The sequence below is a fragment of the Faecalibacterium intestinale genome (assembly GCF_040096575.1).
Taxonomy (GTDB): domain Bacteria; phylum Bacillota; class Clostridia; order Oscillospirales; family Ruminococcaceae; genus Faecalibacterium; species Faecalibacterium intestinale.
The window spans coordinates 224147-279912 of record NZ_JBBMEN010000002.1 but is presented as its reverse complement, the minus strand read 5'-3'; the positions used below and the strand labels follow the sequence as shown (position 1 = coordinate 279912).

The 55766-nt window shown below is 54.0% G+C and carries 56 protein-coding genes, 1 tRNA gene and 2 pseudogenes (2 of these 59 running past the window's edge); 45 read left to right on the top strand and 14 right to left on the bottom strand.

What is annotated here, in order from left to right; all coding sequences use genetic code 11:
• Positions 1 to 337, top strand: a pseudogene (locus WMO20_RS03240) (ATP-binding cassette domain-containing protein) (its annotated part extends 51 nt beyond the left edge of the window); the annotation flags it as partial.
• Positions 338 to 581: 244 nt separating this feature from the next.
• Here WMO20_RS03240 and WMO20_RS03235 read toward each other — a convergent pair.
• Entirely contained in the window at positions 582 to 1805 is a 1224-nt protein-coding gene (locus WMO20_RS03235) for an argininosuccinate synthase (protein ID WP_118553934.1), read from the bottom strand.
• Positions 1806 to 2007: 202 nt separating this feature from the next.
• Here WMO20_RS03235 and WMO20_RS03230 point away from each other — a divergent pair, with 202 nt between their 5' ends.
• Entirely contained in the window at positions 2008 to 2760 is a 753-nt protein-coding gene (locus WMO20_RS03230; protein WP_118553935.1) for a DUF4866 domain-containing protein, read from the top strand.
• 119 nt (positions 2761 to 2879) lie between these two features.
• Here the strand turns inward: WMO20_RS03230 and WMO20_RS03225 are convergent, their stop codons facing one another.
• Positions 2880 to 4214 (bottom strand): threonine/serine exporter family protein, encoded by a 1335-nt coding sequence (locus WMO20_RS03225; RefSeq protein WP_349185822.1) that lies wholly within the window; start codon positions 4212 to 4214, stop codon positions 2880 to 2882.
• A gap of 203 nt (positions 4215 to 4417) precedes the next feature.
• On the opposite strand from WMO20_RS03225, the gene WMO20_RS03220 reads away from it, so the two are divergent.
• The 3 genes from WMO20_RS03220 (at position 4418) to WMO20_RS03210 (ending at position 6456) form a co-directional block, all read left to right on the top strand.
• The gene (locus WMO20_RS03220; protein ID WP_112091640.1) at positions 4418 to 4750 is read left to right on the top strand and encodes a type II toxin-antitoxin system PemK/MazF family toxin; all 333 of its coding nucleotides are present in this window, start codon (positions 4418 to 4420) and stop codon (positions 4748 to 4750) included.
• A gap of 60 nt (positions 4751 to 4810) precedes the next feature.
• Positions 4811 to 5047, top strand: a complete 237-nt coding sequence (locus tag WMO20_RS03215) for a hypothetical protein (RefSeq protein WP_005922522.1) — start codon at positions 4811 to 4813, stop codon at positions 5045 to 5047.
• A gap of 323 nt (positions 5048 to 5370) precedes the next feature.
• Positions 5371 to 6456, top strand: coding sequence for a hypothetical protein (locus WMO20_RS03210; RefSeq protein ID WP_349185821.1), 1086 nt, complete (start codon positions 5371 to 5373; stop codon positions 6454 to 6456).
• 192 nt (positions 6457 to 6648) lie between these two features.
• Here the strand turns inward: WMO20_RS03210 and WMO20_RS03205 are convergent, their stop codons facing one another.
• Complete coding sequence (locus tag WMO20_RS03205; RefSeq protein ID WP_349185820.1) at positions 6649 to 7044, bottom strand: sigma-70 family RNA polymerase sigma factor; 396 nt, start codon at positions 7042 to 7044, stop codon at positions 6649 to 6651.
• Between the two features lie 148 nt (positions 7045 to 7192).
• Between WMO20_RS03205 and WMO20_RS03200 the strand changes: the two genes are divergently transcribed.
• The gene (locus WMO20_RS03200) at positions 7193 to 7717 is read left to right on the top strand and encodes a flavodoxin family protein (RefSeq protein WP_117538434.1); all 525 of its coding nucleotides are present in this window, start codon (positions 7193 to 7195) and stop codon (positions 7715 to 7717) included.
• 151 nt (positions 7718 to 7868) lie between these two features.
• Here WMO20_RS03200 and WMO20_RS03195 read toward each other — a convergent pair whose 3' ends face one another.
• Entirely contained in the window at positions 7869 to 8534 is a 666-nt protein-coding gene (locus WMO20_RS03195; RefSeq protein WP_349185819.1) for a Crp/Fnr family transcriptional regulator, read from the bottom strand.
• 98 nt (positions 8535 to 8632) lie between these two features.
• Here WMO20_RS03195 and WMO20_RS03190 point away from each other — a divergent pair, with 98 nt between their 5' ends.
• The 6 genes and pseudogenes from WMO20_RS03190 (at position 8633) to WMO20_RS03165 (ending at position 15076) form a co-directional block, all read left to right on the top strand.
• Entirely contained in the window at positions 8633 to 9352 is a 720-nt protein-coding gene (locus WMO20_RS03190; protein WP_349185818.1) for an ATP-binding protein, read from the top strand.
• A gap of 21 nt (positions 9353 to 9373) precedes the next feature.
• A complete protein-coding gene (hcp, locus tag WMO20_RS03185; RefSeq protein WP_349185817.1) occupies positions 9374 to 10969 on the top strand; it encodes a hydroxylamine reductase in 1596 nt (531 codons plus the stop codon).
• Positions 10970 to 11108: 139 nt separating this feature from the next.
• Complete coding sequence (locus WMO20_RS03180; protein WP_412376664.1) at positions 11109 to 11375, top strand: hypothetical protein; 267 nt, start codon at positions 11109 to 11111, stop codon at positions 11373 to 11375.
• 101 nt (positions 11376 to 11476) lie between these two features.
• Positions 11477 to 11710: pseudogene (locus WMO20_RS03175) on the top strand (hypothetical protein); the annotation flags it as partial.
• 329 nt (positions 11711 to 12039) lie between these two features.
• Positions 12040 to 12888 carry a PRD domain-containing protein gene (locus tag WMO20_RS03170; protein WP_223383495.1) on the top strand — a complete coding sequence of 283 codons (849 nt, stop codon included), beginning with the start codon at positions 12040 to 12042 and terminating at the stop codon, positions 12886 to 12888.
• A gap of 88 nt (positions 12889 to 12976) precedes the next feature.
• Positions 12977 to 15076, top strand: a complete 2100-nt coding sequence (locus WMO20_RS03165; RefSeq protein WP_349185815.1) for a PTS sugar transporter subunit IIABC — start codon at positions 12977 to 12979, stop codon at positions 15074 to 15076.
• A gap of 171 nt (positions 15077 to 15247) precedes the next feature.
• Here the strand turns inward: WMO20_RS03165 and WMO20_RS03160 are convergent, their stop codons facing one another.
• Positions 15248 to 15442, bottom strand: a complete 195-nt coding sequence (locus WMO20_RS03160) for a DUF3873 family protein (protein ID WP_112091580.1) — start codon at positions 15440 to 15442, stop codon at positions 15248 to 15250.
• 276 nt (positions 15443 to 15718) lie between these two features.
• Between WMO20_RS03160 and WMO20_RS03155 the strand changes: the two genes are divergently transcribed.
• The 3 genes from WMO20_RS03155 (at position 15719) to WMO20_RS03145 (ending at position 18699) form a co-directional block, all read left to right on the top strand.
• Positions 15719 to 17773, top strand: coding sequence for a TIM-barrel domain-containing protein (locus tag WMO20_RS03155; RefSeq protein WP_349185814.1), 2055 nt, complete (start codon positions 15719 to 15721; stop codon positions 17771 to 17773).
• Positions 17774 to 17992: 219 nt separating this feature from the next.
• Complete coding sequence (locus WMO20_RS03150) at positions 17993 to 18205, top strand: HFLK protein (protein ID WP_349185813.1); 213 nt, start codon at positions 17993 to 17995, stop codon at positions 18203 to 18205.
• A gap of 116 nt (positions 18206 to 18321) precedes the next feature.
• The gene (locus WMO20_RS03145; protein WP_015536964.1) at positions 18322 to 18699 is read left to right on the top strand and encodes a desulfoferrodoxin family protein; all 378 of its coding nucleotides are present in this window, start codon (positions 18322 to 18324) and stop codon (positions 18697 to 18699) included.
• 151 nt (positions 18700 to 18850) lie between these two features.
• Here WMO20_RS03145 and WMO20_RS03140 read toward each other — a convergent pair whose 3' ends face one another.
• Positions 18851 to 19504: an NAD(P)H-hydrate epimerase gene (locus tag WMO20_RS03140; protein ID WP_349185812.1), complete on the bottom strand. Its 654-nt coding sequence runs from the start codon at positions 19502 to 19504 to the stop codon at positions 18851 to 18853.
• Positions 19505 to 19706: 202 nt separating this feature from the next.
• Here WMO20_RS03140 and WMO20_RS03135 point away from each other — a divergent pair, with 202 nt between their 5' ends.
• The 9 genes from WMO20_RS03135 to WMO20_RS03095 all read left to right on the top strand — a co-directional run bounded on the left by WMO20_RS03135 (position 19707) and on the right by WMO20_RS03095 (position 26718).
• A complete protein-coding gene (locus tag WMO20_RS03135) occupies positions 19707 to 20690 on the top strand; it encodes a Gfo/Idh/MocA family protein (RefSeq protein WP_349185811.1) in 984 nt (327 codons plus the stop codon).
• Positions 20691 to 20778: 88 nt separating this feature from the next.
• Positions 20779 to 21051, top strand: a complete 273-nt coding sequence (locus WMO20_RS03130) for a hypothetical protein (RefSeq protein ID WP_015536969.1) — start codon at positions 20779 to 20781, stop codon at positions 21049 to 21051.
• Between the two features lie 73 nt (positions 21052 to 21124).
• Positions 21125 to 21892: an EFR1 family ferrodoxin gene (locus tag WMO20_RS03125; protein WP_349185810.1), complete on the top strand. Its 768-nt coding sequence runs from the start codon at positions 21125 to 21127 to the stop codon at positions 21890 to 21892.
• 287 nt (positions 21893 to 22179) lie between these two features.
• Positions 22180 to 22938 (top strand): cyclase family protein, encoded by a 759-nt coding sequence (locus tag WMO20_RS03120; protein WP_349185809.1) that lies wholly within the window; start codon positions 22180 to 22182, stop codon positions 22936 to 22938.
• Between the two features lie 18 nt (positions 22939 to 22956).
• Positions 22957 to 23433, top strand: a complete 477-nt coding sequence (locus WMO20_RS03115; protein WP_349185808.1) for a YbaK/EbsC family protein — start codon at positions 22957 to 22959, stop codon at positions 23431 to 23433.
• A 624-nt stretch (positions 23434 to 24057) separates the two neighbouring features.
• Positions 24058 to 24666, top strand: coding sequence for a class I SAM-dependent methyltransferase (locus WMO20_RS03110; RefSeq protein ID WP_349185807.1), 609 nt, complete (start codon positions 24058 to 24060; stop codon positions 24664 to 24666).
• A 9-nt stretch (positions 24667 to 24675) separates the two neighbouring features.
• Positions 24676 to 25416 carry a DUF6796 family protein gene (locus WMO20_RS03105; RefSeq protein WP_349185806.1) on the top strand — a complete coding sequence of 247 codons (741 nt, stop codon included), beginning with the start codon at positions 24676 to 24678 and terminating at the stop codon, positions 25414 to 25416.
• Positions 25413 to 26009 carry an L-2-amino-thiazoline-4-carboxylic acid hydrolase gene (locus tag WMO20_RS03100; protein WP_349185805.1) on the top strand — a complete coding sequence of 199 codons (597 nt, stop codon included), beginning with the start codon at positions 25413 to 25415 and terminating at the stop codon, positions 26007 to 26009. The genes WMO20_RS03105 and WMO20_RS03100 overlap by 4 nt, the downstream gene beginning before the upstream one ends.
• 88 nt (positions 26010 to 26097) lie before the next feature.
• Positions 26098 to 26718 carry a GNAT family N-acetyltransferase gene (locus WMO20_RS03095; RefSeq protein ID WP_349185804.1) on the top strand — a complete coding sequence of 207 codons (621 nt, stop codon included), beginning with the start codon at positions 26098 to 26100 and terminating at the stop codon, positions 26716 to 26718.
• A 188-nt stretch (positions 26719 to 26906) separates the two neighbouring features.
• On the opposite strand, the gene WMO20_RS03090 is transcribed toward WMO20_RS03095, so the two are convergent.
• Both WMO20_RS03090 and WMO20_RS03085 read right to left on the bottom strand, forming a co-directional pair.
• Positions 26907 to 28037, bottom strand: coding sequence for an SLC13 family permease (locus WMO20_RS03090; RefSeq protein ID WP_349185803.1), 1131 nt, complete (start codon positions 28035 to 28037; stop codon positions 26907 to 26909).
• Positions 28038 to 28336: 299 nt separating this feature from the next.
• Complete coding sequence (locus tag WMO20_RS03085) at positions 28337 to 29728, bottom strand: sodium-dependent transporter (RefSeq protein WP_316539638.1); 1392 nt, start codon at positions 29726 to 29728, stop codon at positions 28337 to 28339.
• A 208-nt stretch (positions 29729 to 29936) separates the two neighbouring features.
• Here WMO20_RS03085 and WMO20_RS03080 point away from each other — a divergent pair, with 208 nt between their 5' ends.
• Positions 29937 to 30833, top strand: coding sequence for a LysR family transcriptional regulator (locus WMO20_RS03080; protein ID WP_349185802.1), 897 nt, complete (start codon positions 29937 to 29939; stop codon positions 30831 to 30833).
• Positions 30834 to 30891: 58 nt separating this feature from the next.
• Positions 30892 to 31356: a GNAT family N-acetyltransferase gene (locus WMO20_RS03075; protein WP_349185801.1), complete on the top strand. Its 465-nt coding sequence runs from the start codon at positions 30892 to 30894 to the stop codon at positions 31354 to 31356.
• A gap of 53 nt (positions 31357 to 31409) precedes the next feature.
• Here the strand turns inward: WMO20_RS03075 and WMO20_RS03070 are convergent, their stop codons facing one another.
• On the bottom strand, positions 31410 to 31817 hold the full coding sequence (locus tag WMO20_RS03070) for a YbaN family protein (RefSeq protein ID WP_347475229.1): 408 nt from the start codon (positions 31815 to 31817) through the stop codon (positions 31410 to 31412).
• A gap of 200 nt (positions 31818 to 32017) precedes the next feature.
• On the bottom strand, positions 32018 to 32440 hold the full coding sequence (locus WMO20_RS03065; protein ID WP_349185800.1) for a hypothetical protein: 423 nt from the start codon (positions 32438 to 32440) through the stop codon (positions 32018 to 32020).
• Between the two features lie 469 nt (positions 32441 to 32909).
• Here WMO20_RS03065 and WMO20_RS03060 point away from each other — a divergent pair, with 469 nt between their 5' ends.
• From WMO20_RS03060 to WMO20_RS03035, 5 genes are all read left to right on the top strand, one after another.
• Entirely contained in the window at positions 32910 to 35756 is a 2847-nt protein-coding gene (locus WMO20_RS03060) for a hybrid sensor histidine kinase/response regulator (protein ID WP_349185799.1), read from the top strand.
• 225 nt (positions 35757 to 35981) lie between these two features.
• Complete coding sequence (locus WMO20_RS03050; RefSeq protein WP_349185797.1) at positions 35982 to 36527, top strand: DUF5058 family protein; 546 nt, start codon at positions 35982 to 35984, stop codon at positions 36525 to 36527.
• Positions 36528 to 36541: 14 nt separating this feature from the next.
• Positions 36542 to 37300: a hypothetical protein gene (locus WMO20_RS03045; RefSeq protein WP_349185796.1), complete on the top strand. Its 759-nt coding sequence runs from the start codon at positions 36542 to 36544 to the stop codon at positions 37298 to 37300.
• A gap of 186 nt (positions 37301 to 37486) precedes the next feature.
• Complete coding sequence (locus WMO20_RS03040) at positions 37487 to 37876, top strand: C-GCAxxG-C-C family protein (protein WP_112091605.1); 390 nt, start codon at positions 37487 to 37489, stop codon at positions 37874 to 37876.
• A 1-nt stretch (position 37877) separates the two neighbouring features.
• Positions 37878 to 38327 carry a low molecular weight protein-tyrosine-phosphatase gene (locus WMO20_RS03035; RefSeq protein ID WP_349185795.1) on the top strand — a complete coding sequence of 150 codons (450 nt, stop codon included), beginning with the start codon at positions 37878 to 37880 and terminating at the stop codon, positions 38325 to 38327.
• 81 nt (positions 38328 to 38408) lie between these two features.
• Here WMO20_RS03035 and WMO20_RS03030 read toward each other — a convergent pair whose 3' ends face one another.
• The gene (locus WMO20_RS03030) at positions 38409 to 39530 is read right to left on the bottom strand and encodes an AI-2E family transporter (protein ID WP_112091607.1); all 1122 of its coding nucleotides are present in this window, start codon (positions 39528 to 39530) and stop codon (positions 38409 to 38411) included.
• A gap of 529 nt (positions 39531 to 40059) precedes the next feature.
• Here WMO20_RS03030 and WMO20_RS03025 point away from each other — a divergent pair.
• The 9 genes from WMO20_RS03025 (at position 40060) to WMO20_RS02985 (ending at position 45489) form a co-directional block, all read left to right on the top strand.
• Entirely contained in the window at positions 40060 to 40854 is a 795-nt protein-coding gene (locus tag WMO20_RS03025; protein WP_349185794.1) for a tripartite tricarboxylate transporter permease, read from the top strand.
• 270 nt (positions 40855 to 41124) lie between these two features.
• A complete protein-coding gene (locus tag WMO20_RS03020; RefSeq protein ID WP_349185793.1) occupies positions 41125 to 41754 on the top strand; it encodes a TetR/AcrR family transcriptional regulator in 630 nt (209 codons plus the stop codon).
• 180 nt (positions 41755 to 41934) lie between these two features.
• Positions 41935 to 42360 (top strand): RNHCP domain-containing protein, encoded by a 426-nt coding sequence (locus WMO20_RS03015; RefSeq protein WP_349185792.1) that lies wholly within the window; start codon positions 41935 to 41937, stop codon positions 42358 to 42360.
• 20 nt (positions 42361 to 42380) lie between these two features.
• Positions 42381 to 43127 (top strand): GNAT family N-acetyltransferase, encoded by a 747-nt coding sequence (locus WMO20_RS03010; RefSeq protein WP_349185791.1) that lies wholly within the window; start codon positions 42381 to 42383, stop codon positions 43125 to 43127.
• 18 nt (positions 43128 to 43145) lie between these two features.
• A complete protein-coding gene (locus WMO20_RS03005) occupies positions 43146 to 43691 on the top strand; it encodes a GNAT family N-acetyltransferase (protein ID WP_349185790.1) in 546 nt (181 codons plus the stop codon).
• Positions 43692 to 43788: 97 nt separating this feature from the next.
• Positions 43789 to 44052 carry a hypothetical protein gene (locus WMO20_RS03000; RefSeq protein WP_349185789.1) on the top strand — a complete coding sequence of 88 codons (264 nt, stop codon included), beginning with the start codon at positions 43789 to 43791 and terminating at the stop codon, positions 44050 to 44052.
• 1 nt (position 44053) lies between these two features.
• On the top strand, positions 44054 to 44227 hold the full coding sequence (locus tag WMO20_RS02995; protein ID WP_349185788.1) for a hypothetical protein: 174 nt from the start codon (positions 44054 to 44056) through the stop codon (positions 44225 to 44227).
• A 465-nt stretch (positions 44228 to 44692) separates the two neighbouring features.
• Positions 44693 to 44881: an antitoxin VbhA family protein gene (locus WMO20_RS02990; RefSeq protein WP_249238221.1), complete on the top strand. Its 189-nt coding sequence runs from the start codon at positions 44693 to 44695 to the stop codon at positions 44879 to 44881.
• A gap of 2 nt (positions 44882 to 44883) precedes the next feature.
• Positions 44884 to 45489: a Fic/DOC family protein gene (locus WMO20_RS02985; RefSeq protein WP_349185787.1), complete on the top strand. Its 606-nt coding sequence runs from the start codon at positions 44884 to 44886 to the stop codon at positions 45487 to 45489.
• A 43-nt stretch (positions 45490 to 45532) separates the two neighbouring features.
• Here WMO20_RS02985 and WMO20_RS02980 read toward each other — a convergent pair.
• From WMO20_RS02980 to WMO20_RS02970, 3 genes are all read right to left on the bottom strand, one after another.
• Positions 45533 to 45605: transfer RNA gene (locus WMO20_RS02980), tRNA-Ala, on the bottom strand.
• A gap of 73 nt (positions 45606 to 45678) precedes the next feature.
• A complete protein-coding gene (locus WMO20_RS02975; RefSeq protein WP_349185786.1) occupies positions 45679 to 46506 on the bottom strand; it encodes a TrmH family RNA methyltransferase in 828 nt (275 codons plus the stop codon).
• Between the two features lie 118 nt (positions 46507 to 46624).
• Positions 46625 to 49822, bottom strand: coding sequence for an ABC transporter ATP-binding protein/permease (locus WMO20_RS02970; protein WP_349185785.1), 3198 nt, complete (start codon positions 49820 to 49822; stop codon positions 46625 to 46627).
• Positions 49823 to 50261: 439 nt separating this feature from the next.
• On the opposite strand from WMO20_RS02970, the gene WMO20_RS02965 reads away from it, so the two are divergent.
• The 5 genes from WMO20_RS02965 to WMO20_RS02945 form a co-directional block, all read left to right on the top strand.
• Positions 50262 to 50567, top strand: a complete 306-nt coding sequence (locus WMO20_RS02965; protein ID WP_316539711.1) for a hypothetical protein — start codon at positions 50262 to 50264, stop codon at positions 50565 to 50567.
• On the top strand, positions 50557 to 51288 hold the full coding sequence (locus WMO20_RS02960; protein ID WP_112090200.1) for a response regulator: 732 nt from the start codon (positions 50557 to 50559) through the stop codon (positions 51286 to 51288). The genes WMO20_RS02965 and WMO20_RS02960 overlap by 11 nt, the downstream gene beginning before the upstream one ends.
• Positions 51289 to 51311: 23 nt before the next feature.
• A complete protein-coding gene (locus WMO20_RS02955; RefSeq protein WP_349185784.1) occupies positions 51312 to 52151 on the top strand; it encodes a sensor histidine kinase in 840 nt (279 codons plus the stop codon).
• 349 nt (positions 52152 to 52500) lie between these two features.
• The gene (locus tag WMO20_RS02950) at positions 52501 to 55440 is read left to right on the top strand and encodes an acyl-CoA dehydratase activase (RefSeq protein ID WP_112090202.1); all 2940 of its coding nucleotides are present in this window, start codon (positions 52501 to 52503) and stop codon (positions 55438 to 55440) included.
• 254 nt (positions 55441 to 55694) lie between these two features.
• Positions 55695 to 55766, top strand: partial view of a 2-hydroxyglutaryl-CoA dehydratase gene (locus WMO20_RS02945; protein ID WP_349185783.1) — the 5' portion only. Its footprint extends 1245 nt past the window's final position; the window shows 72 of its 1317 coding nt (coding positions 1-72); the start codon lies at positions 55695 to 55697; its stop codon lies beyond the right edge, outside the window.

The window sequence follows — 55766 nt, the reverse complement described above, 5'->3', positions numbered from 1 at the left end:
GACAAGTGGAACACCACCATTTGCGAGAACGGCTGTGCTCTTTCCGGCGGTGAGCGTCAGCGTATTTCCATCGCCCGCGCTTTCCTGAAGGATGCGCCCATCATCCTGCTGGATGAAGCCACCGCCAGCTTGGATGTGGAGAACGAAACTGCCATTCAGGAGGCTCTATCCCGGCTGATAAAAAAATAAAACCGTCCTCATCATCGCCCACCGGATGCGCACTGTTTCCAGTACAGATAAGATTGTGGTGCTCAAAGATGGAGGAGTAGCAGAACAGGGATCGCCTGCACAGTTGCTGCATACGATGAAACCACCATCATTGAAGATCTGTATTTGAAAAAAGTTGTCTAGGAATTGACATCGTGCAGAGTTCATGGTCACCATACAAGAAAGTGACCGCCCAGTGAAAGTGTGTTCACAGAAAGATAAGAGGCATCCGACTCAGAATCGGGTGCCTCATTTTGTCATGCAAAGTTTTCCTGAATGATCTTTCCCTAAGGCAGCATCTGGTCGAGACGCTCCGGGTGGGTCAGGATCTCCATGTCAGGCAGATTCTCAAAAAGGAACTGCTATAAACTACTTCATTTACCTTCTTTTTCGCTGTTTACAATGGCCTGCACCTTGGTGGGCAGACCGTAGATGCTGATGAAACCGGTGGCATCGCTCTGCTTGTAGTCACCGCCTGCGGCAAAGGTGGCGATGTCTTCCCGGTAGAGGGAGTAGGGCGACCAGACTCCTGCATTGATGAGGTTGCCCTTATACAGTTCCAGACGGACTTTGCCGGTGACGTACTCCTGCGTGGAGGTGACGAAAGCACTCAGAGCCTTGCGCAGAGGGCTGAACCACTGGCCGTCGTAAACCAGCTCGCCAAAGGTGATGGCCAGCTCGCGCTTCTTGTGGGCAGTCAGCTTGTCCAATGTCAGGGTCTCCAGCACTTCATGCGCCTTGTACAGAATGGTGCCGCCGGGGGTCTCGTAGACGCCGCGGCTCTTCATGCCCACCAGACGGTTCTCCACCACGTCGTACAGGCCGATGCCGTTGCGTCCGCCAATCTCGTTGAGCTTTGCAATGATGGCGGCGGGCTTCAGCTTCTCGCCGTTCAGAGCCACCGGCACGCCCTGTTCAAATTCCAGCTCCACAAACTCGGACTTGTCCGGGGCAGTCTTGGGGCTGACGCCCAGCTCAAGGAAGCCGGGTTTGTCGTACTGCGGCTCGTTGCCCGGATCTTCGAGGTCAAGGCCCTCATGGCTCAGATGCCACAGGTTCTTGTCCTTGGAGTAGTTCGTCTCGCGGCTGATCTTCAGCGGGATGTGATGAGCCTCGGCGTAGTCGATCTCTTCATCGCGGCTCTGGATATCCCACTCACGCCACGGGGTGATGATCTTCAGGTCGGGTGCAAAGTGCATGATGGCCAGCTCAAAGCGCACCTGATCGTTGCCCTTACCGGTGCTGCCGTGGCAGACCGCATCCGCACCCTCGGCACGGGCAATCTCCACGACGCGCTTTGCCAAAATCGGGCGGGCAAAGCTGGTGCCCAGCAGATAGCCCTCATAATCGGCTCCGGCCTGCATGGTAGGGATGACGTAGTCCTCCACGAACTCGTCGGTCAGGTCTTCGATGTACAGCTTGGATGCGCCACTTGCCTTCGCACGCTCCTCCAAACCGTCCAGCTCACCCTTCTGTCCCACATTGCCGCACACGGCAATGACTTCGCAGTTGTTATAGTGCTCTTTCAGCCACGGGATGATGATGGACGTATCCAGACCGCCGGAATATGCCAGCACGACCTTTTTGACCTCAGACATAGGAACTGCCTCCGTTCAAACCAACTTATATACTTTTCTATTTCCCTCGTGCAATTTCAAGATTGCAGTGTCATTATACAGGCACTTAGAAAATGTGTAAAAAGTATTCTGCATATAGCGGCGATATAAAAGCAGTATTTCACAGCAGGACTTTCTGAACCTATAATAACAGTTGGAAATAAACAGAAAGAGGGTCTTTTTGATGGCTACGATATTTCCAAGAGAAGAAAAAGCAGAGGCACTGTTCGGGGAGATCCTGAAAAATCCGGAAGCCTGCCGCCGTCTGATGGATACCTTCAACGATTCGCTGGACATGGCAGACGTACTGGATGCGCCGACGCTGAGTGCACAACAGTTTGCTGCGGCATTATTCGATGCCTACGAGAACAAGGATCTGTCTGCATTTCTGATGGCGCTCTGTCAGCACAGTATGTTTGATCTGCTGCGGAATGCGGCATTGATCCCCTTTAAGTTCAATGCGGACGGCCAGCCGAACCCGGTGATTCTGACGGATGATGCCGGCGTTCTTTTGCCGGACAATAAGTTTGCAGTCAATAAAAAGCTATATGATCGGTTTGTCCGGGTGTTCCAGAAGCAGGAAAAGGTGAAAATGTACCTTGCCAGCGGCTACTGCAAGTATCACGGCTACGACGAAGGCTCTATGGATGTGGTGGAGTACCACTATAACCAGCATCTGGGGCTGCTGCTGATTTACGAACTGCCGGACACCGTAAAGCAGAAGGTGACCGAAGCCGAAGCCTATTCCACCGTCTGGGACATCCAGATGAAGCTGCAGCACGCACTGCCCCGTTCCGTGGTCTACTATGGACAGGACACGCTCAAGGACGGCGGCACCCGCTACGATGAACTGGGCGTTTTTCTGCCGCTGGAGCACTTTGCTGACCGGCTGGAACGCCATGTAGAAACGGCTACCAAGATCGTTTACGGGGAGTAAGCTCTCCTACAAACGAACTCCCTTTATAAGTGCATCACACAGCAAAACAAAACGCAGCGAACCTTCTGACGGCTCGCTGCGTTTTGCATTATAGAGGGGAGAATGGAAGGCATTGCACCTCAGGTGCAATAACGGAATGTCTTATCGGTGATGATGCGGGCAAAGATCAGACCCAGCGGCAGCGCCACGATGATGAGGATGGCGTTTGCAAACCATGTGGCAGAATCCGTCAGGGACAGGATGCCCAGATTATAGATGGCGCGGTAGAAATACAGCCCCGGCACCATGATAACAATGGACGGAACCGTGACAGAGATGCGGGGATAACCTGCGGCGCTCTTCAGGCAGGAGGCCAGCAGTCCGGCCAGCAGTGCGCCCAGAAACGCTGCAACAGCGGGCGGAAAGCCCGCAAGGCTCACCAGCTCCAGCCGGAACGTGTTCGTTACCGCACCGATAAGGGCAGCGCAGACTGCCAGGTTCCGGGGACTGTTGAACATGAGCGAAAAGCCGAACACACCGCCAAAACTTGCCAGCAGCCGGAACACGATCTCTTCCGGGAGTGTCAGGCTCAGGGCAGGGAACTGCACCGGCTGCAAATGCAGCAGCAGTGCCATGATCCAAGCCGTCATGGTTGCCACCAGAATGATGAGGATGGCGTAGGCCAGACGTTCCAGCCCGGAGCGCATATCCAGCTTGGCAAGGTCGATGCCGCTGGTAATGAACGGAAAGCCCGGAATGATGAAGAGCATGGAGCAGATATACCCCGCCTCGTGCTGCGCCGATACGGCAAACAGCACCTCTGCCATCTTCAGCAGGATGGCATACACGAGGCTTGCTGAACAGACCGACGCCGTAATGCCCAGAAACAGGGTGAAATGGTGCTTTGTCAGCTTGCACCGTACAAAGTTGCCGATACCTGCACCGCAGAAGGCACACAGCATTTCCACAATGCCGCCGCCAAGCAGAAAGGTGAAGCAGCCGCAGGCCAGTGCAGCTGCAAAGCCCAGTGCGATGGGCGAATACAAGCCGTGGATGCGCTCGATCTCATCGAGGTGGCTGTGCAGTTCTTCGCCGGTCATAAATTTTCCTTCCCGGTCGAAGTCGTTGACAAAATGCTCCAGTCGGTTCAGCCGGGAGGTATTCACGCCCGTATTTGTCAGACAGAGTGACTGGGTATAACACTGGTCACCGTCAAAGCAGGTGAACTCAATGGACAACAGGCCGATGTCCGCTGTTGTTGTGACTCCCAGCTCCCGCGAAAGGGTGTTCATGGAGCTTCGGACACGCCATGCGCCGGTGCCGCATTCCAGCAGCATCAGCCCGGTGCGTCCAATGACGGAGGCTTTTTCCACAAGCCCCGCCTCGGTAATGGGGACGCCCTTGCTGGCCGACGCATAGTCGTGCCAGTAGACTTCCATGTGATTTTTGATGATCTCACTTTGCCGTTGTCCCATACCGGAAAGCCTCCTTTGTGATATGGGAATGTTGCAGCTTTTTCAAGACTGCGGTGCTATTATAAGGGAAATTGCAGGATGGGTAAAACGTATCTTGGATATGCCGGCAATGTTCGTTTGGTATTTCAAAGAAGAAAATACGTTGCGTTTTTGGCGGCTCTGCGGCACGGTTGAAGGCATCGGTGGACAGCCGGTATGCAGACATGGAGCCGCATATCGGCTCGGAACAGGGCGGGAAACGCCCTGTGGTAGTTCTGCAGAACAACATTGGAAACCGTCATTCGCCTACATTGATCGTTGCAACTGTTACCACCCGGACGGAAAAGAAGAAAAACCAGCCCACCCATGTGCTGGTGGATTCCAACCCGGCCTTTGAAGAACCGTCCATGATTCTTCTGGAGCAGATCTTCACGATCGATAAATCCCGCATCGAACGCTTTATGGGCTATGCCAGCAAGGCTGAAATGCTCCGCATTGATATGGCTTTGCTGGTCAGTCTGGCTCTGAACGTTCTGAGCGGAAACCGCAGCGAATAGCGGACAACCAGTAACCCGTAAAAATGAGGTGATAGCGATGTAATCGGAGGTGAGTGAGCCATGCGAAAGAGTGCCCCCATTGAAGTGGTGGTACATTACCCCAAAACGAAAGAGGGATGGGACGAACTCGGAAAACGGGTCGCAACCGCCCACGCCAACTATGTGATCGAAAAAATCGACCGTTTGAACTGCCCCACATGGCAGAAGCTCGAATTGCTGCAGGCGGTGATCGATACTACCAAAGGAACCTACAAACCCAAAGAACACCAAAAGCCCGGCTGGCAGCCGAGCCGATAAACAAAGTCCCACGCTCAACATATGCTTTTCTGCTCTGACCAGAGACGGTCAGATTCAGAGGCGGTGTTGAGCGTGGGGCTTTTTGTGTTACATAAGTGTTTTGAAATGCGGCTGACACAACAAAACTGTTGATTGCTGGCAGCCAATATGGTATCCTATGGCATTGCATAACACTCAAAACAGTTCCACTTTTTGCTGAAAGAGCGTATCGAAACCGTCCTGATGGAGCAGCAGAAAAAGCTTTTTGAAAAGTAAAAGCTCTTGCGTCCCGTGAAAAAAGAAGGTAATATAAATACAGAGCAAGACACAGAACGCAGGGAGGGATGAAAACCATGTTTTACGAGATCATGCACCGGGAAAGCTGTGTGGCACAACTCAGCACGACAGGGGAATGCAGGGTCTGCCTCGAGGATTTCATGCCCTATGATCTGGTTCTGGTGGAATCGGATGATTTTGACGAGCGCATCAATAATGTAACGAACTTTTACTATTGGTGCGCCTCCCGGATGTTGACGTTGGATCGCACCTACGCCAAGGAAATCCTGAACAGTATCGGTGCATCTCAGAGTGTTACGGACAGGGAACGAGCACAGATTGCATTATCCTACCATTGTCTGTCTTTGCTGGATGTGTTCTGGGTGAAAGAAGAAAACGAGAAGATTCGATTCGAGGATATCAACCTTTTTGCACACTCCTTAAGCAATGCGCTTGTGGATATTGCGCTGCGGGGGCACCAAATGACGGTGACAAACGCCCATCTTCTGGCAAATGACCTGTCAACGGGCGGCTTGTACCCCAAGGCGTGGGTGCGAAAAGAGGATGGCTTCTATCTTTACAAGGATGGTGGCAGGGAAGCGGTGGAACGTGAAGTGCTGGCAAGCAAAATCTGCCGGTGCTTTGACTGCCATCAGGTACTGTATGAGCAGGGGATGTTTGAAAATGAGCCGGTTTCTATCAGCAAAATTATGACATCTCAGCGATACAGTCTTGTGACCTATGCAGCCTATGACGTCTACTGCACGAACCATGATTGGAACACGCTGGATAAGATCTTAGAGTTGGATGCTCCCAGCTACTATATGATGAACATTCTGGATTATCTGGTGGGCAATACTGACCGTCATTGGGAAAATTGGGGTCTGCTGGTAGACAACGAAACCAATCAGCCCATCCGTCTGCATGACCTGATGGACTTCAACCGGGCGTTTCAGCAGTACGACACGCCAGAAGGCGCAAACTGTCTGACCGTGGGAAAACGCCATCTGAGCCAAAAAGATGCTGCAGTGGAAGCGGTGCGGAACATCGGACTGAACCAAGTCCGTCAGGTGGAGCACACCGTATTCTCCGAGCATCCGGCATGGAAAGCAACGTTTGAAGAACGACTGCGTGTTTTACGGAACACCATGTAAGTCAGAGCGAATATCAGAATAATTGAAACAGAATGATTCCATAACGAAAGCCCGTCTGCGCTGCCACATATCGTGGCTTGCAGACGAGCTTTTTCGTTTGGCCGGAGAAAAATTACCATATCTCACATGATACCTTTTGAAGTAGAAAAAGGTGACCGCTTTCCTGAGCCCAGAAAACCCATTTTGACGCATTTACGCTGCTTTGCAAAATGAGTGGATTCTCTTTTCCATCCCAAAGTGCGCTGGGGAGAGGATAGCATTTTCAATGCAGCGGCTTGCATAAGTGGAAAACCGCGCCTTGCGTGTGGCATCAAAGGTATCTACCGCTTTCATCAGCCCGATGGTGCCGATGGAAACAAGATCCTCCTGATCGCCCGGCAGGGTGTAATATTTTTTTACGATGTGCGCCACCAGCCGCAGATTGTGCCGGATCAGCTTTTCCCGGGCGGCGGCGTCCCCGGCGCGCAGGGCGCTGAAAGCGGCGGCTTCCTCCCGGGCTGTGAGCGGACGCGGAAAGCAGCCGCTTTCCAGATGGAGCGCCAGAAACAGAAATTTTGTGGCGAAAAATTGCAGTAAGGTCAGCAGCACACGATATCCCTCCCGGTACATAGTTGTTAGATTGTATGAGCCGGGGCGCGGATAGTTGCCGGAGAAGCCTTTTGTGCGCGGTATCTTTTCCGCAGGAAAAAAGCGTGGTATACTAAGGGGGAACAATCGAAAGTTGGAGGATACACGCATGAAAATTGTAATCATTAATGGAAGTGCCAGAAAAGGAAATACGCTGGCAGCAATCAATGCATTTATAAAAGGAGCGTCAGAAAAGAATAAAATTGAAATCATTGAACCCGACAAACTCAACATTGCACCATGCAAGGGATGTGGTGTCTGTCAATGCTCTAAGGGATGCGTCGATAAGGATGATACAAATCCTACAATTGATAAAATTGCTGCCGCAGATATGATTCTTTTTGCTACACCAGTTTATTGGTGGGGAATGTCAGCACAATTGAAACTTATCATTGATAAGTGCTACTGCCGTGGATTGCAGTTAAAAAACAAAAAAGTTGGCACGATTGTTGTAGGCGGTTCTCCCGTAGGCAGTATCCAGTATGAGCTGATTGATAAGCAGTTTGACTGTATGGCAAAATATCTTTCATGGGATATGCTTTTCAAAAAATCATATTACGCAACAGCCAGAGATGAACTTGAAAAAAATAAGGATTCCATGAACGAACTTGAGTGGATCGGAAAAAATTTATAAAGCACACACCAAATTCCAGTTTATCGAGTGACGAAAACAATACATTCTTCTGCGGACAACCCCAAAACGGTTGTCCGCTCTTTTTATACCAGCGCATCTTGGCGGGGGAGAACTGCCCGGTGAAAACACCTGCGGGCAGTGTATGAAACGGTCAACGGGCCAACAGCTCAAAATGATTCCGCTTAGTGACCAGCAGCCCTTCCTTTTGCAGCTTGGAAAGCTCTGCCGACATGGCAGCGCGCTCCACGCAGAGAAAATCCGCCAGCTGCTGACGGTCAAAGGGAATGTCAAAGGAGAGGGAGGATTGCCGGATGGACTCGGCAGACAGGTAGGACAGCAGCTTTTCCCGTGTGGTCCGCTTGCTGACATGGGTGATCTTATCGTTGAAAAGCAGTATTTTGTTTGCCAGAACACTGACCAGATTGCGGATGAGCTTCTGGTGATGGTCGCAGGCGGTAGGGCAGGCGGTGAGCAGCCGCTTGACGTTGAGCAGCAGAATCTCGCAATCCTCCTCTGCCACCACACTGATGTTCAGGATGGCACCGGGAGTGGCGGCGTAAGGCTCGCCGAAAAAATCTCCGGTGTTGCACTTGGACAGGATGTTGCGGTGACCCCAAAGATCCTCCTGAATCACAAGGGTAGAGCCGGACAGCATAAGTCCCATGACCTCTGTGGAATCTCCGGCACGGAAGATATAGGAGCCCCGGGGGCGGGTGATCTTCGCTGCACTGACACAGTGCAGGATGGACAGAATCTCATCATCGGTAAGCCCGGTAAAGAAGGGGCAGTTCCGCAGAACAGGAAGATATTTTTGCATAAAAGTTCTCCTTGTTGGAATTCAAACATACAAGATGGCTTTAGTATACTATAATAAGGCTGCAAATGCAAAAACACCCACAACAGGAGAGTATAGATATGATTCGGAAGATCATCCATATTGACGAAGAAAAATGCAACGGCTGCGGGCTGTGCGCAACCGCCTGCCATGAAGGTGCCATTGATATCATCAACGGCAAAGCAAAGCTGGTGCGGGAAAATTTCTGCGATGGCTTTGGCGACTGCCTGCCGGGCTGCCCCACCGGAGCCATCACCTTTGAAGAGCGGGAAGCCCCTGCCTACGACGAGGCGGCGGTGCAGGAGAACAAAAAGAAGAAGAAATTGCAGGAAAAGATGAAGCACCTCCACGAGGGCGGCTGCCCCGGCTCCCGGATGCGGATGCTGGAACAGCAGGAGGCTGCCGAAAGTGTGGCTTCTGCCCCTGTGCAGTCCGTTTCCCGTCTGCGCAACTGGCCGGTGCAGATCAAGCTGGCACCCATCCACGCGCCCTACTTTGCGGGCGCAAAGCTCCTGATCGCGGCGGACTGCACGGCATACGCCTACGCCAATTTCCATCAGGAGTTCATGCGTGGTAAGGTGACCCTCATCGGCTGCCCGAAGTTGGACGCTGTGGATTACAGCGAAAAGCTTACCGAGATCCTGCGCAATAACGACATCCAGAGCGTGACCATCCTCCGCATGGAGGTGCCCTGCTGCGGCGGCTTGGAGATGGCGGCAAAAAAGGCACTGCAGACCAGCGGAAAGTTCATTCCGTGGCAGGTGGTCACCATCTCCATTGATGGTAAAATTCTGGATTAAGCAAATAGAGAGGAACTCAAGATGGAACATAAAATGTTTTGTTTTCAGTGCGAGCAGACAGCGTCCTGCACCGGCTGTACCGGAAAAGCGGGAGTATGCGGCAAGACCGCCGATGTCGCACAGCTTCAGGACGAACTGACCGGCGCTCTGGTTGGACTGTCCAGAGCCACGGACGGCGGTATGCAGGCAACGCCAGAGATGTGGCGGCTGATGATCGAGGGACTTTTCACCACAGTCACCAATGTGAACTTCAACGAAAATACGATTCGGGAACTGATCGGCCGGGTACATGCCGAAAAGGCGCGGCTGGCACCCGACTGCGCAGGCTGCGCTGCCCCTTGCGGACGCACCAGCGACTACGACATGAACCTGCTTTGGAGCGCCGATGAGGATATCCGAAGCTTGAAATCTCTTATTCTCTTTGGCGTGCGCGGCATGGCAGCTTATGCACATCACGCCTTGGTCTTGGGGTATACCGATGATGAGGTGAACCGCTTCTTTGCCAAGGCGCTCTTCGCCATTGGCGAGGACTGGGGCATGGAGGAACTGCTGCCTATCGTGATGGAGGTTGGCGAGAAAAACCTCAAGTGCATGGCGCTTCTGGATAAGGCCAACACCGAAAGCTACGGAACGCCCGTACCTGTTACCGTTCCGCTGACTGTAGAAAAGGGACCGTTCATCGTCGTCTCTGGCCATGACCTCCACGACCTGAAGCTGCTGCTGGAGCAGACTGAGGGGAAAGGCATCAACATCTATACCCATGGTGAAATGCTGCCCGCTCACGGCTATCCTGAACTGAAAAAGTATTCCCATCTCAAGGGCAATTTCGGCACGGCATGGCAAAACCAGCAGAAAGAGTTTGCAGAACTTCCTGCGCCGGTGCTGTTCACCACCAACTGTCTGATGCCGCCCAAAGCAAGCTATGCCGACCGGGTGTTCACCACGTCGGTGGTATCTTACCCCGAAATGATGCACATCGGCGCAGACAAGGACTTCGCCCCGGTGATCGAAAAGGCTTTGGAGTTGGGCGGTTATTCCGAGGATAAATCCTTCACCGGCATCAACGGCAGCAGCACGGTTATGACTGGTTTTGCCCGCGGTACGGTGCTTGGAGTGGCAGATCAGGTCATCGAGGCGGTCAAGTCTGGCGCGATCCGGCACTTCTTTCTGGTTGCCGGCTGCGACGGCGCACGCCCCGGCCGCAACTACTACACGGAGTTTGTAAAGCAGACGCCCGCCGATACCGTAGTGCTGACCCTTGCCTGCGGCAAATACCGTTTCAACGACCTTGACCTTGGTACCATCGGCGGCCTGCCCCGCCTGATGGATGTCGGACAGTGCAACGATGCTTACAGCGCCATCCAGATCGCTGTTGCGCTTGCGGATGCTTTCGGCTGCGGTGTGAATGACCTGCCGCTGTCCATGGTACTTTCCTGGTACGAGCAGAAGGCTGTGTGCATCCTGCTGACGCTGCTGTATCTGGGCATTAAGAATATCCGTCTTGGCCCTACGCTGCCAGCATTCATTTCACCGAACATCCTTAACTTCCTGGTAGAAAACTATGGCATCGCGCCGATCACAACGCCGGAAGAAGATTTGAAAGCATTGTTGAAATGATTGGGGGTTCTGTGAGAAGCACAGCTGGGAGAAAAGAAAAATCATCTTATACCGCTTTGGGGGGAAACGTGGTATAATCTTTGCAGGAACCACCGCAGAAAACGAGCGGCGCTGAGAAAGATTTTGGGAAAGCGAAATGATGAACGAGACTGCAATGCAGGACACCATGCTTTTCTTTGACCAGCACCAAGGCGTATATCCTCTTGATAGGGTGGCTTATCTGGTGGGGCACCACCACAGCCCGGAGCAGATCGACGGCATCGACTACCAAATCCTGATCGAAGCGGATTATATCGTCAATGCATCCGAAAGCGGGTACAGCCAGCAGACGATTCAATCCTTTATGGAGCATACCATGAAAACGACGGCAGGCATCCGACTGACAAAAACGGTGTTTGGAGTATAACGGAAGAGCTTGCCGCAAAATACGAAAAAAAGATTCCATAGCGAGTGACCTGAAAAGGCCGCTCGCTTTTTCTTTACCATGAACTTGAAGGGAGGAACGCTATGCCAAGCAAAACCGAAGAATATCTTGCCCTTGCCCAGCGCACCGATGCCACCGCCTGCGCCGACTACGATGTTTGGAACAACCGAATGAACCGTTATGTCAGGCGTGGCTCTAAGGGCATCGCTCTGCTGGATGAATCCAGCGGATTCCCGCGCCTGCACTACGTTTTCAATGTGTCGGATACGGGTGTGCGCCGCAATTCCCGTGACCCCGACCTGTGGCAGTACAAGGAATACTCTTACTTGTCAATCTGCTGTAAAAAATCACCCAAGTTTGGGTAAAATTGACAAAGTGAAAAAGAAAGCCGCTTCTATCTTGACACTCCACAAAGAATATGGTATTGTAGTCAAGCATAAAATAAGTTATTCTTCAAGTGCTTAATTTGTTTGTGCCTTACAAAAAAGAAAATTGTACGTGAGCAGCGTCGTTGGATTGTTACCGTTTGGCGGGCTAGACCAACTCTGCATAGCACAAGCCGAAAGCGTGTTTCAGCCTTCGGTATGTTTGCTGTGTCGAGAGTGGTCTTTTTTTATTGCCTTTTTCAACCTGAGGAGGAGAAACAATGCAATATACCGTCAAAAAACCGATCAACAACAACATTCTGCGCGTGGTGGATCCCACGGGCTGTGAGCTGATCGTCACCGGGCGAGGTCTGGGCTTTGGCGTTAAGCCGGGCTATAAAATCGAGGCTGAAACCGTGGAGCGCAGCTACCGCATGACCAGCCCTGCCGTGCAGCAGAAGTTGGTGGAACTTCTGGAACAGATTCCGTATGAGCATCTGCTGCTCACCGACGAGCTGGTGGCAATGATCCGCAGCCGGGTGAACTACCCGCTGAACGAAAGCCTGCTCATCACGCTGGCAGACCACATCAGCTTTGCCATTCAGCGCAGCGAACAGGGGATTCGCTTTTCCAACCCGCTGATGGCTCCCATTCGGGAATTTTACCCGGAAGAGTATCGCCTTGGCATGGAGTGCCTTGCCGCCATCCGCCAGCGCTGCCATGCAGACCTTTCGGACGACGAGGGCGGCTTCATTGCGCTGCACATCGTCAACGCAGAGCTCAACACCACCATGAGCGTGGTGAACGATGTCACTCGCTTTGTGGATGGCTGCGTGCAGGTGGTGGAATACTTCTACAACTGCCATTTTGACCGGGATGCACTGGATTTCAGCCGCTTTACAGTGCATTTGCGCTTTTTTGCGCAGCGCGTATTTCAAGGAAAACAGGAACAGGAAAACGATACCCACGACGAAGTGTTCCGCGCCCTAATCGCCCGCAATTGCAGCGAACACTACAAATGTGCCTGCTGCATTGCGGAGTATGTGCGCAACACCTGGCACAAGGAGCTTTCGGACGAAGAACTGGTGTTCCTTACGATCCATCTGAAACGGATTCGGATGGGGAAATAAGCTTTCTTGCTTCACCTTTGATTCTCCACAGGTTTTTCCTGTGTGGATATATATGCTGGATACGAACTTGAGAAAAGGAGAACTGAAGATGAAAGACAAGATCTTTGGCGTGCTGCAGCGCGTGGGACGCAGCTTTATGCTGCCCATTGCACTGCTGCCTGTAGCGGGCCTGCTGCTGGGTATCGGCAGCTCGTTCACCAACGAAACCATGCTGGCGGCCTATGGCCTGAACAGCGTCATCCACCCCGGTACCCTGATCTACACCATTCTGGACGTGATGAGCCAGACCGGCAGCGCCGTATTCAACAATCTGGCGCTGCTGTTCGCCATGGGCGTGGCCATCGGCATGGCCCGCAAGGAAAAAGAGGTGGCTGCCCTGTCCGGCGCAGTGGCCTATATCATTATGAACACGGCCATTCAGGCCATGATCAACGCGGCAGGCGGCGTGGACGCAATGCCTGCCAACTCCACCACCACCATGCTGGGCATCACCACCCTGCAGATGGGTGTGTTCGGCGGCATCGTGGTCGGCCTGGGCGTGGCGGCGCTGCACAACAAGTTCTATAAGATCGAGCTGCCGCAGGTGCTGGCCTTCTTCGGCGGCACCCGCTTTGTGCCCATCGTCAGCTCTATTGTGTATCTGGTGGTCGGCATTGCCATGTTCTATATCTGGCCGGTGGTGCAGAGCGGTATTGCCGCGCTGGGTGCACTGGTGCTGGCTTCCGGCTACGCAGGCACCTTTATTTACGGCCTGCTGGAGCGTGCGCTGATTCCCTTTGGACTGCATCATGTGTTCTATATGCCGTTCTGGCAGACCGCTGTGGGCGGCACCGCCATCATCGATGGCGTTACCGTGACCGGCGCACAGAACATCTTCTTTGCCGAGCTGGCCTCCAAGTCTACCACGGTGTTCTCGGTCAGCGCTACCCGTTTCATGGCCGGTAAGTTCCCCTTTATGATGTTCGGTCTGCCCGGCGCGGCGCTGGCTATGTACCAGTGCGCCAAGCCGGAAAAGAAAAAGGTTGCAGGCGGCCTGCTGCTTTCCGCAGCCCTGACCGCCTTCCTCACCGGCATCACCGAGCCGCTGGAGTTTACCTTTATCTTTGTGGCACTGCCCATGTACGCGGTGCACTGCGTGCTGGCCGGTCTGTCCTTCATGCTGATGCACATTCTGAATGTGGGCGTGGGCATGACCTTCTCCGGCGGTCTCATCGACCTGGTGCTGTTCGGTGTGATGCAGGGCAACGCCAAGACCCACTGGGTGTGGGTGGTCGTGGTCGGTGCGGTGTACTTTGTACTGTACTACATCATTTTCCGCTTTATGATCTCCAAGTTTGACTACAAGACACCGGGCCGTGATGATGCCGAGGAAGTCAAGCTGTACACCCGTGCGGACGTGAACGCCCGCAGCGCCGCTTCCGGCAGCACCGCCCCCGCAGGGGATGATCCGGTCAGCGCCCTGATCGTAGAAGGTCTGGGCGGTGCCGCTAATCTGTCCGACGTGGACTGCTGCGCCACCCGTCTGCGCTGCACCGTCAAGGATGCGGCACTGGTCAAACAGGATGTGCTCAAGGCCTCCGGTGCCTCCGGTGTGATCTGCAAGGGCAATGGTGTGCAGGTGGTGTACGGCCCTAAGGTAGCCGTCATCAAGGCAAAGCTGGAAGATTATCTGGAAAATGCGCCTAAGACCCCGGCGGCGACTGCAACACCCGCCCCGGCGGCTCCCGCAGCAAAGGATACCGTGCTGTCTGCCTGCCTGAACGGCACTGTAGTGCCGCTGGCCGATGTAAAGGATGAAGCCTTTGCCAGCGGTGCACTGGGGGATGGCATTGCCATTGAGCCCACCGACGGTGAACTGGTGGCACCTGCTGACGGCGAGATCTCCTCCACCTTTGAGACCCACCATGCCGTGGGCATGACCACGGCTGACGGTGCCGAACTGCTGATGCACATCGGCATCGATACGGTCAAGCTGGGTGGCAAACACTTTACCTACCTCGTCAACGAGGGTGACAAGGTGAAGAAAGGCCAGCCGTTGATCCGCTTTGATCTGGAAGCCATTAAGGCCGAAGGATATCCCGTGACTACGCCGCTCATTGTCTGCAATACCGATGACTATGCCGCTGTCGCGGCTAAAGCCAGTGGCACCGTAAAGCAGGGCGATGCGCTGCTGGAACTGAAGCACTAAGCGTTTCTCCCAAACTGTAAGGCAGGGTTGTTATAAAAGGGGCTGTTGCAAAATAGCCCCAACGAAAAAATGAGATAGGTTTCCCCAAAAGGGGTTGTCTATCTCATTTTTTTGTTGTAAACTGAAACTGCAATGAACCGACTACAGAATGAACAGTATACTCGACGTCCTTTAGTTTATATAGTAGCGGTCCTGTTTTTCGAGCCAATCTTCACACAGCCGCTGGGCTTCGTCCTTTGTGCAGCAGGTGCAGTTGAAAAGTTTGCCACGGATGGAACAGTAAGTGTAGTGTACCTTCGGGACTCCATTGGCATCTCGAAAATTAACGCAACGTTCCTCACCGGGCAGCAGATAGATCGTATCCACGTTCAGCAGCTCCTTTTACCTTCGTTCATGTGCTAAGGGCACAACCGCAGCTATTGGGTTGAAAATAAGGCTGAAGCCCCAATTGCTCCAGCCAATGTCAGAGTTTCTTATCGCAAGTCAAGAAATTAGCGCAACATTCAACAGCATATTTGCGATATGCAATTCAACGTTGTTGCTGTTGCATTAAAAAGTTGAATTGCTATAATTGTCCATCAAAAATACGTTGGTTCGTTTTACACTGTGACGATTCAAAAAACAGAGGAGAGATATTTTACTATGATCTACAAAAAGCGATACGGTCAACCGTTTGATACCGAAAGTGTAGTGGGTTCTTTTTTGCCCATGATGGAAACGATACCCTATCTGACCAAGGAGCCGGATGGTTTTTCCTATGCCATGGAACCGCAGGATGTCCTGTATGGTCTTGGCGAGAACGTCCGTGGTATCAACAAGCGCGGGTGGGTGTACGAAAGCAAATGCTCCGATGACGGCAACCATACCGAGGGCAAATCCTCGCTGTACGGTGCTTATAATTTTATGATCGTGTCCGGCAAGGATACATTTGGCTTTTTTATCGACTACCCGGGCAAGGTCACCTTTGACTGCGGCTACACCGACATGGATACCTTACGCATCACGGTGGCCGAGGAAAATTACGATTTGTACATCATTGAGGGCGAAAGCCTGACCGATATTGTGCACCAGTTCCGCCAGTTGGTGGGGCGCAGTTATATTCCGCCCAAATGGGCTTTTGGCAACGCCCAGAGCCGCTGGAGCTACATGAACGAGGACGAGGTCCGCGAGGTGGTGGCAAATTACCGTGCCAATAATATGCCGCTGGACGCCGTGGTTCTGGACATTGATTACATGGAGCGTTACAAGGACTTTACGGTGGATGCGCAGCGCTTCCCGCATTTTGCAGACTTTGCCGCCGAGATGAAAGCGCAGGGCATCCGTCTTGTCCCCATCATCGATGCAGCAGTCAAGGTCGAAGAGGGATATGATGTGTACGAGGAAGGCGTGAAAAACGGCTACTTCTGCACGAATCAGGATGGCACCCCCTTTGTAGCCGGTGTGTGGCCGGGACGGGTACACTTCCCCGATATGCTCAACCCGGAAGCCCGTGCTTGGTTTGGCAGTCAATATAAAGCTCTGCTGGATCAGGGGATCGAGGGCTTCTGGAATGATATGAACGAGCCTGCTATCTTCTACGCAGAGGAAAGACTGAAAAAGACTTTTGCTCAAATTGAGAAATACAGCAAGCAAAACCTGGATATTTCCAGCTTTGGTGCTTTTACCGGCATGGTGGCAGAGCTTTCCAACAACGAAAACGATTATAAGCTGTTCTACCACAACACCAAGCAGGGGCGTATGCGGCACGACAAGGTACATAATCTTTTTGGTTATAACATGACCCGTGCTGCAGGCGAGGCTTTTGAGCGGCTGGAGCCGGACAAGCGCATTTTGATATACTCCCGTTCTGCCTGCATCGGGATGCACCGGTATGGCGGCATCTGGACCGGCGACAACCATTCTTGGTGGAGCCACATTCTGCTTGCGCTGCACATGATGCCCTCCCTGAATATGTGCGGCTTCCTGTACGAAGGCCCCGACATTGGCGGCTTTGGCAGCAATACCACGGAAGATTTGGTATTGCGCTGGTACGGCATGGGCATCTTCTCTCCGCTGTTGCGGAACCACTCTGCCAAGGACACCCGCCGGCAGGAGCCCTACCGCTTTAAAAACAAGGCCGCCTTTGCCGGTATTTTACAGCTGCGCTACCTGCTGCTGCCCTACATTTACAGCGAGTACATGAAAGCTGCCCTGCACGACGGCATGTACTGTATGCCGTTGGCTTTTGCCTTCCCGGAGGACGACTTTGCCCGCCGGGTGGAGGATGAGGTGATGATCGGTGAAAGCCTGTTGATCGCCCCGGTATATGAGCAAAATGCCCGTGGTCGGTATGTTTACCTGCCGGAGGAGATGCTGCAGGTGCGGGTAAAGTGCAGCGAAAGCAACCGCATCGAAACCAGCGTGCTGCCGGCAGGCCATCATTACATTCCGGTGGAGCTGGATGAAGTGGTGTTCTTTATGCGCAAGGGACACCTTCTGCCCCTCGCCAAGGGTGGCAAGAAGATCCAGAATGTTGCCGACGTGGACTTCACAGACCTGCGTCTGCTTGCCTATGCTCCCGATGGTGCATCCTATGAATACTATACCGATGACGGCGAGACGAAGGATTACGACAAGCCGGAACATTTTGTGCATATCACGCTGGATGCGGATGGAAACGCAAAGAGTGATCGTGCTACGGTCAAAGTAGAAGGATAATCGTCAGTCATTACGCAGTTCCTACAGAGTGACAGCGTTTCAGCTTGAAATGCTGCCACTCTTTTTTGTTGTCTATATCACAGATGAAATAGCCACTCTATCTGGGAATCCGGGAAGAATGAGATGACGAGAAATGCTGAAAGAGATGTTTATGGGACAGCTCTTTCAGTAAAATGACCTCAGAAGAAGCAAAACACACTTCAGACGGAGGAAAATACAATGTCAAACGGTGATTACGGCTATTTCGGCAAGGGCGACACGGGCTATGCCCAGTACATGACGGCTTTCAACCGCAACTTCGGCGGCTCGTCCGGCGGTGGTGGCGGCGGAAACCACAATAATGGCGGCGGCGGGGGAGACGACGGCGGCTGCGGCTGTCTCATTGCCATTGCGGTGGTGGTCGTGCTGGTGCTCCTCGCCATGGGAAGCTGAGGGCATCCCCACGGCACAAGGCTGTCTTGCGTGACCCGGTCACAGAAAATCTAACTAGGAAATGTTATCATATAGTCACGGAAAACACTAACAACATTCCGATGGAGGATTTTAATATGAAGGCAAAGTTTTATATCTGTGAGCACTGTGGCAACCTGGTCACCACCATCCACAACGCAGGCGTTCCGCTGGTCTGCTGCGGCGAAAAGATGAAGGAGCTGCTCCCCAACACGGTGGAAGCCAGCGGCGAAAAGCACCTGCCGGTGGCAGAGCTTTCCGGCAGCACCCTCACGGTTACGGTGGGTGCAGTGGAGCACCCCATGGTGGATGTGCACCACATCCAGTGGCTCTTTGTGGAGACCGAAAACGGCGGACAGCTCCGCTACCTCGCCCCCGGTCAGGCACCAAAGGCGGTGTTTGAACTGGGCAGCGAAAAGCCGGTGGCGGTCTACGCCTACTGCAATCTGCATGGTCTGTGGATGACGAAACTTTAAAAAATAAACGGGCTCCTGCCAGTGGTTAAACGCTTGCAGGAGCTTTTTTGCGTGCAGACGCTTTTCTGTGGAAAGGAAGCATGACACCGTTATTATGAAGAAAAATCTCACAGAGCTTGTTTTTATCCTTGACCGCAGCGGCAAGTCCTCGTCAAAATTCCGGGTGCCATTCGTCCCGGATACCAATGTCGGCGCAGACGATTTTTCCACACAGGGGCGAAGAAATTTCTGCCAGATGCAGCGGCTTATAGCTGTCGAAGGTTACGGTCAGGTCTGCATGAGCAGCACCTTCGGCAACCTCGCCGGTATCCGTATTGATGCCGCTGGGCAGGTCTACGGCCAGCACAAAGGCACCGTCCTTGTGCAGACGGCGTATCAGCCCGCAGGCAGCAAGACCGGAAGGCCGCAGTTCACCATGGAACCCGGTGCCGTAGAGGGCATCCACAACGGCAACAAAGCGCTGCATTTCCAGTACAGAACCGTCGGCGCAGATGTGCACCGGCAGGGAGTGCAGACGCTCAAAATTGCGGATGGCGTCAGCAGTTTTCGGCTCGCTCTCAGCCAAAAGAACGGTCACATTCCAACCATCTTTTGCAGCGGCACGGGCGATCACGAACCCATCGCCGCCGTTGTTGCCCTTTCCGCAGACCACCAGCAGCCTGCCGGGATGCGGGAACTGCTTTTGCAGTTCGGCGTAAGCAGCCAGCCCGGCGTTTTCCATCATTTGCAGGTAGGACAGACCGTGGGCATCCCCGGCTCGTTCGATCTCCTTCATCTGCGCAGCCGTCACAATGCGGTGTTTCATGTTGGCACCTTCTTTCTGTCTTTATTATAATGGATGGGACTGCTGGGAACAAGATGAAAGATGCCGGTGCATAGAATCTGTCCCCGGAGAGTGGCAATAAGCCCTCCGGGGATATTTTTGTTTTTGGGAATCTTTTCCGCAAGGAAAAATCATGGTATACTGAACGCAACGAATCCAAAGTAATAAACCGGGAGGTACCGTTATGAAGTGGGGAATTTTAGCGACCGGCACCATTGCCAAAAAATTTGCGTCTACGGTGGAACAGATGGGCGCAGAGGGAGAGCAGCTTGTTGCCGTGGGTTCACGGCACATGGAAAGCGCACAGGCGTTTGCACAGCAGTACGGCATTCCCCGCTGCTATGACTCCTACGAAGCCCTTGCCGCCGACCCGGAGGTGGAGGCAATCTATATTGCCACCCCCAACACCCTGCATTACGAAAACTGCAAGCTCTGCCTGGAGCAGGACAAGCACGTTCTGTGCGAAAAGCCCTTTACCATCAGCCCGGAGCAGGCGCAGCAGCTGTACCGTCTGGCGGAGGGAAAGCACCTTTTTCTCATGGAGGCGTTCTGGATCTGGCTGCTGCCGCTGTACGACCGCCTGCGCCAGATCCTTGCGGCTGGCACCATCGGGGAGCTGAAGCAGATCACCTGCCAGTACGGCTTTGTGGCCTCCGGTGCCCGAAAGGACCGCAAGTTTGATTCCGGTCTGGGCGGCGGTGCGTTGCTGGATATCGGCATCTACAATCTGGGTTTTCTGCGCATCCTCACCGGACAGGACCCGGAGAAGGTGGAAACCAAAGAGGTGCACATCAACGAGTACGGCACCGACGATTACAGTCGCCTTGTGCTGACCTACCCCGGCGGCTGCAAGGCAGAGTCTGTCCAGACCATCGGGCAGGAGCTGGAGCGTAATGCCCGCATTGTTGGCACCAAGGGCAGCATCTTTCTGCCGGATTTCCAGCACGCCGAGACCATGACGCTGGAAGTGGAGGGCAAAGAGCCGGAGGTCATCCGCTGCCCGGTGGACATCAACGGCTTTGAGTATGAGATCCGGGAAGCAAGCCGCTGCGTCAAGCTGGGGCGTACCGGCAGCGACCGCTACACCCCGCAGGACAGCCTTGCCCTGACCCGCCTGATGTACGACACCCGCATGAGCTGGGGCATGAAGTTTGCGGGCGAGGTGTAAGCACACACCTTGCACAGGGGACTTTTTGTGTGCGGAAACCATGGGACACTAAGAACGACAACTTGGAATTTAATGGAGGGATGTTTCTATGAAATCTTTTGTTTGCAGTTTGTGTCACAATGGCATAGTTGGAGGAGGTCTGTACCTCGACAGTCAGTCGCTTACTTACAAGACAAACAAGCTTACAGTTGGCAAAAAATACAGAAATTTAGTTTTGCCGATGCAGGAAATAAAAGAAATCTCTTGGAAGTGGATAGTCTTTCCAATTGCAACAGTTAATATGAAAAATGGAGAACTATATAAATTCATTATTTTCAATAAATCACGCTTTGCAAGATGGTTTCAAGAGTATTCTCAATAAATACAAAGTGTCAAGTTCCAGTCTGCCGGGCAGACAGGCAACTGAAAACCACACAAAAAACGAAGGAGCAGCCATGGTACTTTATTTTACGGGAACCGGCAACAGCCGGTATCTGGCGCGGCGCATTGCCGAAGGGTTGGAAATGCCGCTTTACGACCTGAACGCTTGTATCAAGGTAGGGGATACTGCCCCGGTGCAGACCGGGCGTGACGTGGTGCTGGTCACGCCTACCTATGCATGGCGCATCCCCCGAGTGGTGTCGGAGTGGCTGGGCAAGACCACGCTGACCGGGGCAGAGCGCATCTGGTTTGTGATGGACTGCGGCAGCGAGATCGGCAATGCAGCAGGCTATAACCGGCAGCTTGCGGCGCAAAAGCACTTGCAGTACATGGGCACAGCTCAGATCATCATGCCGGAAAACTACATTGCCATGTTTAATGCACCCCAGAAGGAGCAGGCACGGAGCATCGTGGAACAGGCAGAGCCCGGGCTTCAGAAGGTGCTGACCCGGCTCAGAGCCGGGCAGGAATTTCCCCCGCCGAGAGAAAACCTCTACGACCGCTTTATGAGCGGCCCGGTGAACCCGGTGTTCTATCGCTTTTTTGTAAAAGCCGATGCCTTCCGGGCAACGGATGCCTGCATCGGCTGCGGTAAGTGCGTGGAGCTATGCCCTCTGAACAACATCCATCTGGAAAACAGCAAACCGGTCTGGGGCAAAAACTGCACCCACTGCATGGCGTGCATCTGCTATTGCCCGAAAGAAGCTATCGAGTACGGCAAAAAGAGCAAAGGCAAGCCCCGGTATCACTTTGAAGCACTGGAAAAGAAGCAGGACGTATGAAATTAAGGGGGCTCCGGCAGTGGGCAACCGGCTGACGAGAAGGCAGATTTGTCTTTGAAAGAATAAACCTATTGACATGGTGCGAAAATGGGTTTATACTATCCCCAACACAAGGAAGGGAGCGCAGACAGATGAAACATACAGCAGATGCCCGGCACAGGCTGCCCGGGCGAATGCGCTGCTCCCAGACAAATTCCCGGCAGACAGACTGAGAAAAAAACAGGAAGATGCCGTTGTCTGGGAGAAGTGCCCGAACATACATCGTCACAATAAAAGGAGAACCGACAATGGCTGTTTATAAACTGTGGAACGCACTGAAGGATGCTAAAAAATATCACTGGGTGGAACTTTCTCACTCGCTGAACAACGAAAGCCCCTACTGGTCCGGTATCCCGGAAGGCTCTGTGGAGCTGGCAAAGACCGTGTGGGACTGGGGCAAGCCGGAACTGGAATGCCTGATCCAGACCTTCAAATTCCCCGGACAGTTTGGTACCCATATCGACTTCCCGGGTCACTTCATCAAGGGCAAAGCACTGTCCGAAAAGTACGATGTGAATGACCTGATTTTCCCGCTGGTGGTCATTGATATCTCTGAGCAGGCCAAGAAAGACCCCCGCTACGCTGTGACGGTGGAGGACATCAAGGCCTATGAAGCAAAGTACGGCCCCATCCCGGATGGTGCGCTGGTGGCTCTGCGCAGCGACTGGTACAAGAAGTGGCCGGATATGGATGCGCTGTCCGGCATCGACGCAGAGGGTAAAGAAAATGCCCCCGGCTGGTCGCTGGAAGCATTGGAGTATATCTACAAGGTGCGCAACGCCGCCGCCAACGGCCACGAAACGCTGGATACCGATTCCTCTGCGGTGGCGGAGGAAAAGGGTGATCTTGCCTGCGAGCGCTATGTTCTGGACAACGACAAGCTGCAGGTGGAAGTGCTTGCAAATCTGGATAAAGTACAGCCTGCCGGTGCGGTGGTCATCGTTTCTTATCCCCGCATTGAAGGTGCAACTGGTCTGCCCGCACGGGTCTGGGCCATTACCGAATAAGAGCGGAGAAGTGGGAAAATGTCCTTTGAAAAAGCAAAAGCAGACCTGGAAGAAAAAGGTCTGGGAGACCATGTCATTGTGCTGAGCGAGTCCTCGGCCACCGTGGCAGAGGCAGCCCACGCACTGGGCGTAGAGCCTGCCAGCATCGCAAAAACGCTGTCGGTTTTGCAGGGCGAAAAGCCGGTGCTCATCGTCACCGAGGGCACGGCAAAGCTGGACAACCACAAGTACAAGAGCCTGTTCCACATGAAGGCTAAAATGATCCCCTACGATGAGGTGGAGACCTATGTGGGTCATGCGCCCGGCGGCGTGTGCCCCTTTGGGGTGAACGAGGGCGTGGCGATCTATCTGGACGAGAGCCTGCGCAAGTTCGACACCGTCTACCCGGCAGCGGGCAACGGTCACACCGCCGTCAAGCTGACCTTGCAGGAGCTGGAAGCCGCCGCCGGAGCCGAGGGCTGGGTGGATGTCTGCAAGGAGCCGGAAGGCGAGTAAGGTAACACAAGATAAACGCAAAGAGAGTTCTGCCCGGACCTTCGTCCGTGACAGAACTCCCTTTTTGCTTCGCAGAATAATTCACAACACACCTCTATCTTTATTTCTACCGCAAGTCAAGAAATTAGTGCAACATTCAAACAGCATATTTGCGATATGCCATTCAACGCTGTTGCTGTTGCATTAAAAAAGTTGAATTGCTATAAAAGCATATAGTTAGCTTCTCCTAAAAACCCTTGACCTTTTTGCCGGAGCCATGCTGTATGTGGTGGAAGAGCTGATCCCGGAAATGTCGCAGGGACAGAACTCCAACGTTGGCACGGTGTTTTTACGGTGGGCTTCAGCGTGATGATGGTGCTGGATGTGGCACGGGGGTGATGGTTGAGGAATTCCGAAAGCGAAATCTACTTCAAAATCTCCGAAAATGCCGAAACTTCTTGACAGAGACAGCAGCAGGGCGTATTATTTTGGCAGAGAGACCGCTGAAAAGCGGCTTTTTATAGGATCGTAAGTTAGCACCATCTAACTTACGACACGAGAATTGCCGGTCTGTCACCCGGAGCAGTGGGCGCATCTGGTAAAAAGCATTGCATTGTGAATGGTAAACAGAAAGAGGGTAGGGCTATGTCCTTTTTTGAAAACACCCGCAAGCCCGTAGGTCTTGGTGGGAAGATCATGGTTGCTATGATGAACTTTGGGCACAGCGCAATGGCAGCGTGGGGATTGCATTTTTTGCAGCCTGCCCCGGATGCTATGGTGCTGGACTGCGGCTGCGGCGGTGGGGCGAACATCAAAACGATGTTGAAACTTTGTCCCAACGGCAAGGTGCAGGGCATCGACTACTCAGCCGTCAGCGTGGAAAAAGCGCGAAAAGTCAATGCCAGAGCCATTGCGGCAGGACGGTGTACCGTGCAACAGGCAAGCGTGACAGAGCTGCCGTTTGAAGCGGAGCAGTTTGATGTGGTGACCGCCTTTGAAACAGTTTACTTCTGGCCGGAACTTGCGCAGAATTTCAGAGAGGTCTATCGGGTGCTGAAGCCCGGCGGAATCTTTTTCATCTGCAATGAAGCAAACGGCGAAACAACAAAAGACGACAAATGGACGAAAATCATTAACGGTATGACCATCTATACGGATGCTGATCTGAAAGTGTATCTGGAGCAAGCAGGCTTTGGCAGGGTTCAGAACCACAAAAATAAAAAGGGCTGGCTGTGCATCACAGCACAGAAATGAGGTGCGATCATGAATGTGAGTAAAGAGAAGAAAGCAATCGTCGCGGGTATGGTCGGTTGCTTGCTCTATGTGATTGGCGACTTTTTGTTTTCGGCGACCGGGAAAAGCCAAAGCACAGAATCCATTGGGCTGATGGTCAAGGTAGCCTATCTCGATATGGCGACATGGCGCATGGTGCTCAGCATTATCTGCGGCGTGCTGGGAACAGCACTTTATTATATCGGATTTCACCAGATGTGGAAACTCCTGAAGCGGCATCTCTCCCAACCGAAACAGCGGAAGTGGGTCAAGATGTTTCAGGCTGCATATCTCACCGGTACGGTCTGCTGGGGTTATGTCCACGCCATGTTTATGAATGTGGCACTGATCTTTAAGTTTGCCTTTGTGCAATACGACGATATGCGGGCGGCGGCTGAAATTGCCAACAAGGTGTTTTACTGCAATGCCGCGCCGCTGCTGGCATCGTATATTCTCTGCGATGTGCTGCTTTCCATCGTGATGCTCGTGCTGATCTGGAAGCGAATGCTCCCATTGAAAAGCACAGGACAGCGGATACTGGCGTCCCTCTGCAATCCTATCGCCTTTGCCGGGATCGTGGGCAATCTGTTCACGCTTCTGCCGTGGCCGCTTAATCAGATCGACCACGGAACGGAATCCACCGGGCACCTGCTGGTTCTGGCGCTTGGACTGGTTCTCCTGCGAGAAATGACAAAAAGTGGAGAGTTAAAAGAGGTGGAGGTCAGACGATGAAGGAGACTTATCTTTCCCGTGACTTCCGGGAGACTGCGGCACAGCGCTTTCCCACGCAGGCAAAGCAGCTGAACGCCGCTTTTGATGCACGCCTGAATGCGCTGCTGGCTGAAAATGCAGGTGCAAGCAAGGAAAAGCAGTACCACCTCAAGCGGCAGATCTTACCGGGCATTGCGGCCTACGAAACCTTACAGCGGGTCATGCCGAAAGAAGAAGCACTGCAAACCGTTCACGGCTATGTGGAGCGCTTGGCGAGAACGAGCCACAAACAGCTTGCCGCCCTGCTGCACATACCGGGGCTTTACCGCCTTGTTCCCGGTGTTTTTGTCAAATCCACCCGGAGCGTTTTCGGCCCGGCGGCGGGCTTTGCCCCAAAAGAACTGCAGACCGGTAACGGCGTCTGGCGTGTGGATATGATGAAGTGTCCCTATCACGACACCTGCACAGAATACGGCTGCCCGGAGCTGTGCCGCTGTTTTTGTGACAGTGATGACATCAGCTATACCGGGCTGCATCCGAAACTGATCTGGGAGAGAAGCATGACGCTGGGGCGCGGCAATGATCGCTGTGATTTTTGCATGAAGGTTCGATAATAGCGGGGAGACATATTGGCATGGAGCACTTTTTGGCAGACGGCGAGACAGTGGCAGATGCGCAGCAGAATCAGGAAAGTGAAATACAATGAAAGTTACAACATTAGACGAGAAATCCATCCGTGATATCGGCCATGCCTTCGGCTATTATGACTATGGAGAGGAAACAGGAATGTCCGCTGCCTTTTCCGGGAAAGAAGCCACGGCAAACTATATCTGCGCTTATGTGCGCGGGGTGCTGCGGGGCGGCTTTCTGCACACCACCAGCGAGCGGGGCGAGGGCTATATCGCCTACAAGCTGCCGAAGGAGAAGATGGGGCTCAAGACCATGTGGCCCATTGCCTGCGGAATGCTGCACAACTCTACTCTGAAGCGCCTTCTGCGGTTTGGAATCGCCATCAAGCGGGGCGGCGCTTCCCTGCAAGACCGCATGGACAAGGAAAAGAAGCCTTATATTTTCGTTGGCCTTGTCTGTGTGCGGGAGAAATATCAGGGGCAGGGTTATATGCGCAAGGTGCTGAACTTTGCATTTGCCGAGGGCGACCGGCTGGGCGTGCCGGTGATTCTGGAAACGGATGCCAAAAGCAAGTGCGACAAATATGTGCATCTGGGCATGGAACTTGCCGGGATGCACGATCTTGGTGCATTTGGCAAGCTGTATGATTTGATCAGGTACCCGGAGCCGACCAAAGCAAACGGGACAGTGTGAGGAAAGGACGGCGGCGCAATAAAGAAAAAACAAAACGGTTCATCCGCTGGTGCATACGGTAAAACCAAAGGGAGTTCTGCCCGGACCTTCGTCCATGACAGAACTCCCTTTTTTACTTCATAAATCTCAGTGCGAAGGTCTGCCGGGCAGCAGGAAAAAGACGTTCATAGCGCTGCCTGCTGCCACGCTCAGCGGAGCAAAAACCACACGCCCAGCAGGATCGCAAGGAAAATCAGATTGGACAGGGTGAACAGCCCGAAATACTGTCTCTTCCCCTGTGGCAGCTCCCGTGCAATCTGCCGGTAGGAAATAAGACTGGCCATGGATGCGATCAAAGTGCCAAGACCTCCCAGATTAGTGCCGATAATGAGGGCTTGTGTCTCTGCCGTGAACCCGGACAGCAGCAGGGCGGCGGGAACATTGCTGGTGACCTGCGAAGCAAGAACCGCTACCAGAACTTCCCGACCGGTCAAAAACTCCTGCAGCCAGCCGGAGAAAGCGGGAATGCGGCCAAGATTGCCAATGAAGATGAAAAAAGCTACAAAGGTCAGAAGCAGGGAATAGTCCACCGTCCGCAAGGTGCGTGGGTCTGCAAAAAGGGCGCAGACGAGCACAGCGGCAAAGGCAATGCCATAGGGCAGCACCCGGATCACGGACAGCAGGCAAACGGCAAACAACACCAGATACAGCAAGATGATTTTCTGATCTCCCTGAGATGCAGAGGAAGAAACAAGCTCGTCCACGGAGAGGGCGGCAGAGGTTTTCCGGCAGACCATTGCTGCCCAAGCCAGCAGCAGGAGCAGAGAGACCAGGGTGTAGGGCAGCATAAGAAGCACAAAGCCTCCGATGCTCATGCCGCTTTTTCCGTAAAGATAGAGGTTCTGCGGGTTGCCGATGGGAGTCAGCATACTGCCAAGGTTTGCCGCAACGGTCTGCATACAGACCACCGGGATCAGAAGAGCGCGGCGGACATCTGCTCCCAGACGGTTCAAGACCACGAATGTAAAGGGAACGAAGGTCAGCAGGGAAACATCGTTGGTGATGAACATACTTCCGAAAAAGCACAGCCCGACCAGTACCATCGTCAGCTGAAAGGTGCTGTGAGTGCGGGACAGCAATGTGCGTCCCAGCCCATCAAAAAAGCCTTGCCGCCGCAGCCCGGCCATGACCGTCATCAGGGAAAACAGGATCGCCAGTGTGCGCAGGTCGATGTAGCCGATATACTGCACATCCGGCGGAACAAAGAAGGCGGAGACAACGGCCAGAACAGCGGCTGCGGTGAGGACCGTTTCCTGCTGGAGAAATTGTTTGAGTTTCATAGAGACACATCCTTATAGTTGCAAAGGCAGTCCTGATGCGGTGCCGGACGGCTTTTTTGGTATTTCAGAACAGCAGCTTTTGCAATTCATTTTTGCAGCACCATCCTACTCCATTAGCGGGGCATCGTCAAGAGAAAACAGAAAAAACGCGATTCGAGCAAGAAAAAACGGATGGCTCCGCAGAACCATCCGCTAAAACTGGTATACTTAGTCTTTCCGATACTTATACGCACCCTCAATGGCGTCAATTTCCGTGGGAATACAGAAGTTTACGTCCTGATACATGGGAGAGTAGCCTTTTAAGCAAGGATTCCGGTGGACTGCAAAAACAGCACCAGCATCATCACCGGGGCAACATAGCGGATCATCACCCGGTAGAGCTTCTTGCGGCGGAAGGTCTCGCCGCCCCGCTGCATCTCGTCAATGACGTAATCCGGCGTCATGACCCAGCCGATCAGGATGGTGGACAGCAGGGCAATGAAAGGCATCATGACACTGTTGCTGACGTAGTCCATGATATCCAGCAGCTGAGCCGCAGAGCCGTTGGGCAGCTGTACCTCAAAATAGAAGATGCTGTAACCCAGCGCAATGATGGCGGAAGCGGCCAGATAAATGACCGCCAGCACAAGCACCGTCTTTTTGCGGCCCGAGTGGAAGATCTCCATGCAGTTGGCGGTGATGGATTCCAGCACCGAGATGCAGGAGGTCAGGGTGGCAAAAATAGCGGTGACGAAGAACAGGATGCCCACGAAAGTACCGGCCTTGCCCATGGCGGCAAACACCTTGGGCAGCGAGACGAACATCAGGCTGGGGCCTGCGCTCATGCCCTCGGTGCCGGAGAACACATACACGGCGGGGATGATCATAGCACCGGCCAGCAGAGCTACACCGGTATCAAAAATCTCGATCTGATTTACCGCCTTGTTCAGGTCTACGTCCGGTTTGACGTAGGAACCGTAGGTGATCATAATACCCATGGACACGCTGAGAGAGAAGAACAGCTGGCTCATGGCGTCCAGCAAAATCTGCAAAAAGCGGCTGACGGTCAGCCCTTCCATATGCGGGGTCAGGTAGTAGCGCAGACCTTCCAGACCGGTACGCATCTGCCCGGAGGCGTCCTCGTGGCGCAGGGTGAGGGCGTAGCCCGCGATCACGACCACCAGCACCAGCAAAATGGGCATCATGTAGCGGGACACCCGCTCAATGCCGCCCTCCACGCCGTTGTACACGATGAAAGCTGTTACGCCCATGAACAGCAGAGCGAACACCACGGGCGACACCGGCGAGGTGATAAAGCTGGTGAAATAGCCGTCCTCGGCAGCGGCAGCAGACTGCCCGGTGAGGTAGACCACCGCATATTTCGTGATCCACCCGCCGATGACGGCGTAGTAGGTCATGATCAGAACCGGCACCAGAAAGGTGAGGATGCCGAGGAATTTCCACTTGGGACGCATGGTCTCGTAGGCGCGGATGGCACTCTGCTTGGTGCGGCGTCCGATGGCGATATCCGAGGTGAGCAGGGTGAAGCCAAAGGTCAGCACCAGCACCAGATACACCAGCAAAAACAAACCGCCGCCATCCTTTGCGGCAAGGTACGGAAACCGCCACAGGTTGCCGACACCCACCGCACTTCCGGCGGCAGCAAGGACAAATCCGATTTGTCCGGAGAAACTGCTTGCTTTCTTTTCCATGATTCTCAAACTCCTATCCTAACTGCAATCCAGCATATTGATTTGTTGGCAACAACGGCTGGATTGCGTGTCGCAAAGATGCTGCTTGGAGCAGGCATCTTGTTTATCTTGCGACGAACTATTGTAATATAGGATAACATGAAGTATCATATCAGTAAACACAATAAAATTACTATGACCTATAAATTTTACTTATGGAGCGTTTGCGATGCGGGAACAGAAAGACCGATACGAGATATTTTTGAAGGTATGCGAAACGGGCAGTTTTTCCAAAGCAGCGGAGGCACTGAACTATACCCAATCCGGCATCAGCCAGATGATGGCGGGGCTGGAAGAAGAACTGGGGGTGCAGCTGTTCGCCCGCATCAACCGGGGCGTGACCCTGACCGATAACGGAACACGTCTTTTGCCCTACATCCGGGAACTGGCAAACCAGAAGACCCGGCTGCGGCAGGCGGCGTTCAACATCAACCACAAGGTGGAGGGCAAACTGCGGGTGGGCAGCATTTCCAGCATCACAACGCTCTGGATGCCGGAAGTCGTGCACTATTTCAAGGAGCATTACCCGAAGGTGAAGATCGAAATTCTGGACGGCAACTATGATGAGATCCGAGAATGGATCATCCGTGGACAGGTGGACTGCGGTTTTCTCTCGTCCATTGTGGCAGACGACCTGAAATTCTACCCGCTCCGGGATGACCCGTTGTGTGCCGTGTTCCCGGAGGGGCATCCGCTGGCTGCACAGCCCAGTGTGACCCTGCCGCAGCTGTTTCAAGCTCCGCTCATCATCGAAACCCCCGGCTGCGACAACGATATCCAGCACCTGATGCTCAAGTGCCCGGTGAAGCCGAATATTGCATACAGCTTCCGGGACGATACCCTCATCATGGCCTTCGTGCGCAGCGGGCTGGGCGTGACCATCTCGCAGGAGCTGGTGATGCAGGCATTCGGCTGCCCCGGTGTGGTGTCCCGCCCGCTGGAGCCTGCCTGCTGCCGGACGCTGGGGCTGGCGTTTTCCAAGACGGCAAGCTCGGTGGTGAGCCGGACACTGCTGGAATATCTGAAATCCACCCGGCAGCGAAAGGATACACCGCAGATAAAATAAGAACGAAAAGCGTGATATACTGAGTGGGAAAACTAGGAATTGCGGGAGAGAACACGATATGAATTTAAAATACAAGAGAGCAACGCTTGAAGATATCGATATGTTGACAAAAACGAGAATAGAGGTGTTAAGAGCGGCTAATAAACTTTCTGCTGATACGGATATGAGCGAAGTTGAAAGACGATCCTATAATTATTATCAAAAAGCTCTTTGTGACGGCTCTCATATTGCATATTTGGTTTTTGACGGAAATCGTTTTGTAGGGGCTGGTGGTGTTAGTTTTTTTCAAGTAATGCCGACTTACCACAATCCAAATGGAAACAAGGCTTATATCATGAATATGTATACTGATCCTGAATATCGAAGACTGGGAATTGCTTATAAAACATTAGATATGCTGATTAGAGATACTAAAAGCAAGGGTATTACAGCTATTTCATTAGAAGCAACTGAGATGGGACGACCATTGTATGAAAAGTATGGATTTGTAAAAATGAATGATGAAATGGAATTGCCAGAGTGATAACTTCGCGTTTGTAGAGCGAAGCGGAACATGAATGCCCCAGTGGAAGGCAATTACTCTGCGTTCTCCGGTTTCTGTTCCGCAGGCTTTATGGTCTTGACTCGCAGGGTGAAGTACAGCAAATGACAGACCCACACCACGGCAATGCAGACCCTGCCGATGGGCGCATTTTTCATGCAAAGAAAGCCGATGGCCATAACAGCGGTGACCATTGCGATGATCTTGCATTTTGTTCCGGCGGTCATGGCTTTTTTCTGAACGAAGCTGTCCAGATGTTTTTTATATAAGTTCGTACCTACGAACCAATCGTGCAGTTTTTGGGAGCTTTTCGCAAAGCAGAGCAGGGTTGCCATGTAGAAGGGGACGGTGGGCAGAATGGGAAGCACGATCCCTACGGTGCCCAGAACCATGCAAAGAAAGCCCAGTACGATCCAGAATGCTTTTAAGAGTTTTTTCATCATCTTCTCCTGTTGATTTTTTGTGTTGCTGCACGGCAGTGCAGAGCGAGCGTCTCCGTCACAGTTTCAAAACGGAGATCTTAAATGTTAGTGATAACTAACTTCCTGCCTTATGAAAAGCCGCCCGTTGGCGACTTTTCTGGAGAGATAATACGATATTCTGGAAACTTTGTCAAGATGTACTTTGCGGAGCGCTGCGCCTGTTACCCGTATATTTTCCCTACGATCTTTCCGCGCGCAGCAGCGGGCAGAAGCTTGCACAGCAGGCTCAGGAATTTATACTGTGCACCGGCAACATAAACGACGGCGGGTTTCTTTTTCTCCACAATGCCGGCAATGTACCGTCCGATGTCTGCCGGGTCCATGCCGTTTTGCTCGTCGTGCTCCATCTGACTGACGCTCCGGGAGATGCGTCCGCCATATTCATCATCGCCGAGAATACTTTTCTGGCGTGCTTTTGTAAATCCGGTGCAGATGTCTCCCAACTCTACAACGGTAACAATGTTGATCTGATTAGAGTATACCGCATTGCAAGACAGCTGTCTATATTGCAGCCGAATTATCACAGAGCACGGGATGTGATGCAACAGCTGATGGAAGTACAGCACACCGAAGAATGTGATCATCGGCTTGACCGCCGTTGCGGTGAATGACTCCTGAAATCGGGGGCGGAAGGCGTTGCACGTCTGATTATGGTAAAAGTCTTATGAGTGAAATGCTGCTGACTTATGACGGCAACCAGAAACGCTATGCGCAAATTGGCAGAAAAGCTTGCCGCAAATCATGAATAACAGATAGCTTTTCATAAGCGAGTGACCTGAAAAAGGCTGCTCGCTTTTTGTTGTCATTGCTGTATTTTGGCGGTAACGGTATTTTGTCAGTAGGGGATAAACACGTGTCGTAAAAATAAGTGCTCTTTACGAGAAAAAATTCTTGAAACGCTTTTGCTATAATGTTACAATGTATACTATATAATGGTATATATTCAAAAAGCTGCTGACAGCAGAACAAGATATTGCAAGCACCTTCCTGAAATCGGTGAAGTGAAAACGAGACCGGAATAAGACCGTCTGGGGCGGAGAAAGATTGGATAAAATGAAAAACTCTGGAATGAGCGAAACCATGCAGACCCTGCTGCGGAAAAGTGTCTGTGCGATGCTGAGCCTGCTGCTGTTGCTGTCAGCCGTGCTCCCTGTGAAAGCTGCCGCAGAGACCGCCCCTGCAAAGGTCGTCCGTGTCGGCTCGTTTGAGGATACTTTCAACTATGTCAACGAGAAAGGCGCAAGAAAAGGCTACGGCTACGAATTGCTGGAGACCTTATCCGGCTATACGGGCTGGCAGTTCGAGTATGTGACCTGCGACTGGTCAGACTGCTTTGAAAAGCTCGAAAACGGCGAGATCGACATCATGGGCGATATTTCCTATACGGAGGACCGCGCCGGGGAGATGCTGTTTTCGGACGAGCCGATGGGAGTGGAAAAATATTACCTCTACGCCGATCTCTCACGCGCAGACATCTCCGTCTCCGATTTCAAAACGCTGAACGGCAAAAAGATTGGTGTTCTGATGGGAACGGAGCCGGAAGTGATGCTGACCGAGTGGGAAGAAAAATACGGCCTGAAAACGGAACACGTCAACGTCTCCAACAACGAGGATGTAAAGCAAAAACTGGCAAACCACGAGATCGACTGCTTTGTCTCGTTGGAAGAATCCTTCTGGGCAGAGCGTGGCATCTCGACCATAACCCGTGTGGGAGAATCCGGCATCTACTATGCAATCAACAAAAACCGGCCTGATCTCAAGGAAGAACTGGACAGTGCGATGCGCGCGGTGGAGGACGAGGCTCCTTTTTATACGGCAGATCTGTACAAAAGATATTTCTCAATGGATTATACGCCCATCCTTACGGGGGAGGAAAAGGCGTGGCTCACAGAGCATGGCGCGATCAGGATGGGCTTTCTGACGAGCGACAGCGGCGTCAGCACCTTTGACCCTGCCACCGGGAAGCTTACCGGGGCAATCACGGACTATATTCAGTTTGCAGCAGATTGTCTGGGCAATCAGGAACTGGAATTCCAGCTGGTCGGCTATGACAGCAAGGAAGCAGAACTGGATGCGCTGAAATCGGGCGAGATCGACATGATCTTCCATTGCGACCAGAACCCCAATCTGGCGGAAGAGTATCACTTTGCCCGTACCAACACAACGTGGACCTTCAACCTGATGGCGGTCACGAACAAACAGTACTTTAACGAAAACAATGTAAACCGCATTGCTGTTCCCCAAAACAAACTCTCCCTGAAAAAGTACCTTGCGTTTTATTATCCGCAGTGGGAGATCGTGGACTGCGATACACAGGAGGATGCCGCAAAGCTGGTCAAAGACGGACAGGCGGATTGCTTTGTTACCGGGATCAGCAGTGAGAATAAATACAGCAAGAAATACAGCTTTTACAGCGTTCCGCTGGTAAACCCTGTAAGATCCTGCTTTGCGGTCAATAGCGGAAACCGCAGCCTGTTGTCCATCCTGAACAAAACAATCAAGGCAATGCCTGTTAATATGCTTGCCGGCGCGCTTGCGATGTATAAGAGCTCCGCGCGGAAGGTTACCCTGAGCGATTTTATAAAGGATAACTTCTTTAAGGTTATGTTGATCAGCAGCATTGCTGTTGCAGTCGTTCTGCTCACGATTTTGATGCTGCTCCAGAAGGCGCGTAAAGCCGAAGCTGCTGCAAGGAAAGCCGCAAACGATACGCAGGAACTGAATGCAAAATTGCAGGTCGCTGTGGAAAAAGCAGAGAGCGCGAACCGCGCCAAATCCACCTTCCTGTTCAATATGTCCCATGATATCCGCACGCCCATGAACGCCATTATCGGTTACGCAGACCTTGCCTCCCGGCATCTGGATGACCCTGCAAAGCTGGAAAAATACATGGAGAATATTCAGGTATGCGGACAGAACCTGCTGATGCTGCTGAACAATGTGCTGGATCTTGCCCGCATTGAAAACGACAAAACGGAGATCGAATATTCTGTTTCGGATATCGAAAAAGATTTCCGCAACTGCATTGCGATATTCCAGAATCAGGCAGACAGCAAGGGGCAGACGCTTATGGTGACGACACAGCTGCTGTATCCGTATGTCTATGCGGATATCCCGCACCTGACCGAGGTGTGCACGAACCTTGTCAGCAACGCGGTCAAATACACCGGTGCCTGCGGCACGATCTGCTGTGATATCACGCAGAAGCCCGGCGAAAAAGAGGGCTGGTGCAATACGGTGATCACGGTTGCCGATAACGGCATCGGAATGTCGCAGGAGTTCCAGAAGCATATCTTTGAGCCCTTTGAACGGGAGCGCACATCCACCGTCAGCAAGGTGGAGGGCAGCGGCATCGGAATGGGCATCGTGAAAAAGCTGGTCGGGTTGATGAGCGGCACCGTGGAAGTGGAGAGCAAGATCGGTGTTGGCTCCACGTTTACCGTGACCATTCCCTGCCGCATTGCCTCGCAGGAGGAAACACAGGCGAAACGAGAGACCACTCCTTCGGACGAAAAGAGCCTGTGCGGTGTAAAGATCCTGCTGACCGAGGACAACGACCTGAATGCAGAGATCGCCACCGAACTGCTGCGGGAAGAAGGCTGCACGGTAGACCGCGCAAAAGATGGCGTGGAATGCGTGGATATGCTGGAAAAAGCTGCAAACGGAACGTATCAGCTGATCCTTATGGACATCCAGATGCCGGTGATGAACGGCTACGATGCGGCAAAAAAGATACGGCAGATGGACGACCCCCAAAAGGCAGACATCCCCATCATCGCTATGACTGCAAATGCCTTCTCCGAAGATAAACAGGCGGCGCTGGATGCCGGGATGAACGACCATGTCGCAAAGCCGATCAATATGAACATCCTTGTGCCGACCATCCAGAAATACCTTTGATGCGGACAGAAAGCTTTGCATAAGGATGCTTGCAGACCGCAATACACTCGCTAAACGAATACCGCCGAGGATGCTTCCCGTTTTGGGAGACATCCTCGGCGGTCTTTTGTATATTTCCGCATTCTCGCTGGTCTATCTCAAAAAGGCATACGACCACTGTCTGGAGCTGGGCATCACACGCAAGGAACTGAGCAACGTGATCAAATCCAGCCTTATTTTTCCGTTGTGCCCAGCCTTTCCATCGTGGTGGGCCTGTTCGTGCTCATTGCGGTGCTGGGCAGCGTGTGGGCTTGGTGGCGGCTGTCGGTCATCGGCTCGCTCTCGTATGAAACCATGATCTCCAGCTCCATTGCGCAGGTGCTGGGCTACGCATCCTCTGCAGAAATGCTGGAAAGCGCCACCGGACGGCAGTTTGGCGTGGTGATGATCCTGATGAGCGTGGGTATGCTGAGCGGCTTTCTGATCCTGCTGCCCTTTGGCAAAAAGCTGTGCAAAAGCGTGGACCGCTCTGCAGCCGAAAGCGGCGGCAGCACTTGGAAAAACGTGCTGTCCGGTGTGTTTATGCTGGTGATGTTCTCGGTGTACATCCCCATCCTGCTGTTCACCGATAATGTGCAGGCTGCCGTTATGATCACCGGTCTTGTGATCGCCATTGGTGTGGGTGTGCTGGCAAAGCGCCCGGGTCTTGCATGGCTCAATAACTTTGTGATGGCATTTTCCATGCTGGGCGGCCTTGTCTCGTCGCTGGCATGGGTACGGATCTTCGGTTAAGGAGGGAAACGGACATGAGTAAAGCAAAGACTGAGACCAAAATGGACTCCTTCCAGAGCTGGGCGCACCGCTGGGGACGCGTGGGCACCCTGATCGTCCTTATTTACATGGTGGCGCTGCCCTTTGTGGTGCTGGCTGCCTATGACAGCATCCCGTCTCTGGGCGAGGTGTTTAACGTGAACACCTTCTCCATCCTGCTCATCTACATCCCGGTGGGCTTTTCAGGAGCACTGAGCTACACCCCCATTCTGGGCTGCTCGGCGTATCTGGCGTTCATCACCGGCAACATCATGAACCTGAAGCTTCCGGTGGCGGCAAACGCCATGAACCTGACCCAAAAGCAGCCCAACACCCCGGAGGGTGAGGCCATTGCTTCGGTGGCTGTTGCGGTCTCTTCCCTGATGACCGTTGCCATCCTGACGCTGGCAGCGGTGTGTGTCTCCTTCATCAGCCCGGTGTTCGAGCTGCCCGCCGTCAAAACTGCTTCCGGCTACCTGCTGCCGGCTTTGTTCGGCTCCATGGCGCTGGGTCTGTTCGCCAGCTCGTCCAGCGGCAGCAAGGTGGTCAAAGGCGGCATCAAGGGCGTGCTGCCGGTGCTGATCATCATGACGGTGCTCTCCCTCGCCGCACGCCTTGCAGGCTACGGCTCCGTGCTGGGCGGGCTTGTGGGCATCTTTATCATCGTGATGCTGCCCATCGGCATCCTGACCTCCTATGTGCTGTGGAAAAAGGGCAAGATCCAAGTGGTGGACAAGGAGCAAAAGGAAAAATAAGCTAAAAAGTCTCCTGACGAAAAACAGTCGGCGGATGACGATACTTTAACAAACGAACGGACTTCTGCGCGTGTTTGGACGCCTGCAGAAGTCCGTTTTGCGTGCAGAGACTTTTCTGCGGGGAAAAAGCATGGTATACTGAAGGCAGTGAACCGGAACGGATCAATGAAAGACGAGGACTGTAAAATGAACATCGAAGAACGGGCAGCACAGGCTGCCGCATGGAAAGCAGCCGGACAGTGCAACTGCGCACAGGCAGTGCTGAAAGCATTCGAGGACAAGCTGCCGGTGGACACCGACACCCTGATGAAGCTGGGCGCAGGCTATGCCGCCGGTATGGGCTGCATGGAAAGCACCTGCGGCGCATTGATCGGCGCAGTGATGGTGGCAGGCGTCGTCACTAACGGCAAGGGCACGCCCCGTATCTCCAAGGAATTGCTGCAAAGCTTTCAGGAAAAGTGCGGCGCTACCATTTGTAAAGATCTGAAGGGTGTGGAGACCGGCGCACCGCTCTGCCCCTGCCCGGAGTGCGTCCGTAACGCCGTGCTGGCACTGGGCGAGGTGCTGGGAGAGTAAAATGAAGAAGGTGCTGTTTGTCTGCCACGGCAATATCTGCCGCAGCCCTATGGCGGAATTTGTGATGAAGGACTTAGTGGAAAAGGCGGGGCTTTCCGCGCAGTTTGAAATAGCTTCGGCTGCCACAAGCACCGAGGAAATCGGCAACCCGGTCTATCCGCCCGCCCGGCGGAAGCTGGCCGAGCACGGCATCTCCTGCGAGGGTAAAACCGCCCAGCAGATGACCCGGCGGGACTACGAGACCTACGACTATCTCATTGCCATGGATCACAACAACCTGCGGAACATGGAGCGGTTTGTGGGCAGCGACCCGGAGCACAAGGTGTCATTGCTGATGGACCACACCCGCCGCCCCGGCGACGTGGCAGACCCGTGGTACACCGGAGACTTTGAAGCCACATGGCAGGATGTGCTGGAAGGCTGCACCGCCTTGCTGGAAGAGCTGCGATAAAAGAAAGCACTTTCAGAAAGATCGCCTTAAAGAAAAAACAGCGCCCCGGAGAGTTTTTTTATCGCTCTCCGGGGCGCTGTTTTATTGCGGTGTTTCTTTTGTGCGCAGACGCCGGCAGGCGTCCTCTTTCACAAGCTCAATGACCACCGCCGTCAGGGGGATAAAGAAGATGATGCCGATGATGCCAAAGAGCTCTCCGCCGATCATGGCGGCAACAAGGGTGTAAAGCGGGGAAAGCCCTACGGACTTTCCCACCACACGGGGATAGATGAACTGGTTTTCAATAAACTGTACGGCAAGATACACGATAAGGCAGCGCACGGCCAGCACAGGGTCAACCAGCAGCACAAGGAACACGCTGACTACGCAGGAGATCAGTGCACCCACATAGGGGATGATGGCGCAGATGGCGGTTAGCACCCCCACCAGACTGCCGTAGGGAATCCTGAAAATGGAAAACGCAAGGGCCATCAGAACGCCAAGGATCACCGCTTCGCTGCATTGTCCTGTCAGAAAGCTTGCGAAGGATTGACGGAACAGCCGGCAGAATTTCAGGACTCCGGCGGCGTGGTCGGGCTTCAGGTAGGCACACACCAGTGTGCGGGCGTGATGGCCAAGGCTCTCCGTCCCAAGGGACATATAGATGGAGATGATCAGCGCAAACGAGGCAGTCACCACGATATTCACCGTGGCGGATACTGCCCCTACTGCATTGACCAGCACAGTGTCGATGCCTGCGGTGATCTTGTGCAGCAGCTGTTCCCAGTTGATGCCTTCCAGCCAGCTCATCAGCCAGCCCATGTCGGTATTCTGTGCGCTGAGATAGGCGGTCCAGCGGGGGATGTTGGCTTCGATCTGCACATAAAGGCTGTGGAAGGACTGTACCAGCTCCGGGATCAGCAGGGTCAAAGCCAGCACCAGCACCAGAGCAACACCCAGCAGGGTGATGAAAAAGCTGAGAAGATGGATGGCTTTAGCCGAGGGCTGCTTTTTCGCCTTGCGGAACAGGCTTTTCAGCCGCTTTTCCAGCCCGGTCATGGGCACATTGATGAAAAGCGCCAGAATACCGCCCGCCAGAATGGGCAGCACCAGATCTATGAGCTTTGCGGCAAAGGCCAGAACGGCAGAGAGCCGCAGCAGCGCTACAAAAAGCGTTACCCCTACAACGGTAACAAGCAGATACTGTTTTGTTTTTGGTTCCATGCAAAGATCCTTTCCCGGAGGTTTGTGGCAGCAGGCTGCAAAAAGACCGTCTGCGGACTTTTTATCGTATTTTTTGAAAATAGTGCCTGTCAGAACGGCATACTTGTGAGATGCAGTTTGCGGATGCTGCTTGTGTATTTATAGTATTGTAATCAGAAGAAACAGGCTTGTCAAGACGATGCAAAATGGCTGCGCAGCTTTATGACAGTACCATTCCGCTCTCTTGGGAGGAAAATATAGCTGCGGTACTGTTTCTGACGATATTGCTGCCGGAGCAGCGCGAATTTTTTTAAAGCTCCGCCTCCAAAACTGCGTATTTTGGATATGCAGCTTTGGGGCGTTTGCGTGAAAAAATGCAAACTGCTGCAAAAAGCCGCGGTACCGTAAAAAGGGAAAATAAAAGGACTGAAAAGCAGGCTGCGGAAAGGTACGGGGACTGCTGTGCCTGTGCTGCAGATGCATAAAAATCGGCTTTTTTCGGCAGGGGAACAGTCTGAACGGCGGCGTTCTGCTGGGCGCGATCCCGGGCATGACCGCCACCATGGGCGTGGCGCTGCTCATTCCGTTCTCTTTTGGTATGGATCTGATCCCGTCCATCGGCCTGCTGGACGGCTTCCAGTTCATCCCCACACTGATCGGTCTGTTCGCCGTCTCCGAGGTCATCGCCGGCGTGGAGCGCATCATCCGCGGCGAGGAGCAGGAGCAGAAGTCGAAGGAAAAGATCACCAATGTGCTGCCGGATCTCAAAACCATCCGTCAGATCTGGCCCAACATCCTTTCCGGCGGCCTTATCGGCACCTTCATCGGTGCTATCCCCGGTGCAGGCGGTGATATTGCGGTGTTCGTCTCCTACGGCGCCAGCAAGTCTGCCAGCAAGCACCCGGAGCTGTACGGCACCGGTATCCCCAACGGCGTTGCTGCTACCGAGTCTGCCAACAACGGCTGCTCCGGCGGTGCTATGATCCCGCTGCTGTCTCTGGGTGTTCCCGGCGACTCCGTCACCGCGATCCTGCTGGGTGCCTTCTCCATCAACAAAAATGCCTTTGATGTGGGCGTTTGCGTAGCCTTCGGCATCATTGGCTGGCTGATGAATAAGTACGAGTTCCCGCTTTCGCCCATTCTGCTGGCTCTCATTCTGGGACCCATGTGCGAAAAGAACTTCGTCCGCTACATGAACATCCAGCGTGGCAACTTCTTTGCCATCACCACCTCTCCCATCGCCATGGTCTTTGCCGCTGTGGCCATTCTGGTCATCGTGTTCTCGATGTATAATCAGAGCAAGATCAACAAGAAAGCAGCCGCTACTGCACAGGAGAAAGCATAACCTCCTGATAAGCACTGCCGGATAAATAACAAAAGCGCAGCTGTCCTGTTTTTGCAGGGCGGCTGCGTTTTTGTTATACGCTGCGGCTGTAAAAAACAGATGCAGTGCGAACTGCGGCGTACCCATTGAAACCCGTTGGCATTTCAAAAAAGCGCTGATGATCGCCGCTAAGCAGCAACGATTATGTTTCTGTTGAAAAGCTCTTGACAATGGGAACTTTTTTGATTATAGTAGAACTAACAAACATTAGTTAGCAAAGGGCGGAGAAAAATGGAAGACACCAAGCAGCGCATTCTGGAAAAATCTCTGGAACTATTTTCGACCAAAGGGTATGATGCGGTCAGCGTGGGCGAAATTGCAAAAGCGGTGGGCATCAAGGCTCCGTCTCTTTACAACCACTTCCCCAGCAAGCAGGCGATTTTTGATGCCATTGTAGAATCAACGGCTGCCCACTACGAAAAAGATACGGGCAGGATCGACATTCATGTGCAGAATGTAAAGCAGGACTGCCCTACGTTTTCTCATATTTCGGAGCAGGCTCTTGCGGACAAAGTTCGGCAGATCTTCCTGTATTCTTTGCACGATAAGCAGGTCAGTCAGTTCCGCCGGATGATGACGCTGGAGCAGTTCCGCTCCCCGGAGCTTGCAGCACTGTTCTCGGAACGCTATGTGGACCGTATGATCGCTTACCATGCAGGAATCTTCCGCTCCCTGATCGCAGGTGGCGAAATTCGGAATGAGGACCCGGATACATTGGCATGGATGTACGTTTCCCCGGTCATCACCCTGCTCAGTGTCTGCGACCGCCAGCCGGAACGGGAAGCCGAAAGCCTTGCAAAGCTGGACTCCCATGTAAAGCTGTTCTTCCGTACCTTTAACATTGAGGGAGGTAAGAAATAAAGGAATTTTTGAATTTTATATTGAAGTAGAAAAACGCCATAAATGCTAAAATCAAAGGAGAGCTTTTTGAAACATACAACATTTGCACTGGGACTTGTGGGCTGACCGGGAGGTCTGGCAAATACCACAAGCCACTCCTCCCGAAGACGAACAGACACAATTCTTCAGGAGGACGATACCATGAATCGTGAAAATAAACGCAAGACCTTTGAAAAAGGTTACTATAAAACCCACGCCTGCAACGATACCTTTACCTGCAAAGTCTGCGGACGGGTCTGCACCCCGCAAAATGCCGGCAGCGACCACCGCAACCATTGCCCCAACTGCCTGTCCAGCCTTCATGTGGACGAAGAACCCGGCGACCGTGTCTCCGACTGCGGCGGCATCATGGAGCCGGTGGCCGTCTGGGTACGCAAGGGCGGCGAGTGGGCCATCATCCACCGCTGTAAACGCTGCGGAAAACTCAGCTCCAACCGGGTGGCGGCAGATGATAACCCCATGAAGCTCATGAGCATTGCCATGAAGCCCCTGTGCTCTCCGCCGTTCCCGCTGGACTATATTGAAGAAATGACCGCCTTGATGGGCGGCGATGGACGGATGCGGTAAGCCGCAGGAGAAACTACAAGATGGACTATATCAGAGTTACCAAGGAAAACATCGACAAGGAACACATCTGCTGTGCCATGTCCGGCAAACAGAGCCTTGCTAAGAAGGAATGGCTCAAGCAGCGATTTGAGGAGGGGCTTGTTTTTTACCGCAGTGCGGAGCGGGGCAAATGCTTTATCGAGTACATCCCGGCAGAAAACGCATGGGTGCCCATTGAAGCGGCAGGCTGGCTTTATATCAACTGTCTGTGGGTCTCCGGCTCCCTGAAAGGGCACGGCTATTCCAGTGAGCTGCTGGAAGAATGCCTTCGGGATGCCAAGGCGCAGGGCAAAAACGGCGTTTGTATTCTGTGTGCCGAGGGGCGCAAACGGGAGTTTCTCGCTGACCCAAAGTTTTTGACCCATAAGGGCTTTAAGGCTTCGGACATCTCCGATTGCGGGATCAACCTCATGTATCTGCCCCTTGCAGAGAGTGCCCAGCCGCCAAGATTCAAGGCCTGTGCCAAACATCCCAAGGTGGAGGAAAATGGCTTTGTCCTTTATTATACCGACCAGTGCCCCTACACCTATTATTGGGTGCCAAAGGTGCAGGAGATTGCAAAGGAACATGGGATTCCGTTCAAAGCCGTTCACATCACCGAGAAAGAGATGGCTCAGAATGTTCCTGCACCGGTCACAACATACGCATTGTTCCGGGATGGGAAGTTTGTGACCCAGAGCATCCAGTCAGACAAGAAATTTTTGAAATTAGCAGGCGCAGCGGATTGAAGGATTCAGGAGGAAAAAATGAAATACGATCAAACGATTATCACTCCAAAAGGACTGGCAGTCCACATCCGAAACGGTGCGGCATCCGATGGAAGCGCCGTGCTTGAAAACTTTAATTTGACACACGCGGAAACCGATTATCTGCTGAGTTATCCTGATGAAAATCACTTTGACGCGGAACAGGAAAGCCAATACTTGGAGAAAAAGTCAACCAGCCCGAATGAGATCGAACTGATCGCCTTTGTGGATGGTAAAGTGGCAGGAACTGCCGGAATTGATGCAATCGGAGCGCAGTATAAAGTGACGCATCGTGCCGAATTTGGCATCAGTATCCTGAAAGAGTATTGGGGTCTGGGGATCGGGCGAGCCTTGATGGAAGCCTGTATCCATTGCGCTAAAACCGCCGGATACGCTCAGTTGGAGCTGGAGGTAGTGGCGGAAAACGCAAGAGCAATCTCCATGTACCAGACGGCAGGATTTGTGGAATATGGCAGAAACCCAAAAGGTTTTCGCTCTCGGAACGCTGGGTATCAGGAACTGATCTCCATGCGGCTGGAATTATAAATCTTATCATCAATCAAGACGCCAGACGCAAAGACGCAGAGCAGAACTTGTGAAAACAAGCTGCCCTGCGTCTTTTTGGCACCGGAAAGGACTTTCTGTGAATTTTTTGAGATTGATTTTTGGGAGAAAAGAGCCGTGGGTCGAATTTGAAACTCTGTACTCCACCCAGCGGCTGGAGCGTTTGCGGATCTTTATGGCGGAAAACAAGATTCCCTACAAGGTGCGGGCGGCACTGCTTCCGGTGTCGCTGAATACGCCGATGCCTACCGGAGCAATGGCTCAGTCCTTGTGGTACGTTGCAGTTCGTTCCGGGGATGTCCACCGGGTGCAGCACTATCTTCGCACAGAAAGGGATATCTAAGATGGAGCAGTTATTGGTACGTCTGCTGTTAACGGCTGGCATCCTGCTGCTGATCGCAGGGGTGATTTTTGCCATTCTCCAAGTATGGCTCTATACTGGCCTTCTCTGGGCGGGTGCGTTTGGATGCCTGATGGCAGCTTTGAACTTTCGGAATTTCAAAAACGATGGCGGCTAAAGCACACGGCATCCCCGGTAGACATTCCTACTGGCAGGAACCCTTGACCTCTCGGATGCGAACCGAACGCTCTCCCAACAGTCTCGCTTTTGTGCACACCTTATGCACTGCGAGAGAAGAAAAATCAACGTATATTCGTCTATATAAAATGCCCTGCCAGCCCAATGGACTTTCTTGACTGTAAGTACGACCACCAAGACGCTGATTTTCAGGATGAAGCAATTTGGGGCGTAATATGGTTGGCGGACAAGTGAACTACAGGCCCTTGAGATGTAACTCACATGGGGTTCAGACGTATCGCATCTCAATTCAAAATAAAATACGATGTTCCGTAAAAGCGCAACTTCTACTCTTGATGAATGGAAGATGCGCTTTTTACATTTGACAACAAGTTATAGATTGACAATAGGACACATACACGATAAACTTTATATAGTATTATGTAAATCAGAAGGAGGCCAAACCATGAGCGTCAAGTACACTACCCCTGCCCAGCACAAGAGCAACCTCCGCAATGTGTATGGAACCTTTGCCATTGAGGGTATGACCATCAGCAAAGATACGCGCAGCAACCTTGACCGCATTGGCAACGGTCAGGCCAGCTATCAGCAGGTCGTGAATGAACTGCGCGCAAAGTACGCGAAGAAGGGCTGATTATGTTCTCAAAGTATGATGTCTACACCACAGTGCAGTCCATGTACTGCTACCCGGATACGGATGTTCTGATCAACAAGTTGAACATCCGTGACAAAGCAGAACTTAAGCAGGCCGAAGAAGAATTTACTGCAGTCAAGCAGATGGCTCTGTTACAGGAGCCAATCAAGGGACGTTTTACCAAAACGCACCTGTTTCGGATTCATCGTTTCCTTTTTGAAGATGTGTACCCTTTTGCAGGACATATCCGCAAGGAACAAATCAGCAAGGGCGACACGATGTTCTACCCGCCAGACCTGATTGACCGAGAACTGGAGCGTGTGTTCAAAAACATTCACTCCAAGAAGCTGCTTGCCGAACAAGATGAAGAAAAGCAGATTCAGAATTTGTCGCAGACGATGGCCAAACTGAACATCATCCATCCATTCCGTGAGGGAAATGGCCGCAGCACCCGTGAATTGATTCGCTGCATGGCGTTAGAATATGGACTGCATATCAACTGGGGCAACACCGACCGGGAAACCTTGATTAACGCTGCAATTGCTGCCGTAGACGATGATATGGCATTCTGTGATGTTTTAATGCAGTGTGTTGAAACGAAGAACTAGCAAAAAACGCCCTGCCGGGATACGGCAGGACGTTTTGTTTTTATGGACCTAGAGGGATTCGAACCCTTGACCTCTCGGATGCGAACCGAACGCTCTCCCAGCTGAGCTATAGGCCCATGATGATGACGCTGATAGTGTACCGCGTTTTAGGGCGTTTGTCAAGCAGTTTCGGAGAGCATGAGCGGAGACTTACAACCGGCCAAGCTGCCAGAAGGCTACAGCGCTGGCGGCGGCTACGTTGAGGGAATCCACCCCATGGGACATGGGGATCTTTACGGTGTAATCGCAGGCGGCGATGGTGCTGCCTGCCAGCCCATCGCCCTCGGTGCCCAGCACGATGGCAAGCTTTGGCTCGGCGGCAAGAGCGGGGTTGTCAATGCTGACCGAGCGGTCGCTCAGCGCCATGGCAGCGGTCTTGAAGCCCAGCGCGTGGAGCTGGGCGCTGCCGTTTTCCGGCCAGTCGGCAGGGCAGGTGCCGATCTGCGCCCACGGCACCTGAAACACGGTGCCCATGCTCACCCGCACCGCGCGGCGGCACAGCGGGTCGCAGCAGGAGGGGGTGATGAGCACGGCATCCATGTTCAGCGCGGCAGCGCTGCGGAAGATAGCGCCCACGTTGGTGGAATCCACGATGCCTTCCAGCACAGCCACCCGGCGGGCGTGAGCACAAACCTGCTCCACCGTGCGGGGCGCAGGGCGGTGGAAGGCGCACAGCACGCCCCGGGTCAGCGCAAAGCCGGTGAGCTGTGCCAGCAGTTCCCGGTCGGCGGTGTACACCGGCACATCGCCGCAGCGGGTCAGGATCTCCTGTGCCGGGCCGGTGATCTGCCTGCGCTCCATCAGCAGGGAAAGGGGCTGATATCCGGCGTCCAGCGCCCGGGCGATCACCTTGGGGCTTTCGGCGATAAAAATGCCCTTTTCCGGCTCCAGCCGGTTGCGCAGCTGCGCCTGCGTGAGCCGGGCGTAGATGTCCAGTTCCGGGGCGGTAAGGTCGGTGATCTCGTGAATGACAGGCATGGAAACGCTCCTTCAAAACAGATTTTTCCTTATTGTAGCACAAGCCGGGGCAGAATGCAAAATCCCTGCTGCACACAGAGCACAGCAGGGATTTGAATGCAGAAGGAAAAGCAGCCGCTTACTCAGAGCGCAGCGCCTTGACGGGGTTGCTCTTTGCGGCGCTGCGGGCGGGGATCAGGCCGCCCAGCATGGTAAGCAGAGTGGCCAGAACGATCAGAATCAGCGCACCCAGCGGCGGCAGAGCGGCCACCACATTGGCGTTCCCGGCAAGGTGGTGGATCAGCATATTGCCGGGGATCAGCAGCACAAGGCAGAGCACCACGCCCATTACGCCGGAGCACAGGCCGATGATAAAGGTCTCGGCGTTGAACACCTGCGAGACATTGTGTTTGGAAGCACCGATGGCACGCAGGATGCCGATCTCCTTGCGGCGTTCCAGCACGCTGATATAGGTGATAATGCCGATCATGATGGAGGACACCACCAGCGAGATGCCCACAAAGGCAATGAGCAGGTGGCTGACCATGCTGATGATCTCGGTGACCGAGGTCATCAGGGCGCCTACCATGTCGGTGTAAAGGATCACCTTGTCCTCTTCGCCCTGCTGCCGCATGGCGGCGTTGTAGGCGTCCAGCTCGTCCACGATCAGCGCTTTGGTATCAAAGCTGTTGGGGTAGATATAAATGCAGTCGGGCTTGGCGTAGTCTATATAGCCGATGCTGCTCAGAACACTGTCGTAGCTGGAAGCGGAGGAGAGCAGGGTACTCCTGATCAGATCGGTAAGGTCGGAGCCGGTCATGTTGAGCTGGATCGCGTTCTGGAAGGCAGCAGGGTCGACCTTGAGGGCGCTTTCCACCTGCCCGCTCAGCTGCGCAATGTTGCTTTGGATCGCCTGTGCAATCTTCTGCTCCAGCTGTCCTGCCAGCTGCTGGATGGCGGGGCCGATCTGGCTTTGTACGGCAGCAGTAAGCTGGGTCTGCAATGCCTCGCCCAGCTGGGTGGAGTAGGTCTCCATGACAGCCTGCATATTCTGCTGCAGCACATCGGCAAACTGCTCCTCCAGCCCGGAGTCCTCCAGCAGGTCCCCGATGGATTCCGACAGCAGCTTCTGGAAGGCTTCAGTTTTCATATAGGAGGAAAAGCCCAGCTTGTCCAGATTCAGCAGACCATTGCTGATGAGATAGCGCTTGTAGCCGTTCATGATCTTTTTCATCAGCTCCTGCAGCGCATCCTGCGAAAGGTGCAGCTCCACACCATCGAACAGCTCCCGCATATCCATGTCCGGCAGGGGCAGTTCGCTCAGGTCTAGCTGAAAGCTGGAGGGGTCGATGAGGGTGGAAAGGTCAAAGGAGCCATCTGTCAGGTCAAAGGCACCGCTCAGGTCAAAATGCAGGGCACTGGTATCGAACTGAAAAGCATCCTTGAGGGCATCCGTGTCCACCGAGAACAGGGAGGCGATGTCCAGCACAGTGCCGCCGGCAGCGCCAAAGGGCTCGCCGGTCAGCACGTTCGTGTCCGGGTCGGCCAGCTGCTGGCGCACAATGGTGCTGTCGGCAGCCTGATCGATCACGTGATAGGTCAGCTCATGCAGATAGTCCAGCCCGGTGTACAGGATGGCAGAGGTGGCATCGGCCTTGGGCTGCACAACGCCCACAACGGTCAGCTCCTCGCTGTCGGCCACGACCTGCTGCATATAATCGGCATCGGCCTGCTTGTTCAGCCAGAGCTTGTGTTCGGCATCATAGGTGTAGCAGTCGGCTTTGTTGACCAGCCGGAAGGTCTTGCCGAGAAATTCTTCGTAGTTGTAGGTGCCGTAATCATCGGGCAGATCGACCAGCTGGTTGCTGGCGTACTGCTGCAGGATCTTATCCAGCTCTGCCTGATCCCGCATTCCCATGGCGTATAGGGCATAGTCCGAAATGCTGCCGTTGGCGCTCAGCACCAGCACCAGCTCGTTGTACTTTTCCGGCCAGCGGCCGGCTTTTACGTCGTACTGATCCTCATATAGGGCAGGGGTCTCGGCCATTTCGCCGAACACATGGGGACTGGATACCGAGGTGAGCAGACTGGATACCGAGGTGTTCTGACCGGCAAGGTCAGTAAAGGTGGTGTCCGGGTTCAGCTTATGCACCGTGCCGTCTGCGTCCTGCCGGTAGATCAGCGGGGAAGCGTTGTAGGTGTATTCCACCGTGGCATTATCCCGGATGGAACAGGCATCGCTGTCCAGATAAGCCTTCAAAGAGCGCAGGTCATTGGTGGCAGCGCCGATATTCAGCTGTGCCAGCATCTGCCGGACCGTCACCATGCCCTCCGGGGCGGGGGCAGAGCCAAGCGCGTCGGCATGGGTGCTGGGGTCCAGCAGGCTGGTCAGATCCATGCCGGAGCTGCTGATCTGCAGCGGATAAGAGGCCAGCGTGGAACGCTCCGTTTCGCTGATATAGCGGTTTACACCGTTGGAAAGCGAAAGGATCAGCGCAATACCGATGATGCCAATGGAACCGGCGAAGGCGGTGAGCAGGGTGCGCGCCTTTTTGGTGAGCAGGTTGTTGAAGCTGAGGGAAAGGGAGGTGAGCAGGGACATGGAAGAGTGCCCCATGTTCCGGTGCACGGGGGCTGCGCAAACAGCATCGTCCTCGGGCTCGTAGGGCATGGAGTCGGAGCAGATGACGCCGTCCTTCAGCGTTACGATGCGGGTGGCGTAGCGCTCGGCCAGCTCCGGGTTGTGGGTGACCATGACCACCAGCCGGTCACGAGCCACCTCCTTGAGCAGCTCCATCACCTGAAGGCTGGTCTCGCTGTCCAGTGCGCCGGTGGGCTCGTCTGCCAGCAGGATATCGGGGTTGTTCACCAGTGCACGGGCAATGGCTACCCGCTGCATCTGTCCGCCGGACATCTCGCTGGGGCGCTTGTGCAGCTGGTTGCCCAGCCCCACCTGCTCCAAAGCCTTGGCGGCACGGCGGCGGCGCTCGGCCTTGGAAACGCCCGAGATGGTCAGTGCCAGCTCCACATTGCCCAGCACGGTCTGGTGGGGGATCAGGTTATAGCTCTGGAACACAAAGCCGATGGTGTGGTTCCGGTAGGAGTCCCAGTCGCGGTCGGTGTATTTTTTGGTGGAGATACCGTTGATGATAAGGTCGCCGCTATCGTAGCGGTCCAGACCGCCGATGATGTTCAGCAGCGTGGTCTTGCCGGAGCCGCTGGGCCCCAGAATGGCCACAAATTCGTTATCCCGCAGGTTCAGGCTGACGTTGTTCAGTGCGTGCTGCACCAGCTCGCCGGTCTTGTATTCCTTGTTGATCTGTTTGAGTTTGAGCATAGATGTGCCTTTCCGGTACCGCGCCGCCGGGCGCTGAGCCTATGGATCAAAGTAAGTGAGAGTTACAGACAATATATAATCTATTATAGCAAAATCTTGTGAATAAACCATGACAAGATAAAGCAGGAAGGACAAAGCCGGCGTTTATCTGCGTGTATAGGACAAAAAAGAGAAAACGGAAAAAGATACCGGTTGAATTTACGGGGCGAACGTGCTATTCTAAAATTGTCAGCGGCGCACGGAACAAAACACGGACACCCATTGCGCCGCATGAAAAATGTGTCGGAATTGAAAAACTGACGACACATTTCTGAAAAGCCGCATAAACCAGACATGGACAAACATTTCTTTAGGATTGTAACAGCTTCTCCTGCTCCATACAATAAAAAAGGACATTCAAGGCAAAAAAGCAATGCCCTTGCGGTAAGGAGGAACTGAAATGGAACGTACATTTTCACCCATGATCCGGCAGTATTCTGCCATTGATGGTTTGCAGAAGGCGTATACGCTGGTGTATGCCATGGAGGTGGAGGGCACACAAGGCTGCCGACTGACCTTATGCAGGCTGGGCAGCCGACAGCGGGTGGACAGTCAGTATGTTGCGGCTGCGCCGGAATTCTGCTATCGGATCCTGCGCTATCTGTGCGAGAATGGAGTTCAGCCGGAGATCTGGCAGGATGTTGTCACAGAGCTGACGGCTGTCGACCCGGCAGGAGGGAAAGGCGGCGCTTGGTGTGAACAGTGAGCGAACAGCCCAGCTGCGGGTTGCCCTTGCAAGCTATGATCTGAAGGAACTCCGTGTTCAAAAGCGCTATCTGCAGGAACAGGGAAGCGCCATTGAATGTACCTGCTTTTGCAGCGGGGAAAAGCTGCTGCAGCGGCTGCAGCAGGGTGCCCGCTGCGATGCCGTGGTGCTGTGCAGTGAGCTGGCGGATATGTCTATGGAGCAGTTTGTCCGGCAGCTGTATCAGCTGAAGGAAAGGCCGGTGCTGCTGGTGCAGTGTGCAGGCCGACGCAGAGCTGCGGTGCTGCCGGAAGGCTGCGACCGCTGTTACTGCGTAGAAGGCACTGAGCTGAAAAGGCTGCTGTGGCAGCTTTACCGTATGCCGGGCCAGCAAAACCAGCAATTGGAGCAGCAGTGCGGCCAGCTGTACGAGACATGGGGCATCTCACGTGCAGACATCAATGCCAGATACCTCACCTGTGCGGTCAGCATTGTGTGCAGCACCAGCCAGAAGCTGGCGATCCGCAAGGAGATCCTGCAGGCGGTGAGCGAGCAGTTTGAAGCATCGGTCACTGCGGTGGACAGCGGCATCCGCCGCATGGTGGATCAGCTGGAAGCAAGGCCGGGGCCTGCATGGCTGGCGTTTAAAGCCGATACGGGGCTGGGCAGCGGCAAGCCCACCACCGGCAAGCTGATCTATGCGGTCAGAAGTGCTGTGCTCCGGCAGAAAACAGATAAATAAGTGGTGTCCCGGGAGGCAGAGCAATGAAGCAGCAAAGGACAGACGCGCGGTCACTTACGGCGGATCAGCAAAAGCGGATCGAGGAGGTCTGTTTTCGCTCGCTGGCGCTGATCGGGCACAACTGTGAATATCTGGAACAGCATTTTGACCGCACCGGTGCAGATGAGTCTACCCGGCAGGCAGTGGCGGATATCAACGCCGCTGCTGTGAAGCTGGACCGCACCCTCAGCGAAGCTATGACTTTGCTGGAGTTTCTGCGCGGGGACGAAAAGCCGCAGCTGTATCCGGTCGATCTGTGTGATCTGCTGCGGCAGGTGGCGGCGCAGGCTGATATGATCCGGGCGCAGCTTGGGGTGGAGATCCATCTGGATTACGGCGGGTGGACCTCCTGCTGTGCGCTGGCAGACCGCAGCGATGCAGAGCTGCTGTGTCTGCATCTGCTCTCCAATGCACTGCGTGCCAGCCGGGAGGGCGGCAGTGTCAATATTGCGCTGCGCCGCACCCAGACGGCATGGCTGCTGACCTTTACCGATGATGGCTGCGGCCTGCCCGGCGAAGATGCGCAGGCGGCGCTGGAAAACCGCCGCAGCTTTCTGGGCGGGGCACAGTTGGGGCTGCTGCTCTGTCAGGAGTGCTGCTGCAGGATGGGCTGGAGCCTGCAGCTGGAGCCTGCGCCTGAAAAGGGCACCAGAGCGGTGGTAAGCATTCCGCTGTATGCGGGCGAAAGCCGTCCCGACGGCACAGTGGAGCTGCGCACCGACACGGAGACCGAGCAGGAGCAGCGCCGGTATCATCTGCGCGCTATGCTGGTGCGGGAGATGCGCACCATGCCGGAGCGCGGAGACCCGGAGAAGGAGCTTTAATAATGTAGAGGGGCTGCTGCACAGCGTTTTGTGCGGCAGCTTTTTTTGAGGGAAAAAACGACACTTGTTCACAAAAAGTTCAGCCTTTTGAGCAAAAAATACTATTTTTTTCGTGTAAAATAGACAACATGGATTGAATGCTGCCCGCGATTGGATTATAATAATAGTGTATGCAAAAACGCATTTGCTGCATTTTTTATAGCGAATGCTGCTTAAAAACAGCGTAGCTGCGCGATGCGGGCTGCTGAAAAGAGAAAGCTGCCGTTGCACACCTTTGCTGCAAACGGCCGTTTGCCATGGCAGCCGGGGCGTTACGCTCCGGTTATTTGTCCTTAGGAGGGAAAACAAGGTGAGAGTAGGTCTTGACATCGGCAGCACCACTATCAAGTGTGTGGTGCTGGGCGAGCATGATGAACTGCTGTATTCTACATACGAACGACATTATAGTCATATTCTGGAAAAGGCGCAGGAGCTGCTGCGGCGCATTGATGCCGAGCAGCTGCATGGCTGCAAAGCGCTGCTCAGCATCTCCGGTTCTGCCGGTATGGGCTTGGCAGACAGCTGCGGCGTGCCCTTTGTGCAGGAGGTGTTCTCCACCCGCGTGGCGGTCAAGCGCTTTATGCCTAAGACCGACTGCGTCATCGAGCTGGGCGGTGAGGACGCCAAGATCCTGTTTCTGACCAACGGCACCGAGGTGCGCATGAACGGCAGCTGTGCCGGCGGCACCGGTGCTTTCATCGACCAGATGGCCACCCTGCTGAAGATGAGCGCCGATGAGATGAACAAGGCTGCAGAGCAGGCGCAGCGCACCTATACCATCGCTTCCCGCTGCGGCGTGTTTGCCAAAAGCGATGTGCAGCCCCTGATCAATCAGGGTGCCCGCACCGAGGATATCGCCGCCAGCATCTATAAGGCGGTGGTCAACCAGACCATCGCCGGTCTGGCGCAGGGACGCCCCATCAAGGGCAACATCCTTTATCTGGGCGGCCCGCTCACCTTCAGCACCGTGCTGCGCAAGAGCTTTGACGAAGCGCTGAACGTGACCGGCACCTGCCCGGAAAACAGCCTGCTGTATGTGGCGCTGGGCGCTGCCCTATATGCCGATAAGGAATTTGTGCTCACCGAGGTAGCCGCTGCGCTGGACAGGTACGCCGCTACCGCTACCTATGCCAGCGAGCCGCCGCTGTTTGCCAGCAAGGAGGAGTACGAGACCTTCCATGCACGGCATATGTCCCACAGTGTGCCCCGCGTGGCTTTTAGTGCCCACTGCGGGCCGGTGCATATCGGCATCGACTCCGGCTCTACCACCGTCAAGCTGGTGGTGGTGGACGAAAAGAGCCAGATCCTGTACACCAATTATCAGCCCAACCTCGGCAACCCGCTGCCCCTCATCCGGGAACAGCTGCTCAAGATCTATAAGGAGCACCCGGGGCTGCAGGTGGCGAGCGTCACCACCACCGGCTACGGCGAGGAACTGGTGAAAAACGCTTTCCGCTGCGATTACGGTCTGGTGGAAACGGTGGCGCATTTTACCGCTGCCAAGTACTTTATGCCGGACGTGGATTTCATCATCGACATCGGCGGACAGGACATGAAGTGCTTTAAGATCGAGGATGGTGCCATCAGCAACATCTTCCTGAACGAAGCCTGTTCCTCCGGCTGCGGCAGCTTTTTGCAGACCTTTGCACAGGCACTGGGCTATGATGTCAAGGAGTTCGCCGCGCTGGGGCTGTTCGCGGACCGCCCGGTGGACTTGGGCAGCCGCTGCACCGTGTTCATGAACAGCTCGGTCAAGCAGGCACAGAAGGACGGTGCCAGCATCGAGAATATCTCCGCAGGCCTGTCCATCAGCGTGGTCAAGAACGCGCTGTACAAGGTGATCCGCGCTTCCAGCCCGGAAGAGCTGGGCCGCAAGATCGTGGTGCAGGGCGGTACCTTCTATAATGAAGCCGTGCTCCGTGCCTTTGAAAAGGAGATGGGCGTGGAGGTCATCCGGCCGGATATCGCCGGCTTGATGGGCGCTTACGGCGCTGCTTTGTACGGCCTGCGCCAGAGCCATAAAAATAACCAGACCACCTCTGCCATGATGGACGAGCAGGAGCTGGAAAGCTTTGCACAGCAGGTGGTCAGCGTCAAGTGCGGCGGCTGCGGCAACCATTGCCAGCTGACCGTCAATACCTTTGCTGATGGCCGCAAGTTCATCTCCGGCAACCGCTGCGACAAGCCCGTTACCGGCAAAAGCGAGGACAACAGCCTGAACCTGTACGCCTACAAGCAGCAGCTGCTGGCCAGCTACAAGCCTGTGCCCGGCAAGCGCGGCTCCATCGGCATCCCGCTGTGTCTGGGCTTCTACGAACTGCTGCCCTTCTGGTACGCCTTCTGGACGAGCCTTGGCTTTGCGGTGCACACCAGCCCGGTGTCCACCCGCGGGCTGTATCTGGCTGGACAGGCTACCATCCCCAGCGATACCGCCTGTTTCCCGGCAAAGCTGAGCCACGGCCACATCAAGGCGCTGAGCCAGATGCAGCTGGACGCCATCTTCTACCCCTGCCTGACCTACAATGTGGACGAAGGCTTGGGCGATAACCACTATAACTGCCCGGTGGTGGCTTATTACCCGGAGGTTCTGGCAGGCAACTGCCCGGAGCTGGAGGGCAAAAAGTTCATCTATGATTATGTGGGCATCCATCGCCCCAAGGACTTTGTGCACAAAATGGCAAAAGAGGTGCTGCCCAAGTACTTTGGCGGCATCTCCGAGCGGGAAGTGCAGGCCGCAGCCGATGCTGCCTACGCGGAGTACGAAGCACACATGGCAAAGATCCGAGTAAAGGGCAGCGAGATCATCGATGAGGCACGCCGTCAGGGCAAGCGCATCATCGTGCTGGCTGGTCGTCCCTACCATGTGGACCCGGAGGTCAACCACGGCATCGACCACCTGATCACCCGCCACGGGGCTGCGGTGGTCACCGAGGACAGCATCTCTAACCGGGTGCAGAAGTTCCCCACCAGCGTGCTGAACCAGTGGACCTACCACAGCCGCCTGTATGCCGCCGCCAAGTACTGCACCACCCAGAAGGATATGGATCTGGTGCAGCTGGTGTCCTTCGGCTGCGGTGTGGATGCCATTACCACCGATGAGACCCGCGAGATTTTGCAGCGGGGCAACAAGCTGTATACCCAGCTGAAGATCGACGAGATCACGAACCTCGGTGCCGTGAACATCCGTCTGCGCAGCCTGTTTGCCGCACTGGACGAGCGGGACGAAGCCGCCGCAGAAAAGGCAGAGTAAAACCGAGATAGCGCAAAAGGAAAGCATCCTCGCCCTCTCAGTCATCGCTGCGCGATGCCAGCTCCCCCAAAGTGGGAGCCCTTGGCAGTCCACGCAAAGTGTATCTTTTTGCCAAGGTCTCTCCCTTTGGGAGAGGTGGATGCGACCAACGGGAGCAGACGGAGAGGGCGAGCCAGCTAAGGACAAATACAGCAGTGGTATGATAATTGTATCATGCCAAAAGGCTTTTTAAGAAAGCAACATAGGAGGAACCTATGGAATATCATTATCCCAAATTTACCCCGGAGATGAAAAAGACCCACACCATCCTGATCCCCAACATGGCC

What these genes read in the sequence shown, in the direction of transcription:
- WMO20_RS03105 (WP_349185806.1), top strand. Translation starts at nt 24,676, where the DNA reads ATGAATGTGAGTAAAGAGAAGAAAGCAATCGTCGCGGGTATGGTCGGT.
- WMO20_RS02990 (WP_249238221.1), top strand. Translation starts at nt 44,693, where the DNA reads ATGAGCGTCAAGTACACTACCCCTGCCCAGCACAAGAGCAACCTCCGC.
- WMO20_RS03065 (WP_349185800.1), bottom strand. Translation starts at nt 32,440, where the DNA reads ATGATCACATTCTTCGGTGTGCTGTACTTCCATCAGCTGTTGCATCAC.
- WMO20_RS03125 (WP_349185810.1), top strand. Translation starts at nt 21,125, where the DNA reads ATGGTACTTTATTTTACGGGAACCGGCAACAGCCGGTATCTGGCGCGG.
- WMO20_RS03200 (WP_117538434.1), top strand. Translation starts at nt 7,193, where the DNA reads ATGAAAATTGTAATCATTAATGGAAGTGCCAGAAAAGGAAATACGCTG.
- WMO20_RS03095 (WP_349185804.1), top strand. Translation starts at nt 26,098, where the DNA reads ATGAAAGTTACAACATTAGACGAGAAATCCATCCGTGATATCGGCCAT.
- WMO20_RS03140 (WP_349185812.1), bottom strand. Translation starts at nt 19,504, where the DNA reads ATGAAACACCGCATTGTGACGGCTGCGCAGATGAAGGAGATCGAACGA.
- WMO20_RS03215 (WP_005922522.1), top strand. Translation starts at nt 4,811, where the DNA reads ATGCGAAAGAGTGCCCCCATTGAAGTGGTGGTACATTACCCCAAAACG.
- WMO20_RS03025 (WP_349185794.1), top strand. Translation starts at nt 40,060, where the DNA reads ATGACCGCCACCATGGGCGTGGCGCTGCTCATTCCGTTCTCTTTTGGT.
- WMO20_RS03085 (WP_316539638.1), bottom strand. Translation starts at nt 29,728, where the DNA reads ATGGAAAAGAAAGCAAGCAGTTTCTCCGGACAAATCGGATTTGTCCTT.
- WMO20_RS02975 (WP_349185786.1), bottom strand. Translation starts at nt 46,506, where the DNA reads ATGCCTGTCATTCACGAGATCACCGACCTTACCGCCCCGGAACTGGAC.
- WMO20_RS03045 (WP_349185796.1), top strand. Translation starts at nt 36,542, where the DNA reads ATGAGTAAAGCAAAGACTGAGACCAAAATGGACTCCTTCCAGAGCTGG.
- WMO20_RS03190 (WP_349185818.1), top strand. Translation starts at nt 8,633, where the DNA reads ATGATTCGGAAGATCATCCATATTGACGAAGAAAAATGCAACGGCTGC.
- WMO20_RS02970 (WP_349185785.1), bottom strand. Translation starts at nt 49,822, where the DNA reads ATGCTCAAACTCAAACAGATCAACAAGGAATACAAGACCGGCGAGCTG.
- WMO20_RS03115 (WP_349185808.1), top strand. Translation starts at nt 22,957, where the DNA reads ATGTCCTTTGAAAAAGCAAAAGCAGACCTGGAAGAAAAAGGTCTGGGA.
- WMO20_RS03155 (WP_349185814.1), top strand. Translation starts at nt 15,719, where the DNA reads ATGATCTACAAAAAGCGATACGGTCAACCGTTTGATACCGAAAGTGTA.
- WMO20_RS03170 (WP_223383495.1), top strand. Translation starts at nt 12,040, where the DNA reads ATGCAATATACCGTCAAAAAACCGATCAACAACAACATTCTGCGCGTG.
- hcp (WP_349185817.1), top strand. Translation starts at nt 9,374, where the DNA reads ATGGAACATAAAATGTTTTGTTTTCAGTGCGAGCAGACAGCGTCCTGC.
- WMO20_RS03090 (WP_349185803.1), bottom strand. Translation starts at nt 28,037, where the DNA reads ATGAAACTCAAACAATTTCTCCAGCAGGAAACGGTCCTCACCGCAGCC.
- WMO20_RS02955 (WP_349185784.1), top strand. Translation starts at nt 51,312, where the DNA reads ATGAAGCAGCAAAGGACAGACGCGCGGTCACTTACGGCGGATCAGCAA.
- WMO20_RS03075 (WP_349185801.1), top strand. Translation starts at nt 30,892, where the DNA reads ATGAATTTAAAATACAAGAGAGCAACGCTTGAAGATATCGATATGTTG.
- WMO20_RS03220 (WP_112091640.1), top strand. Translation starts at nt 4,418, where the DNA reads ATGGAGCCGCATATCGGCTCGGAACAGGGCGGGAAACGCCCTGTGGTA.
- WMO20_RS03165 (WP_349185815.1), top strand. Translation starts at nt 12,977, where the DNA reads ATGAAAGACAAGATCTTTGGCGTGCTGCAGCGCGTGGGACGCAGCTTT.
- WMO20_RS03195 (WP_349185819.1), bottom strand. Translation starts at nt 8,534, where the DNA reads ATGCAAAAATATCTTCCTGTTCTGCGGAACTGCCCCTTCTTTACCGGG.
- WMO20_RS03080 (WP_349185802.1), top strand. Translation starts at nt 29,937, where the DNA reads ATGCGGGAACAGAAAGACCGATACGAGATATTTTTGAAGGTATGCGAA.
- WMO20_RS03070 (WP_347475229.1), bottom strand. Translation starts at nt 31,817, where the DNA reads ATGATGAAAAAACTCTTAAAAGCATTCTGGATCGTACTGGGCTTTCTT.
- WMO20_RS03180 (WP_412376664.1), top strand. Translation starts at nt 11,109, where the DNA reads ATGAACGAGACTGCAATGCAGGACACCATGCTTTTCTTTGACCAGCAC.
- WMO20_RS03135 (WP_349185811.1), top strand. Translation starts at nt 19,707, where the DNA reads ATGAAGTGGGGAATTTTAGCGACCGGCACCATTGCCAAAAAATTTGCG.
- WMO20_RS03120 (WP_349185809.1), top strand. Translation starts at nt 22,180, where the DNA reads ATGGCTGTTTATAAACTGTGGAACGCACTGAAGGATGCTAAAAAATAT.
- WMO20_RS03100 (WP_349185805.1), top strand. Translation starts at nt 25,413, where the DNA reads ATGAAGGAGACTTATCTTTCCCGTGACTTCCGGGAGACTGCGGCACAG.
- WMO20_RS02995 (WP_349185788.1), top strand. Translation starts at nt 44,054, where the DNA reads ATGGAGCAGTTATTGGTACGTCTGCTGTTAACGGCTGGCATCCTGCTG.
- WMO20_RS03225 (WP_349185822.1), bottom strand. Translation starts at nt 4,214, where the DNA reads ATGGGACAACGGCAAAGTGAGATCATCAAAAATCACATGGAAGTCTAC.
- WMO20_RS03130 (WP_015536969.1), top strand. Translation starts at nt 20,779, where the DNA reads ATGAAATCTTTTGTTTGCAGTTTGTGTCACAATGGCATAGTTGGAGGA.
- WMO20_RS02985 (WP_349185787.1), top strand. Translation starts at nt 44,884, where the DNA reads ATGTTCTCAAAGTATGATGTCTACACCACAGTGCAGTCCATGTACTGC.
- WMO20_RS03005 (WP_349185790.1), top strand. Translation starts at nt 43,146, where the DNA reads ATGAAATACGATCAAACGATTATCACTCCAAAAGGACTGGCAGTCCAC.
- WMO20_RS03235 (WP_118553934.1), bottom strand. Translation starts at nt 1,805, where the DNA reads ATGTCTGAGGTCAAAAAGGTCGTGCTGGCATATTCCGGCGGTCTGGAT.
- WMO20_RS03145 (WP_015536964.1), top strand. Translation starts at nt 18,322, where the DNA reads ATGAAGGCAAAGTTTTATATCTGTGAGCACTGTGGCAACCTGGTCACC.
- WMO20_RS03230 (WP_118553935.1), top strand. Translation starts at nt 2,008, where the DNA reads ATGGCTACGATATTTCCAAGAGAAGAAAAAGCAGAGGCACTGTTCGGG.
- WMO20_RS03060 (WP_349185799.1), top strand. Translation starts at nt 32,910, where the DNA reads ATGAAAAACTCTGGAATGAGCGAAACCATGCAGACCCTGCTGCGGAAA.
- WMO20_RS03030 (WP_112091607.1), bottom strand. Translation starts at nt 39,530, where the DNA reads ATGGAACCAAAAACAAAACAGTATCTGCTTGTTACCGTTGTAGGGGTA.
- WMO20_RS03210 (WP_349185821.1), top strand. Translation starts at nt 5,371, where the DNA reads ATGAAAACCATGTTTTACGAGATCATGCACCGGGAAAGCTGTGTGGCA.
- WMO20_RS03150 (WP_349185813.1), top strand. Translation starts at nt 17,993, where the DNA reads ATGTCAAACGGTGATTACGGCTATTTCGGCAAGGGCGACACGGGCTAT.
- WMO20_RS03035 (WP_349185795.1), top strand. Translation starts at nt 37,878, where the DNA reads ATGAAGAAGGTGCTGTTTGTCTGCCACGGCAATATCTGCCGCAGCCCT.
- WMO20_RS03020 (WP_349185793.1), top strand. Translation starts at nt 41,125, where the DNA reads ATGGAAGACACCAAGCAGCGCATTCTGGAAAAATCTCTGGAACTATTT.
- WMO20_RS03010 (WP_349185791.1), top strand. Translation starts at nt 42,381, where the DNA reads ATGGACTATATCAGAGTTACCAAGGAAAACATCGACAAGGAACACATC.
- WMO20_RS03110 (WP_349185807.1), top strand. Translation starts at nt 24,058, where the DNA reads ATGTCCTTTTTTGAAAACACCCGCAAGCCCGTAGGTCTTGGTGGGAAG.
- WMO20_RS03015 (WP_349185792.1), top strand. Translation starts at nt 41,935, where the DNA reads ATGAATCGTGAAAATAAACGCAAGACCTTTGAAAAAGGTTACTATAAA.
- WMO20_RS03040 (WP_112091605.1), top strand. Translation starts at nt 37,487, where the DNA reads ATGAACATCGAAGAACGGGCAGCACAGGCTGCCGCATGGAAAGCAGCC.
- WMO20_RS02965 (WP_316539711.1), top strand. Translation starts at nt 50,262, where the DNA reads ATGGAACGTACATTTTCACCCATGATCCGGCAGTATTCTGCCATTGAT.